The sequence below is a fragment of the Micromonospora cremea genome (assembly GCF_900143515.1).
GTDB classification, from domain to species: domain Bacteria; phylum Actinomycetota; class Actinomycetes; order Mycobacteriales; family Micromonosporaceae; genus Micromonospora; species Micromonospora cremea.
Genome location: NZ_FSQT01000002.1, coordinates 1262240 through 1319910 on the forward strand (window position 1 = coordinate 1262240; position 57671 = coordinate 1319910).

Annotated in this window: 50 protein-coding genes and 2 pseudogenes (1 of these 52 cut by a window edge); 25 read left to right on the plus strand and 27 right to left on the minus strand. The window is 71.7% G+C overall.

Annotated elements, in window-relative coordinates; all coding sequences use genetic code 11:
- The first annotated feature begins 20 nt into the window (after positions 1–20).
- Positions 21–287: a hypothetical protein gene (locus BUS84_RS19155; protein ID WP_074314414.1), complete on the plus strand. Its 267-nt coding sequence runs from the start codon at positions 21–23 to the stop codon at positions 285–287.
- A gap of 9 nt (positions 288–296) precedes the next feature.
- On the opposite strand, the gene BUS84_RS19160 is transcribed toward BUS84_RS19155, so the two are convergent.
- The 4 genes from BUS84_RS19160 to icmB all read right to left on the minus strand — a co-directional run bounded on the left by BUS84_RS19160 (position 297) and on the right by icmB (position 3779).
- Positions 297–782: a GNAT family N-acetyltransferase gene (locus BUS84_RS19160; protein ID WP_074314416.1), complete on the minus strand. Its 486-nt coding sequence runs from the start codon at positions 780–782 to the stop codon at positions 297–299.
- Between the two features lie 91 nt (positions 783–873).
- Complete coding sequence (gene sucD, locus BUS84_RS19165) at positions 874–1761, minus strand: succinate--CoA ligase subunit alpha (protein WP_074314418.1); 888 nt, start codon at positions 1759–1761, stop codon at positions 874–876.
- A 2-nt stretch (positions 1762–1763) separates the two neighbouring features.
- Positions 1764–2942 carry an ADP-forming succinate--CoA ligase subunit beta gene (sucC, locus tag BUS84_RS19170; RefSeq protein WP_074314420.1) on the minus strand — a complete coding sequence of 393 codons (1179 nt, stop codon included), beginning with the start codon at positions 2940–2942 and terminating at the stop codon, positions 1764–1766.
- Positions 2943–3374: 432 nt separating this feature from the next.
- Positions 3375–3779, minus strand: a complete 405-nt coding sequence (gene icmB, locus BUS84_RS19175; protein WP_074314422.1) for a coenzyme B12-dependent isobutyryl CoA mutase small subunit — start codon at positions 3777–3779, stop codon at positions 3375–3377.
- Between the two features lie 445 nt (positions 3780–4224).
- On the opposite strand from icmB, the gene BUS84_RS19180 reads away from it, so the two are divergent.
- Together BUS84_RS19180 and BUS84_RS19185 are read left to right on the plus strand one after the other, a co-directional pair.
- Positions 4225–4932 carry a M23 family metallopeptidase gene (locus BUS84_RS19180; RefSeq protein WP_074314424.1) on the plus strand — a complete coding sequence of 236 codons (708 nt, stop codon included), beginning with the start codon at positions 4225–4227 and terminating at the stop codon, positions 4930–4932.
- Between the two features lie 274 nt (positions 4933–5206).
- Positions 5207–5974: a M23 family metallopeptidase gene (locus BUS84_RS19185; protein WP_074314426.1), complete on the plus strand. Its 768-nt coding sequence runs from the start codon at positions 5207–5209 to the stop codon at positions 5972–5974.
- Positions 5975–6091: 117 nt separating this feature from the next.
- On the opposite strand, the gene pcrA is transcribed toward BUS84_RS19185, so the two are convergent.
- Positions 6092–8497 carry a DNA helicase PcrA gene (pcrA, locus tag BUS84_RS19190; protein WP_074314428.1) on the minus strand — a complete coding sequence of 802 codons (2406 nt, stop codon included), beginning with the start codon at positions 8495–8497 and terminating at the stop codon, positions 6092–6094.
- 368 nt (positions 8498–8865) lie between these two features.
- Between pcrA and BUS84_RS19195 the strand changes: the two genes are divergently transcribed.
- Complete coding sequence (locus tag BUS84_RS19195) at positions 8866–9261, plus strand: chorismate mutase (RefSeq protein WP_084757522.1); 396 nt, start codon at positions 8866–8868, stop codon at positions 9259–9261.
- Between the two features lie 168 nt (positions 9262–9429).
- Here BUS84_RS19195 and BUS84_RS19200 read toward each other — a convergent pair whose 3' ends face one another.
- The 5 genes from BUS84_RS19200 to BUS84_RS19220 all read right to left on the minus strand — a co-directional run bounded on the left by BUS84_RS19200 (position 9430) and on the right by BUS84_RS19220 (position 15167).
- A complete protein-coding gene (locus BUS84_RS19200; protein ID WP_074314430.1) occupies positions 9430–10446 on the minus strand; it encodes an ABC transporter ATP-binding protein in 1017 nt (338 codons plus the stop codon).
- A complete protein-coding gene (locus BUS84_RS19205) occupies positions 10439–11467 on the minus strand; it encodes an ABC transporter ATP-binding protein (protein ID WP_074314432.1) in 1029 nt (342 codons plus the stop codon). Before BUS84_RS19205 ends, BUS84_RS19200 begins: the two co-directional genes overlap by 8 nt.
- Before the next feature lie 26 nt (positions 11468–11493).
- Complete coding sequence (locus BUS84_RS19210) at positions 11494–12462, minus strand: ABC transporter permease (RefSeq protein WP_074314434.1); 969 nt, start codon at positions 12460–12462, stop codon at positions 11494–11496.
- Positions 12455–13381 carry an ABC transporter permease gene (locus BUS84_RS19215; protein WP_074314436.1) on the minus strand — a complete coding sequence of 309 codons (927 nt, stop codon included), beginning with the start codon at positions 13379–13381 and terminating at the stop codon, positions 12455–12457. Before BUS84_RS19215 ends, BUS84_RS19210 begins: the two co-directional genes overlap by 8 nt.
- 148 nt (positions 13382–13529) lie before the next feature.
- Positions 13530–15167: a peptide ABC transporter substrate-binding protein gene (locus tag BUS84_RS19220; RefSeq protein WP_074314438.1), complete on the minus strand. Its 1638-nt coding sequence runs from the start codon at positions 15165–15167 to the stop codon at positions 13530–13532.
- Between the two features lie 431 nt (positions 15168–15598).
- Here BUS84_RS19220 and BUS84_RS19225 point away from each other — a divergent pair, with 431 nt between their 5' ends.
- Complete coding sequence (locus BUS84_RS19225) at positions 15599–16333, plus strand: PIG-L deacetylase family protein (RefSeq protein WP_244298645.1); 735 nt, start codon at positions 15599–15601, stop codon at positions 16331–16333.
- Between the two features lie 66 nt (positions 16334–16399).
- Here BUS84_RS19225 and BUS84_RS19230 read toward each other — a convergent pair whose 3' ends face one another.
- Positions 16400–17086 (minus strand): response regulator, encoded by a 687-nt coding sequence (locus BUS84_RS19230; protein WP_074318932.1) that lies wholly within the window; start codon positions 17084–17086, stop codon positions 16400–16402.
- 2 nt (positions 17087–17088) lie between these two features.
- Positions 17089–18354 (minus strand): ATP-binding protein, encoded by a 1266-nt coding sequence (locus tag BUS84_RS19235; protein ID WP_074318933.1) that lies wholly within the window; start codon positions 18352–18354, stop codon positions 17089–17091.
- 158 nt (positions 18355–18512) lie between these two features.
- Between BUS84_RS19235 and BUS84_RS19240 the strand changes: the two genes are divergently transcribed.
- From BUS84_RS19240 to BUS84_RS19250, 3 genes and pseudogenes are all read left to right on the plus strand, one after another.
- Positions 18513–20387: a PspC domain-containing protein gene (locus BUS84_RS19240; RefSeq protein ID WP_074314442.1), complete on the plus strand. Its 1875-nt coding sequence runs from the start codon at positions 18513–18515 to the stop codon at positions 20385–20387.
- Positions 20384–20608, plus strand: a pseudogene (locus BUS84_RS19245) (hypothetical protein); the annotation flags it as partial. The gene BUS84_RS19240 and the pseudogene BUS84_RS19245, both read left to right, overlap by 4 nt.
- Positions 20609–21185: 577 nt before the next feature.
- Positions 21186–22439, plus strand: a complete 1254-nt coding sequence (locus tag BUS84_RS19250; RefSeq protein ID WP_074314444.1) for a phosphatidylserine decarboxylase — start codon at positions 21186–21188, stop codon at positions 22437–22439.
- 60 nt (positions 22440–22499) lie between these two features.
- Here BUS84_RS19250 and BUS84_RS19255 read toward each other — a convergent pair whose 3' ends face one another.
- The 3 genes from BUS84_RS19255 to BUS84_RS19265 all read right to left on the minus strand — a co-directional run bounded on the left by BUS84_RS19255 (position 22500) and on the right by BUS84_RS19265 (position 25778).
- Complete coding sequence (locus BUS84_RS19255) at positions 22500–23438, minus strand: CDP-alcohol phosphatidyltransferase family protein (protein WP_074314446.1); 939 nt, start codon at positions 23436–23438, stop codon at positions 22500–22502.
- 345 nt (positions 23439–23783) lie between these two features.
- On the minus strand, positions 23784–24689 hold the full coding sequence (locus BUS84_RS19260) for an NUDIX domain-containing protein (protein WP_074314448.1): 906 nt from the start codon (positions 24687–24689) through the stop codon (positions 23784–23786).
- Between the two features lie 138 nt (positions 24690–24827).
- Positions 24828–25778 (minus strand): NUDIX hydrolase, encoded by a 951-nt coding sequence (locus BUS84_RS19265; protein WP_074314450.1) that lies wholly within the window; start codon positions 25776–25778, stop codon positions 24828–24830.
- A 143-nt stretch (positions 25779–25921) separates the two neighbouring features.
- On the opposite strand from BUS84_RS19265, the gene BUS84_RS19270 reads away from it, so the two are divergent.
- Positions 25922–26263: a PspC domain-containing protein gene (locus BUS84_RS19270; protein ID WP_074314452.1), complete on the plus strand. Its 342-nt coding sequence runs from the start codon at positions 25922–25924 to the stop codon at positions 26261–26263.
- A gap of 7 nt (positions 26264–26270) precedes the next feature.
- On the opposite strand, the gene guaA is transcribed toward BUS84_RS19270, so the two are convergent.
- Both guaA and BUS84_RS19280 read right to left on the minus strand, forming a co-directional pair.
- Positions 26271–27827, minus strand: a complete 1557-nt coding sequence (guaA, locus tag BUS84_RS19275; protein WP_074314454.1) for a glutamine-hydrolyzing GMP synthase — start codon at positions 27825–27827, stop codon at positions 26271–26273.
- Between the two features lie 71 nt (positions 27828–27898).
- Positions 27899–29596: an FAD-dependent oxidoreductase gene (locus tag BUS84_RS19280; protein ID WP_074318934.1), complete on the minus strand. Its 1698-nt coding sequence runs from the start codon at positions 29594–29596 to the stop codon at positions 27899–27901.
- A 145-nt stretch (positions 29597–29741) separates the two neighbouring features.
- Here BUS84_RS19280 and BUS84_RS19285 point away from each other — a divergent pair, with 145 nt between their 5' ends.
- Positions 29742–30860 carry an LCP family protein gene (locus BUS84_RS19285; protein WP_074314456.1) on the plus strand — a complete coding sequence of 373 codons (1119 nt, stop codon included), beginning with the start codon at positions 29742–29744 and terminating at the stop codon, positions 30858–30860.
- Positions 30861–31017: 157 nt separating this feature from the next.
- On the opposite strand, the gene BUS84_RS19290 is transcribed toward BUS84_RS19285, so the two are convergent.
- Both BUS84_RS19290 and BUS84_RS19295 read right to left on the minus strand, forming a co-directional pair.
- Positions 31018–32475, minus strand: a complete 1458-nt coding sequence (locus BUS84_RS19290; RefSeq protein ID WP_074314458.1) for a M1 family metallopeptidase — start codon at positions 32473–32475, stop codon at positions 31018–31020.
- Between the two features lie 109 nt (positions 32476–32584).
- On the minus strand, positions 32585–34006 hold the full coding sequence (locus BUS84_RS19295) for a M1 family metallopeptidase (protein WP_084757523.1): 1422 nt from the start codon (positions 34004–34006) through the stop codon (positions 32585–32587).
- Positions 34007–34384: 378 nt separating this feature from the next.
- Here BUS84_RS19295 and BUS84_RS19300 point away from each other — a divergent pair, with 378 nt between their 5' ends.
- Positions 34385–35503: a sugar phosphate isomerase/epimerase family protein gene (locus tag BUS84_RS19300; protein ID WP_074314460.1), complete on the plus strand. Its 1119-nt coding sequence runs from the start codon at positions 34385–34387 to the stop codon at positions 35501–35503.
- A gap of 100 nt (positions 35504–35603) precedes the next feature.
- Here BUS84_RS19300 and BUS84_RS19305 read toward each other — a convergent pair whose 3' ends face one another.
- Positions 35604–36722, minus strand: a complete 1119-nt coding sequence (locus tag BUS84_RS19305) for a GuaB3 family IMP dehydrogenase-related protein (protein WP_074314462.1) — start codon at positions 36720–36722, stop codon at positions 35604–35606.
- 27 nt (positions 36723–36749) lie between these two features.
- Positions 36750–38312, minus strand: coding sequence for an IMP dehydrogenase (gene guaB, locus BUS84_RS19310; RefSeq protein ID WP_074314464.1), 1563 nt, complete (start codon positions 38310–38312; stop codon positions 36750–36752).
- A 185-nt stretch (positions 38313–38497) separates the two neighbouring features.
- On the opposite strand from guaB, the gene BUS84_RS19315 reads away from it, so the two are divergent.
- Positions 38498–38920 (plus strand): DUF5319 domain-containing protein, encoded by a 423-nt coding sequence (locus BUS84_RS19315; RefSeq protein ID WP_074314466.1) that lies wholly within the window; start codon positions 38498–38500, stop codon positions 38918–38920.
- 154 nt (positions 38921–39074) lie between these two features.
- Here BUS84_RS19315 and BUS84_RS19320 read toward each other — a convergent pair whose 3' ends face one another.
- Positions 39075–39887, minus strand: coding sequence for a helix-turn-helix transcriptional regulator (locus BUS84_RS19320; protein ID WP_074314468.1), 813 nt, complete (start codon positions 39885–39887; stop codon positions 39075–39077).
- Positions 39888–40139: 252 nt separating this feature from the next.
- Here BUS84_RS19320 and BUS84_RS19325 point away from each other — a divergent pair, with 252 nt between their 5' ends.
- From BUS84_RS19325 to BUS84_RS19335, 3 genes are all read left to right on the plus strand, one after another.
- Positions 40140–40523 carry a WhiB family transcriptional regulator gene (locus BUS84_RS19325; RefSeq protein ID WP_074318936.1) on the plus strand — a complete coding sequence of 128 codons (384 nt, stop codon included), beginning with the start codon at positions 40140–40142 and terminating at the stop codon, positions 40521–40523.
- Positions 40524–40651: 128 nt separating this feature from the next.
- Positions 40652–41551: a LysR family transcriptional regulator gene (locus BUS84_RS19330; protein ID WP_074314470.1), complete on the plus strand. Its 900-nt coding sequence runs from the start codon at positions 40652–40654 to the stop codon at positions 41549–41551.
- 157 nt (positions 41552–41708) lie between these two features.
- The gene (locus tag BUS84_RS19335) at positions 41709–42452 is read left to right on the plus strand and encodes an SDR family NAD(P)-dependent oxidoreductase (protein ID WP_074314472.1); all 744 of its coding nucleotides are present in this window, start codon (positions 41709–41711) and stop codon (positions 42450–42452) included.
- A gap of 121 nt (positions 42453–42573) precedes the next feature.
- On the opposite strand, the gene BUS84_RS19340 is transcribed toward BUS84_RS19335, so the two are convergent.
- The 4 genes from BUS84_RS19340 to groES all read right to left on the minus strand — a co-directional run bounded on the left by BUS84_RS19340 (position 42574) and on the right by groES (position 47630).
- On the minus strand, positions 42574–43743 hold the full coding sequence (locus BUS84_RS19340) for a low temperature requirement protein A (RefSeq protein ID WP_084757525.1): 1170 nt from the start codon (positions 43741–43743) through the stop codon (positions 42574–42576).
- Between the two features lie 61 nt (positions 43744–43804).
- Positions 43805–45481 carry a molybdopterin-dependent oxidoreductase gene (locus tag BUS84_RS19345; protein ID WP_074314475.1) on the minus strand — a complete coding sequence of 559 codons (1677 nt, stop codon included), beginning with the start codon at positions 45479–45481 and terminating at the stop codon, positions 43805–43807.
- A 123-nt stretch (positions 45482–45604) separates the two neighbouring features.
- Positions 45605–47245 (minus strand): chaperonin GroEL, encoded by a 1641-nt coding sequence (gene groL, locus BUS84_RS19350; RefSeq protein WP_074314477.1) that lies wholly within the window; start codon positions 47243–47245, stop codon positions 45605–45607.
- A gap of 70 nt (positions 47246–47315) precedes the next feature.
- A complete protein-coding gene (gene groES / locus BUS84_RS19355; protein ID WP_084757526.1) occupies positions 47316–47630 on the minus strand; it encodes a co-chaperone GroES in 315 nt (104 codons plus the stop codon).
- Between the two features lie 333 nt (positions 47631–47963).
- Between groES and BUS84_RS19360 the strand changes: the two genes are divergently transcribed.
- The 10 genes and pseudogenes from BUS84_RS19360 (at position 47964) to BUS84_RS19405 (ending at position 56539) form a co-directional block, all read left to right on the plus strand.
- Positions 47964–48764, plus strand: coding sequence for a helix-turn-helix domain-containing protein (locus tag BUS84_RS19360; RefSeq protein ID WP_159451049.1), 801 nt, complete (start codon positions 47964–47966; stop codon positions 48762–48764).
- The gene (locus tag BUS84_RS19365; protein ID WP_074314479.1) at positions 48755–48943 is read left to right on the plus strand and encodes a DUF397 domain-containing protein; all 189 of its coding nucleotides are present in this window, start codon (positions 48755–48757) and stop codon (positions 48941–48943) included. The genes BUS84_RS19360 and BUS84_RS19365 overlap by 10 nt, the downstream gene beginning before the upstream one ends.
- A 43-nt stretch (positions 48944–48986) precedes the next feature.
- Positions 48987–50188: pseudogene (locus BUS84_RS19370) on the plus strand (THUMP-like domain-containing protein).
- 10 nt (positions 50189–50198) lie between these two features.
- On the plus strand, positions 50199–50678 hold the full coding sequence (gene ybaK, locus BUS84_RS19375; RefSeq protein WP_074314481.1) for a Cys-tRNA(Pro) deacylase: 480 nt from the start codon (positions 50199–50201) through the stop codon (positions 50676–50678).
- A 179-nt stretch (positions 50679–50857) separates the two neighbouring features.
- On the plus strand, positions 50858–51952 hold the full coding sequence (locus BUS84_RS19380) for a sugar ABC transporter substrate-binding protein (RefSeq protein ID WP_074314483.1): 1095 nt from the start codon (positions 50858–50860) through the stop codon (positions 51950–51952).
- A 113-nt stretch (positions 51953–52065) separates the two neighbouring features.
- Positions 52066–52884 carry an ATP-binding cassette domain-containing protein gene (locus tag BUS84_RS19385; RefSeq protein ID WP_074314485.1) on the plus strand — a complete coding sequence of 273 codons (819 nt, stop codon included), beginning with the start codon at positions 52066–52068 and terminating at the stop codon, positions 52882–52884.
- The gene (locus tag BUS84_RS19390; protein WP_074314487.1) at positions 52881–54143 is read left to right on the plus strand and encodes a sugar ABC transporter permease; all 1263 of its coding nucleotides are present in this window, start codon (positions 52881–52883) and stop codon (positions 54141–54143) included. The genes BUS84_RS19385 and BUS84_RS19390 overlap by 4 nt, the downstream gene beginning before the upstream one ends.
- Positions 54144–54163: 20 nt before the next feature.
- Positions 54164–55345: an ROK family protein gene (locus BUS84_RS19395; protein ID WP_074314489.1), complete on the plus strand. Its 1182-nt coding sequence runs from the start codon at positions 54164–54166 to the stop codon at positions 55343–55345.
- Positions 55346–55364: 19 nt separating this feature from the next.
- Positions 55365–55673 (plus strand): DUF1707 SHOCT-like domain-containing protein, encoded by a 309-nt coding sequence (locus BUS84_RS19400; RefSeq protein ID WP_074314491.1) that lies wholly within the window; start codon positions 55365–55367, stop codon positions 55671–55673.
- A 125-nt stretch (positions 55674–55798) separates the two neighbouring features.
- Positions 55799–56539, plus strand: coding sequence for a DUF4142 domain-containing protein (locus BUS84_RS19405; RefSeq protein ID WP_074314493.1), 741 nt, complete (start codon positions 55799–55801; stop codon positions 56537–56539).
- A gap of 13 nt (positions 56540–56552) precedes the next feature.
- Here BUS84_RS19405 and BUS84_RS19410 read toward each other — a convergent pair whose 3' ends face one another.
- Positions 56553–57671: the 3' portion of an ABC transporter ATP-binding protein gene (locus tag BUS84_RS19410; protein ID WP_074314495.1), read on the minus strand. It continues 687 nt past the right edge of the window; 1119 of the gene's 1806 nt are visible here — the last part of the coding sequence; its start codon lies off the right edge, out of view; the stop codon is at positions 56553–56555.

The following is a 57671-nucleotide window of genomic DNA, read 5'->3' on the forward strand; positions in this document are numbered from 1 at the left end:
AGGACCGTCCGGAGGACGCCGTGACGAGCGCATACCCGCCGCCCCCGCCACCGCCGGCGAGGGGACGCGACCGGACCACGCTCTGGGGCGTGCTGGGCATCGTGCTGGGCCTGATCTGCTGCGGCATCCTCGGCATCCTCTTCGGCTACCTGTCCATCCGCGACGCCCGGCGGTACGGCCAGTCGCCGGTCCTGGGTTACCTCGCCATCGCGTTCGGCGTGCTCAACATCATCGGCGGAGCGATCCTGCGCCTCACCGGCAACTACCCGTTCTGGAACAACGACTGAGCGGGCTGGTCAGCTGACGAGTCGCCGCTCGTACCGCAGGCCGGGTCGTCGGTCGACCTGGATCTCCCCCGTCACGGCGAACCCGGTGCGCGCCAGCACCGCCTGGGACGCCGGATTGTCGAGGGTGGTCACCGCGGTGAGGCTGGCGAGCCGGTAGTCGTCGGCGGCCAGGCGGCACACGGCCTCGACGGCGGCGGTCGCCACGCCTCGGCCGGCGGCCCGCTCGCCGATCCGGTAGCCGAGTTCGGCCGTCCCGTCCGTGACGTCCACCAGGTTGACCCGGCCGACCAGGTCACCCGACTCGGCCAGGACGACATGGAAGTGGCACAGCCCGGCCTCCTGCTCGGCCAGCAACGCCCGGTGCCGGTCGGCGAACCCGGTGAAGTACGCGTCGCCCCGATCCGGCACGGACCGCGCGAAGTAGGTCCGGTTCTCCCGCTCGAAGGCCAGCAGAGCGGCCGCGTGTTGGGCCCGGAGCGGTTCCACCGTCAGCATGTCGGCAGCATACGGCGCACGGCCGCCGGTGGTACGACGCGAAGGGGGCCGACCAGAACCGGTCGACCCCCTTCGGTGTTGCCTGGTCCGCTCAGCTGCCGGACATGATCTCGCGCATCAGGCGGGCGGTCTCGGTCGGCGTCTTGCCAACCTTGACTCCGACCGCCTCCAGCGCCGCCTGCTTCGCCTCGGCGGTGCCGGCCGAGCCGGAGATGATCGCCCCGGCGTGGCCCATGGTCTTGCCGGGAGGCGCGGTGAAGCCGGCGATGTAGCCGACCACCGGCTTGGTGACGTGCGCCTTGATGAACTCGGCGGCCCGCTCCTCGGCGTCGCCGCCGATCTCACCGATCATGACGATGGCGTCGGTCTCCGGGTCGGCCTCGAACGCCTTCAGGGCGTCGATGTGGGTGGTCCCGATGATCGGGTCGCCACCGATGCCGACACAGGTGGAGAAGCCGATGTCGCGCAGCTCGTACATCATCTGGTAGGTCAGCGTGCCGCTCTTGCTGACCAGACCGATCCGGCCCGAGCCGGTGATGTCGGCCGGGATGATGCCGGCGTTGGACGCGCCCGGCGAGGCGATGCCCGGGCAGTTCGGCCCGATGATCCGGGTCCGCTCGCCCTGCGCCAGGTTGTACGCCCAGAACGCGGCGGTGTCGTGCACCGGCACACCCTCGGTGATCACCACGGCCAGGGGGATCGCGGCGTCGATCGCCTCGACCACGGCGGCCTTGGTGAACTGCGGCGGCACGAAGATGACCGTGACGTCGGCCCCGGTCTCGGCCATGGCGTCCGCCACGGACGCGAAGACCGGCAGCTCGGTACCGTCGAAGTCGACCTTCTGGCCCGCCTTGCGCGGGTTGACGCCACCGACGACGTTCGTGCCGGCGGCGAGCATCCGCCGGGTGTGCTTGGAGCCCTCGGAACCGGTCATCCCCTGGACGATGACCTTCGAGTCCTTGGTCAGCCAGATAGCCATGATCAGACCCCCGCAGCTGCCAGCTCGGCGGCCCGCTCGGCCGCTCCGTCCATCGTGTCCACCCGCTGCACGAGCGGGTTGTTCGCGCCGTCCAGGATCGCCCGGCCGGCCTCGGCGTTGTTGCCGTCGAGGCGGACGACGAGCGGCTTGGTGACCTGCTCGCCGCGCTGCTCCAGCAGGGCCAGCGCCTGGATGATGCCGTTGGCGACCTCGTCGCAGGCGGTGATGCCGCCGAAGACGTTGACGAAGACGCTCTTCACGGCCGGGTCGGAGAGCACGATCTCCAGCCCGTTGGCCATCACCGCGGCGCTCGCGCCGCCGCCGATGTCGAGGAAGTTGGCCGGCTTGACGTTGCCGTGCCGCTCACCGGCGTACGCGACCACGTCGAGGGTCGACATGACCAGACCCGCGCCGTTGCCGATGATGCCGACCTCGCCGTCGAGCTTGACGTAGTTGAGGTCCTTCTCCTTGGCGGCCTGCTCCAGCGGGTCCACCGAGGCCTGGTCGACCAGGGCCTCGTGGTCCGGGTGCCGGAACGCGGCGTTCTCGTCCAGGGTGATCTTCGCGTCGAGCAGAAGCATCCGCCCGTCGCCGTTCTTGGCCAGCGGGTTCACCTCGACCAGGGTGGCGTCCTCGGCGACGAACGCCTGCCACAGGCCGACGGCCACCTCGACCACCTGGTCGGCGACCTCGGCCGGGAAGCCGGCGGCGGAAACGATCTCCCGCGCCTTGGCCTCGTCGACGCCGACGTTCGCGTCGATCGGGGCCTTGACCACGCGATCCGGGGTCTCGGCGGCAACCTGCTCGATGTCCATACCGCCGGCGACGCTGGCGATGCAGAGGAAGGTGCGGTTCGCCCGATCGAGCAGGTACGAGAAGTAGTACTCCTCGGCCACGTCCGCGGTCACCGTGATCATGACCTTGTGGACGGTGTGGCCCTTGATGTCCATGCCGAGGATGTCGGTGGCCCTGGCCACCGCCTCATCCGGGCCCTCAGCCAGCTTGACGCCGCCGGCCTTGCCTCGGCCGCCGACCTTCACCTGCGCCTTGACGACCACCCGACCGCCGAGGCGTTCGGCGATCGCGCGGGCCTCCTCCGGGGTAGTGGCGACGCCGCCGGCAAGCACGGGCAAGCCGTGCCGCTCGAACAGGTCCCGCCCCTGGTACTCGTACAGGTCCACGATTGCGCGTCCCGTCCCGTCTCCGCGGCGCGCCGTCGCGCCGCCACCAGCGTTCAGAAAACAGTTTGACGCCTGTCATCACTTGACACAGGCCATTGGCCGCAGCCTAGCGAGGTGGGCACGACCGGCGACCGAGCGGGTGCACGGTGTGCGGTAATGCACAACCGGGCGTCGGACAGGGCCGGTTTCCGGCACGGCGCGGGCGGCGTCAGCCGTCCGGGCGATGTTGCCGGGGGTGCGTAACCCGCCCGTCGGGGCGTCGTTGAGTCAGGTGTCGGAGCGCTGAACAGCGCGATGACGGGAGACGGCCGATGCCCTGTCGGTCGAGGGGTGGCGGCGGGGCATCGTGCATAGAGGGGCCGGACGTGTGAGGGGTGCGTCCGGCCCCTCCCCCGTGCCCGGACCCCGTCCGACGACCCGTTCCAGCGCGCCTCAGGCGACCGGCTGCGCGACGTTCTGCCGGACCCACTCGACGATCGACTGGGTGGTGGCGCCCGGCGTGAAGATCTTGGCGACGCCCAGCTTCTCCAGCTCGGGGATGTCGCCGTTGGGGATGATGCCGCCACCGAAGACGACGATGTCCCGCGCGTCGCGCTCGCCGAGCAGTTCCAGCACCCGACGAAAGAGCGTCATGTGCGCGCCGGAGAGGACGGAGAGACCGACGGCGTCCGCGTCCTCCTGGATGGCGGTCTCCACGATCTGCTCGGGAGTCTGGTGCAGGCCGGTGTAGACGACCTCCATCCCAGCGTCCCGCAGGGCCCGCGCGACCACCTTGGCGCCCCGGTCGTGGCCGTCCAGACCTGGTTTGGCGACGACGACCCGAATACGAGAGCTCATCAGCGCACACCTTTCACCGGCTCCACGGCCTTCACCTGAACGAACGGTAACCCGGCCGACCGGGCCCGGAAAATCCGGGCCGGGAAACTCGAGCGGCGCCGCGCGCCACCGGGCACGGTCACCGCGGGTACGGGTGGTCAGGCGGCAGGACTCCGGCGGTCCTCGCCGTCAAGCCGGACGACTCCGCCGGATCGGTCACTGTCGGCGACGAACGGGCAGTAACGAGGGCACCGATTGATGTCACGAGGCGTGACAATCATGGGCGCAAACGGACAGATCGACACGCCAATTCGGCGGTCTGGCTTGTGACTCGCCTGGTGGTTGGCTAACGTGTCCACGGTTGTCATCAGGTCCAAGGACGGGTGACGACGCGGTCAGCAGACGTTCACCACAGCTTCGCGAACGTCCACCGGCCGCCTCGGAACCCCGACAACGGAGGGTGTGCGTGCGCCAGCGCCTGTCGTCTGAGCCCGATAGATATCGCGGTCGTCGCCGCGTACCCACCCCCCCGCGTAGCCGTTACGCCGCGGTCGTCACCACCGCCTTCGTCGGAGCCGGCCTCGTCGCGCTCGGCGCCAGCGCCCTGCCGGACGCCAAGGACGTCAGCCCGTCGGTGCTCGACGAGCTCAAGCAGGCGTCGGTAACCAGCCAGGACGCCGCGGCCCGTGGGGACAACGCCGACCGCGCCTCCCGGGCAGACCGGGGCAGGGACGCGGCCGAGCCCGAGGTCTGGATGCTCCCGCTCCAGGGTTACGACTTCAACTCTCCCTACGGGGTGCGCTGGGGCAAGCTGCACACCGGCGTGGACCTGGTCGTCCCCGAGGGCACGCCGTACGTGGCGATCCACGACGGGCTGGTCACCAAGGCCGGCTGGTCCGGTGGGTACGGCTACGCGGTGATCGTGCAGCACGCTGACGGCAGCGAGGCCATCTACGGCCACTCCTCCGCGCTGAGCGTCAAGGAGGGGCAGCAGATCAAGGCGGGCGATCAGCTCGGCCTGGTCGGCCAGACGGGCCACGCCTACGGCACCCACCTGCACCTTGAGATCCATGTCAAGGGCCAGCCGATCGACCCCGTGCCGTTCCTCCAGGAGCGCGGAGTGGACATCAAGCTGCAAGTCGAGGCAATCTACAGCGAGGTAGCCGCGTCCTGACGCTGCGTGCCGACCGTTGACCGCCCGAATCTGTTGATCCGGGCGGTTTTTCGTCGCTCCGGCGGGGTGAATGTCTGCTGGATCACAGCACGGACTGTGGCCGACGCCACTCACGAACAAGAGCAGTTTTCCGGATGGATCACAGCGGAGTGGGTCATATCCGGACAGGCGGCACCCGACGCATCGGCCGGCAGCCCGGTCCCCGTACCCGTCCCGGCTCGGCCCGACACCAGTATTTCGAGGTCAAGTGCCCCCTCGACTGTGAAGGTCCGCCGTGCAGGAAGACAGCCCCGTCCAGAACGAGAACACCCCCGACACCGCCGCCGAGCGACCGCAGCGTGCCGGCCGGCGGAACCGCCTCATCGTGCTCAGCGCGGCCGCCTTGGTAGCCCTCGGCCTGGGCGGTGTCGCCGTCGCCACCACCGGCGCGGACCGGCCGGCGCCCGCCGCCGTCTCCCTGGACGCGCAGTCCCGGGCCGAGGCCGCCAGCCGGGCGGACCGCTCCGCCCGCGAGTCCAGCGCGCCGGTCTCCCCCTCGGCCATCCCGACCGCGAGCCCGACGGCGACCGGCGCCAGCCCGACGCCGACGAAGACGGCCACCGCGAAGCCGAAGCCCAAGCCGAAGAAGACCACCAAGCCCACCCCGGCCTGGGTCGACCCGATGCCGGGCGCCGCGGTCACCTCCTGCTACGGCCAGCGCTGGGGCACCCTGCACGCCGGCATCGACCTGGCGCTGCCCTCCGGCACACCGATCCACGCCGCGGCCACTGGCACGGTCGTCCAGGCCGGCGACGCCGCCGACGGGTACGGCAACTCCGTCTTTGTCGACCACGGCAACGGTTACCTGACCCACTACGCCCACCAGAGCCGCATCGCGGTGACCGTCGGCCAGAAGGTGAAGGCAGGCCAGGTGATCGGCTACGAGGGCGCCACCGGCGACGCCACGGGCCCGCACCTGCACTTCGAGGTGCACCAGGGCATGTGGAACCAGATCGACCCGGCGCCGTTCATGCGGGCGCGCAGCGTCGACCTGGGCTGCTGAGGCTCGCTGCACGCAGCTTCAGAGAGAGAGTGGCCTCCGGCGGTGCCGAGGCCACTCTTTCCCGCAAGCAGTGCGGATTCTGGACGGACGCGCTAGCTCCCCCCGCGCGGCTCGGGGTCAGAGCTTGTCGATCGGGGCGTGCCGCAGCACCAGCCACATGGTCTGGTCGCCGAAGTCGATCTGCGCGCGGGCACCCGGGCCGTGCCCCTCGACGGCGACCACCCGCCCCAGCCCGTAGCGCTGGTGGTTGACCCGGTCGCCGGCCGACACCTTCGGCCCCTGCGGCAGCTCGCTGGCCGTGGTCAGGCGGCTGGCGTCCACGCCGAGCCGCTTCGCCAGCTGCGCCGCCTTCGGCGTGCCCCCGTTGAAGGTGCCCCGCCCGCCCGGCACGCGGTCCGCGCGGCCGCCCACGCCGCCGCCCCCACCGGCCCACGAGGTGTACGACCCCTCGGTGCGCTCCCAGTGCACCAGCTCCGGCGGCAACTCCTCCAGGAACCGCGACGGAGGGTTGTAGGACGGCTGTCCCCAGGCCGAGCGGGTCACCGCCCGGGAGAGGTAGAGCCGCTGTCGGGCCCGGGTGATGCCGACGTACGCAAGCCGGCGCTCCTCCTCCAGCTCGCGGGTGTCGCCCAGCGAACGCAGGTGCGGGAAGACACCGTCCTCCAGCCCGGTCAGGAAGACCACCGGGAACTCCAGCCCCTTGGCGGTGTGCAGCGTCATCAGGGTGACCACGCCCTGATGGTCGGGGTCGTCGGAGGGGATCTGGTCCGCGTCGGCGACCAGTGCGACCTGCTCCAGGAAGCCCGCCAGAGTTGCCCGCTCGCCCTCGGCGCCGGTCGCCTCGATCCGCTCGGTGTACTCCCGGGCGACGCTGACCAGCTCCTGGAGGTTGTCCACCCGGCCGGCGTCCTGCGGGTCCAGGCTCTCCTCCAGCTCGGTGAGGTAGCCCGAGCGGGTCAGCAGCGCCTCCAGCACCTCCTCCGGAGTGCCGGTCTCGGCCAGCTCCCGGGCGCCGTCGAGCAGAGCCACGAAGTCGGCGATGCCGTTGGCCGCGCGGCTGGAGATGCCCGGCGCCTCCCGGGCCCGGCGCAGCGCCGCGCCGAAGGAGATCCGGTCGCGGCTGGAGAGCGCCTCGACGCACGCCTCCGCTCGGTCGCCGATCCCCCGGCGCGGAGTGTTCAGCACCCGCCGCAGGCTCACCGTGTCGTCGTCGTTGACCACCGAACGCAGGTACGCGAGCGCGTCGCGGACCTCCTTGCGCTCGTAGAAGCGCACCCCGCCGACCACCTTGTAGGGCAGGCCGACCCGGATGAACACCTCCTCGAAGACCCGGGACTGGGCGTTGGTGCGGTAGAAGACGGCAACGTCGCCGGGGCGGGTCTCGTCGGCGTCGACCAGCCGGTCGATCTCCCGCGCCGCCCAGTCCGCCTCGGCGTGCTCGGTGTCGGCCACGTAGCCGACGATCCGCTCGCCGGCGCCGGCCTCGCTCCACAGCCGCTTCGGCTTTCGGGAGGTGTTCCGGTCGATCACCGCGTTGGCCGCGTTGAGGATAGTCTGGGTGGAGCGGTAGTTCTGCTCCAGCAGGATCGTCCGCGCGTCGGTGAAGTCCCGCTCGAACTCCAGGATGTTGCGGATCGTCGCGCCGCGGAACGCGTAGATCGACTGGTCGGCGTCACCGACCACGCACAGCTCGGCCGGCTCCAGCCCGTCGGTGCCGGAGACCAGCTCCTTGATCAGCGTGTACTGCGCGTGGTTGGTGTCCTGGTACTCGTCGACCAGGACGTGCCGGAACCGGCGGCGGTAGCTCTCGGCGACGTGCGGATGGGACTGGAGCAGGTGCACCGTGGTCATGATCAGGTCGTCGAAGTCCAGCGCGTGCGCCTCACGCAGCCGACGCTGGTAGAGCGTGTACGCCTCGGCCAGCGCCCGCTCGTTGGGCCCCGTGGCCCGCGCGGCGAACTGCTCCGGGTCGATCAGCTCGTTCTTCAGGTTGGAGACCTGGGCGGCCAGCCCGCGTGCCGGGTAGCGCTTCGGGTCGAGGTCCAGCTCGCGGGTGACCAGCTGCATCAGCCGGCGCGAGTCGTCCGCGTCGTAGATCGAGAACGTCGACTTGAGGCCCGCGTGCTCGTGCTCGGCGCGCAGGATGCGGACACAGGCGGAGTGGAACGTCGACACCCACATCAATCGGGCCCGCGGGCCGACCAGCGCGGCGACCCGCTCCTTCATCTCGCCGGCCGCCTTGTTGGTGAAGGTGATCGCGATGATCTCCCCGGGATGCACGTCCCGCGCGGCCAGCAGGTAGGCGATCCGGTGGGTGAGCACCCGGGTCTTGCCCGACCCGGCGCCGGCCACGATCAGCAGCGGCGAACCGGCGTGGCTGACCGCGTCGCGCTGCGGCCCGTTCAGCCCGGCGAGCAGCTGCTGCGGATCGAGGCGGACAGCGGCCGGCCGGGGCCGGTCCGGACGGGCCGGCGCGGACTCCGGCGCAGGCGGGGACGCGGGAATGTCGAAGAGAGGATGCATCGCGCGACAAGTCTATGCCGCCGGCCGGACACTTCCCGACCGCGCGGTGTCGTCGCCGGCGCGCCCGCCCCCGGACGCAGAACGATGACGGTGAAAGCAACCTGGTCGTCACGCAGGGGCCGGCTTCCGGAACGTGCCGGAGCGGAGGATGCGCCCTGTTGAACCGAATCCTTGCGCACAGGCGGCCGGCATGGGCATACTCGACGGCGTGTTCGCTCAGCGCTACTACTTTTACTACGGCACCGGGAGTCCGGCAGCCGTAGGTCGCGCCTGATCGATCAGACCTGCGAAAGCCCCGGGCTCCTGGAGCCCGGGGCCTTTTCGTCCCGGGATCCGGGCACCGGGCACGACAGTGCGAGAGGTACCCGATGATGACAGACGTGGCGGAGCAGAGCGGCGGGCCGGTCCGACCGGGGGCGGACCAGTCCCCGGTCGACAGAGGCGAGCCCGTGGCGGGGGTGGCGCCACCCGCCGAGGACGGCGGGCCGGCCGAGGCACGGACCGGCACCGCGGAGCCGGCCGCCGCCGCACGGATCGTGCAGATCAGGGAACGGATCGACGAGATCGACAACGCGTTGATCTCGCTCTGGCACGAGCGGGCCACGCTGTCCCAGGAGGTCGGGGCGACCCGGATGGCGTCCGGCGGGACGCGCCTGGTGCTCTCCCGGGAACGGGAGATCCTGGAGCGTTTCCGGGTCGCACTCGGCGCCGACGGCACCCAACTGGCGCTGCTGCTGCTCCGGGCGGGCCGCGGCCCGCTGTGAGCCACCCGGGCCGGCCATCCGGCCCGGCCGGCAGCCGCTCCCCGGCCCCACGCTGCGAGCGGCCGACGCCACGGCTGGCCGCTCGGCGCCGGAGGAGGCAGCCCGGTCCCCGGACAAACGAAACCGCCTGCCGTCGTCGTGGTGACGTCGGCAGGCGGTTCCGGTGACTCAGGCAGCCTCGTGGCTCGCGACGATCTCGCGCTTCTCCGCGAAGTGGCAGGCGCTCGGGTGGTCCGAGCCCTGCCGGATCTCCAGCAGCGGGACCTGCTCGGCGCAGACCTCCTGCGCCTTCCAGCAGCGGGTGCGGAACCGGCAGCCCGAGGGCGGGCTGATCGGCGACGGCACGTCACCGGTGAGCCGGATGATCGTCTTGTTGTGCCGCTGGGTCGGGTCCGGCACCGGCACCGCCGAGAGCAGCGCCTGGGTGTACGGGTGGGTCGGCCGCTCGTAGATCTCGTCCTCGGTGCCGATCTCCACGATCTTGCCGAGGTACATCACCGCGACGCGGTCCGAGAGGTGACGGACCACCGACAGGTCGTGCGCGATGAAGACGTACGAGAGACCGAACTCGCCCTGGAGCTGCTCCAGCAGGTTCATCACCTGGGCCTGGATGGAGACGTCCAGCGCCGACACCGGCTCGTCGCAGACGATCACCTCGGGCCGCAGCGCGAGCGCCCGGGCGATGCCGATGCGCTGACGCTGACCGCCGGAGAACTGGTGCGGGTACCGGTTGATGTGCTCCGGGTTGAGCCCGACCAGGTCGAGCAGTTCCCTGACCTTCGCCCGACGGCTGCCCTTCGGCGCCACCTCCGGGTGGATCTCGAACGGCTCACCGAGCAGGTCACCGACGGTCATCCGGGGGTTCAGCGAGGTGTACGGGTCCTGCATCACCAGCTGGATCTGGCGGCGGAGGCGCCGCAGCGCCCCGCCGGAGAGCTTGGAGATGTCCTGGCCCTTGTAGACCACGCTGCCGGCGGTCGGCCGCTCCAGGTTCATCAGCACCCGGGCGAGGGTCGACTTGCCGCAGCCGGACTCGCCGACCACGCCCAGCGTCTCACCGGCACCCAGACCGAATGAGACCCCGTCGACCGCCTTGACCTGACCGACGGTCTTCTTGAACACCACGCCCTGGGTGACGGGGTAGTGCTTGACCAGGTCACGGACCTCGATGATGTTCTCAGACACGGTTCACCAGCTCCTCGGCGAAGTGGCAGGCGCTGGCCCGTGCGGTGCCCACCTGCAGCAGCGGCGGGAGCTTCTCCCGGCACACCGGCTGAGCCATGGGGCAGCGCGGATTGAACGGGCAGCCCGGCGGGATGTTCATCAGGTTCGGCGGGAGGCCCTTGATCGTCCGGAGCTGCTGCCCCTTCTCGTCCAGGCGCGGGATCGAGTCGATCAGGCCCATCGTGTACGGGTGCGCCGGCTTGGCGTACAGGTCGTACACATCGGCTTCCTCCACGATCCGGCCCGCGTACATGACCGCGATCCGGTCCGCGACGTCGGCGACCACGCCGAGGTCATGGGTGATCAGGATCATGCCCATCTGCCGCTCACGCTGGAGCTCGGCGAGCAGGTCCATGATCTGGGCCTGCACGGTCACGTCGAGCGCGGTGGTCGGCTCGTCCGCGATCAGCACCTCCGGGTCGAGCGCCAGCGACATCGCGATCATCGCGCGCTGCCGCATACCACCGGAGAACTGGTGCGGATAGTTGTTGAACCGGCCCCTGGCGTTCGGGATCTTGACCTGGTCGAGCATCTCGATCGCGCGCTTCTTGGCCTCCGCGCGGCCCATGCCCCGCCGGACCCGGAACTGCTCGGCGATCTGGAACCCGACGGTGAAGACCGGGTTCAGCGCGGAGAGCGCGTCCTGGAAGATCATCGCGATGCCCTCACCGCGGATGCGGCGGCGCTCCTCGTTGGACATGCGGAGCATGTCCTTGCCGTGGAAGCGGACCTGCCCACCGGTGACGAAGCCGGGCGGGGTGTCGAGGATGCCCATGATGGTCTGCGCCGTGACGCTCTTACCGGAGCCGGACTCGCCGAGCACGGCGAGGGTCTCCCCCGCGTCGACGTGGTACGTGACCCCGTTGATGACCTTGGCGACGCCGTCCCGGGTACGGAACTCCACCCGCAGGTCGTCGACCTCGAGCAGCCGGCCGGAGGGACGTCCGGAGCCGCCGGTTCCCGGCGCGGACTGCTCGGACACGAGAATGTCGGACAACTGGATCTCCCCTAGCGGAGTTTCGGATCGAGGGCCTCGCGGACCGCCTCACCGAGCATCACGAAGCTCAGAACGGCGGTGACGAGGAACGCGGCGGGGAAGAACACCAGCCCCGGCGCGACCCGGATGAACTGCTGCCCGTCGCTGATCATGATGCCCCAGGACACCACCGGCGACTTCAGGCCGACGCCCAGGAACGACAGGGTGGCCTCGGCGCCGATGAACGAGCCGACCATGATCGTGCCGTAGACCAGCAGCGGGGCCAGGCAGTTCGGCAGCAGGTGCTTGAGGATGATCCGGCCGGTGCCGGCACCCAGCGCGCGGGCCGCCACGATGTAGTCGGCCTCCTTGGTGGCCAGCACCGAGGAACGCATCAGCCGCATCACGACCGGCCAGCTCAGCACCATCAGGGAGGCGATCACCAGGCCCATGATCTGGGCCTTGCTGTTGCTGGAGTTCGAGCCGTTGAACGTGGTCAGGATGACGATCGCGCCGAGCACGAAGGGCAGGCCGAAGAAGACATCGGCGATCCGGCTGAGCAGACCGTCCACCCAGCCACCGCGGTAGCCGGCGATGATGCCCATGGCACCGCCGACCAGCAGGGTGCCCAGCACGGAGAGCACGGCGACCACGATGGAGGCACGCGCGCCGTAGATGACCCGGGCGTAGACGTCCCGGCCCTGCACGTCGTAGCCGAACCAACCATCGGCGGACGGCTTGTCGAGGCTCCGGGACAGCGTGCCGTTGACCGCGTCACCCGGGGCGAACAGCGCCGGGAAGGCCGCCATCAGCAGGAAGATCACGATCAGCGTGGCCGAAATCCAGAACAGCGGCTTGCGCCGCAGGTCCCGCCAGGCGTCACCGAGCAGGCCGCGCGGCTTCTCGTTGCTCTGCGGCAGGCCGGCGGTGGCGGGGGCGCCGGCGTCGGTCGACTGCGCGGGAGGAGTGCTGACGATCGATGCGGTACTCGGGTCACTCATAGCGGATCCTCGGGTCCAGGGCGGCGTAGAGCAGGTCAACCAGCAGGTTCATCACGAGATAGACCAGCACGAGGACGACCACGATCCCTACCACGGTAGCGCTTTCCTTGGTGACGATCGCGCGGAAGACCTGGCGGCCGATTCCGTTGATGCCGAAGATGCCCTCGGTCACGATCGCGCCGCCCATCAGGGCACCGAGGTCGGTGCCGAGCAGGGTGACCACCGGGATGAGCGAGTTGCGCAGCAGGTGCACGCCCACCACCCGGCGCATCGGGAGGCCCTTGGCGATGGCGGTACGCACGTAGTCGGCGCGGCGGTTCTCCGCGATGCTCGTTCGTGCTACCCGGGCGATGTACGCCACTGACGCGCTACCGAGCACGAAGCCCGGCACGATCAGCTCGGAGAGCCGCATCTCGGAGGAGACGGTCGGCTTGATGATGCCCCACTGCACGCCCAGCAGCCACTGAAGCACGAAGCCGACGACGAAGACCGGCAGCGCGATCAGGAACAGCGTGGAGACCAGGACCAGGTTGTCCAGGAACCCGTTGCGCCGCAGACCGGTCAGCACGCCGGCGCCGAGGCCGATCACGGCCTCGATGGTGAGCGCCACCAGGGCCAGCTTCAGCGTGTTCGGGTACGACGTCAGGATGATGTCACTGATCTCGCGCTGCGAGAAAGTCTGACCGAAGTCGCCCTGGAGCAGGTTCTTCATGTAGTTCGCGTACTGCACGAAGACGTTCTGGTCCAGGTGGTACTTCTCGGTCATGAAGGCGATGTACTGGTCCGGGCAGCGGCGGTCACCGCACTTGCCGGCGAACGGATCGCCCGGAACAGCCCAGACGAGGGCGTAGATCATGAACGTCGTACCGATGAAGACCGGCACGAGTTGGAGCAGCCGTCTCAACAGATAACGGCCCATGGGGTGGTCCTCCAGACAGGGGGCGCGTCGGACGGCCGACACGGTGGTGACAACGTGGCGAGTGGATGTTGTAACACTCACTCGCGGAACGGCCCCGGGTCGGGCTCACCGGATGTGGCGAGCCCGACCCGGGGTCAGACCGTTCGGATCAGAGCTCGACCGAGGTGATGTCGAGTTCGCCGACGTTGTTCAGCTCGAGCTTCTTGATCTTCTCCGAGTGGCCGGACTGCTGGCCGTAGAAGTAGACCGGAATGCTCGGGACGTCCTGGTCGACCAGCTCGACGGCCTTGGAGAACGCCTCGTGCGAGGCCTCCAGGCTCGGCGCGGCACCGGCCTGCTTGGCCAGCGCGTCGACCTGCGGGTTGCTGTAGAGGCCGTCGTTCGAGGAGCCACCAGTCACGTAGAGCGGGTTGATCCAGTTCTCCACGTCCGGGTAGTCCTGCTGCCAGGCGGCACGGTACGGGCCGGTCATCTTGCGTGCGTTGACCTGCTGGCGGAAGACCGCGAAGGTCGGCAGGCCCTCGGCGCGGGCCTCGATGCCGAGGTTGGTCTTGACCTGCTGCGCAACGGCGTCCATCCAGTCCTTGTGGCTGGAGTCCGTGTTGTAGAAGAAGACCATCTCGCCCTGGAAGCCGCCGGCCTCGGCCAGGAGCCGCTTGGCCTCGGTGGCGTCGAACTTGCAGGCGGTGCAGTTACCCGGCTTGGCACCCGGGGTCAGCGGGTTCGCCCAGCTGTCGGCCGGCTTGCGGGTACCGAAGAAGATCTTGTCCGTGATCTCCTGCCGGTTGATCGACAGCGACACGGCACGACGCAGCTTCGGGTCCTGGAAGCGCTTGTCGTACATCGGGAACGCGATCAGCCCGGTCGTCGGCGTGGTGGTCGACAGGCCCCGCTCACCGAGGTCGGTCTTCCACTTGTCACCGGCGAGCGCCGAGGTGGGGATCGACTCCAGGAAGTCCAGGTTGTTGGCCAGCAGGTCGTTGTAGGCCGCCGTCTCGTCCTGGTACAGCTTGACGTCGACGTCCTTGACCTTCATGGTGTCGCGCAGGTTGTAGTCGTCGAAGCGCGTCAGCTTGATGAGGACGTTGTCGTCCCACGACACGAACTTCACCGGCCCGTTACCGACCGGCTTCTTGCCGAACTCTTCGGGCTTCTGGGTGAAGAACACGTCCGGCAGCGGCATGAAGGCGCTGTAGCCGAGCTTGGTCGGGAAGACCGCGGTCGGGGCCGCCAGGGTGACCTCGAAGGTCTGGTCGTCGACGACCTTCAGGCCGGACAGCTTCTCGGCCGTGGGCGGCGGAGCCTTCTTCGGGCCCTCGCCGTCCGGGTCCGACGTGTAGGTCTTGTCGAAGCCCTCGATGTCCGAGAAGAAGGAGCCGTTCTGCGCGCCGTTCGGCGAGTAGGCGGCCCAGTTCCAGGCGTCGACGAAGTTCTTCGCCTTCACCTCGGTACCGTCGTGGAACTTGGTACCCTTCTTGATCTTGATCGTGAAGACCTTGGAGTCCGTGGTGTTGATGGACTCCGCCAGCGCGTTGCGCGGGGCCCCACCGTCGTTCGGGTACTCGACCAGGCCGGTCCACATCCAGTCGATGATCTTGCCACCGCCGGTCTCCGTCGTGTTCGACGGGACCAGCGGGTTCTCCGGCTGGACGCCGTGGATAACGATCGAGCCGTCCTTGCTGGCGGCGGGATCGCCGTCATTGTCACCGCTCGAGCAACCGCTCGCGACAAGCGCGGCAGCCGCGCTGAGCGCGATCGCGCTCGTCGCCCGCTTCGAGACTCTCATTCCGAGGGGCCTCCTCTTTCTGAACCTGGTTCCGTCGTGGGTTTCACGCACGTCTGGGGGTGACACCGCCCGACCACCCCGGGGCGCGGGTCGCCGGGTTCACAGGGAAGTTGGGGACACCCCTGATGTTCCGATCCGCCGGGCTCCCCACCGACGAGGTACGGCCCGACGCAGGCGACACAGCCACGAACTTGCCGCGAAACAGCGGAGGTCGTGGTCGTGAGCCGTACGGAGTGCCGCACACCGAGGGTGGGGTGCTGCCACTGTGACACTCACTTGCCGCTTCCGTGAAGGTGCCGTTATCAAGCCGTTAGTTGCCCGCCACGTTGCCGATACTTGAAAATTGATCATAAAACCGTCCGCTCGGGCATCTCTGAGCAGGAAATACGCGGCCCAGCCGGACGCCGGCGCCCGGCGTAGGCTCGGGTCCTGTGAGCTTTCCGGCATCCGCTCCCGTGCTGTCCGACGTCCGTCGCGCGCTGGCCGTTTTTGCCCATCCGGACGATGTCGACTTCGGCTGCACAGGCACGATTGCCGGCTGGGTGGACGAGGGCGTCGAGGTCGCCTATCTGATCATCACCCGTGGCGAGGCCGGCGGCTTCGACGACACCGACCGGTCCGAGATGCCCCGGCTGCGCGAAGCGGAACAGCGGGCCGCGGCCGCCGTTGCGGGCGTGCGGCAGGTCGACTTCCTCGACGGGTACCCCGACGGCACGCTGACCTCGACCCCGGCGCTACGCCGGGACATCGCCGCGGCCATCCGCCGGTTCCGGCCCGACCGGGTGTTGACCAGCTCGCCGCTGCGCCGCTGGGAGCTGCTGGCCGGACCGAGTCACCCCGACCACCTGGCCGTCGGGGAGGCCACCACCTGCGCCATCTACCCGGACGCGCGCAACCCCTTCGCGTTCCCCGAGCTGCTGGCCGAGGGGCTGGAGCCGTGGGTCGTCCGGGAGGTCTGGTACGCCGGCGGCCCCGCCCCGGACCACGCCGTCGACATCACCGACCGGTACGACCGCAAGGTGGCCGCGATGCGCGCCCACCACTCGCAGACCGGTCACATGGACGTGCCGGCGTGGATCCACGAACGACTCGCCGCGGTCGCCGCCGACGCGGGCCTGCCACCGGGCCGGCTGGCCGAAGCGTTCACAGTCCTGCGGACCACCTGAGCCGCCGGCCCACCCGCCGAAGTGGCCCGTTGCGGTGGCAGGCGCCGGCCGGCCCGCGACGTCAGATCACACGAGCCGGCGGTCCGCCGCCCATCGGGACAGCTCGTAGCGGTTGGACATCTGAAGCTTGCGCAGCACGTTCGACACGTGCGTCTCCACCGTCTTGATGGAGATGAACAGCTCCTTCGCGATCTCCTTGTACGCGTACCCCCGAGCGAGCAGCCGCAGCACCTCCCGCTCCCGGTTGGTGAGCTGGTCCAGCTCCGGATCGGCCACCGGGGCGTCCGGCCGGGCCGCGAAGGCGTCCAGCACGAACCCGGCTAGCCGAGGGCTGAACACGGCGTCGCCGTCGGCGACCCGGCGGATCGCCGCGGCCAGCTCGTCCGGGGAGATGGTTTTGGTGACGTAACCCCGGGCGCCGGCACGGATCAGCCCGATCACGTCCTCCGCCGCGTCGGAGACGCTCAGCGCCAGGAACTTGACCTGCGGATGGCTGCGGCGCATCGCCTCCAGCACCGCGCGTCCGCCGCCGTCGGGCATGTGCACATCGAGCAGCACCACGTCCGGTCCGGTCGCGGCGATCCGGGTGACCGCCTCGGCCACCGTGCTCGCCTCGCCCACCACCTCGACGTGGGCGCCCAACTCCGCGCGCACCCCGGCCCGGAACATGGCGTGGTCGTCCACCAGGAACACCCGCAGCCGTTCGGGGCGACGGTCCGCCGGGTCGAGCTGCTCCATCGACTGCTCAGCCATGGTCATCTGTTCCTCTCCGCTGCGGACGAGTCCCGGGAGATCGGCAGGATCAACCGGACCTCGGTCCCCTCCCCCGGGCCGGACCGGATCTCGGCCCGTCCGCCGTGCCGCTTCATCCGCCCGATGATCGAGCCGCGTACGCCGTGCCGGTGGTCCTCCACGGTATCCGGGTCGAAGCCCGCTCCCCGGTCCCGGACGAAGACGCTGACCTGATCGGGCTCCACCTCGGCGTAGAGCGACACGGTCTGCACCCCCGCGTGCCGGGCCGCGTTCACCAGCGCCTCCCGCGCGGCGGCGACCAGCGCCCCGACCTTCTCGTCGGTCTCCCGGTCGCCGACCACCACCGCCTCCACCGTGATCGCGAACGTGTCCTCGACCTCGGCCGCGGCCTGCTCCAGCGCGGCCGCGAGGCGCTCGTTCGGCGACGCGGTGGGCTTGTAGAGCCAGTTGCGCAGCGAACGTTCCTGCCCCCGGGCCAGCCGCTGCACCGTCTTGACGTCACCGGCGTTGCGCTGGATCAGGGCCAACGTGTGCAGCACCTGGTCGTGCACCATCGCGGCCAGCTCGGCCCGCTCCTGCTCCCGTATGCGGCCCTCGCGCTCCGAGCGGAGCTGGCTGTACGTCCGCCAGAGCACCGGCGCGGCGACCACCCCGACCCCGGCCAGCCCGACCAGCGCGAAGATCACGCCGTTGATCACGGCGTCGAAGTTCTGTGCCGGCGAGTAGACCGCCGCGACGCCGATGATGCCGACCGCGACCAGCACCCCGCCGCCGATGAACCGGAGCACGAAGGCCCGCCGGTCGCTCTCCTCGACCACCGCGCCGAGCCAGGGCACCGGCATCGTGTCGCCCCACCGCCGCCGCCGCTCGGGCGCGGACTGGTGCCAGATGACCCCGGCGCCGACCGCGATGATGGCCACCAGCCAGCCGGCGGTGCCCGCCGCGCCGACCGAGTCGAAGACCATCACCTGGATCAGCAGGACTCCGAGCCCGATCCCCACGAACGGCAGGAGCTGGGCGACGTCCCGCCGGGGCGGCACCGCGGTGTCGCCGGGCCGCAGCGGCACCACCGCCCAGAAGGCCGCGTAGAGCAGCAGGCCGAGCCCGCTCAGCCCGAGCAGCACCATGAACGCGACTCGCACCCGCAGCACCGAGATGCCGAGGTGGTCGGCGATGCCGGCGGCGACGCCGGCGGCCATCCGGTGCTCGGGGGCGCGGTAGAGGCGCGGGGGCGGGGTCACGATGCTGATCGGAGGCTCCCTGGTCACGGTGGCGGGTCGGGCGAGGTTGGTGGATCCGATCGTCACACGCTGCGGCGTACCGCGACCACGGGGACGCCCCCGACATTCCGGCCGCCCGGATCTCAGGGTGGGGTCAGGGTCGGGTCCTGAGGTCGCTCGGGCGGGACTGGCAGCAGGATCGAGGCATGACCGAGGAAGCTGCCCCGCCGCCCCGACCCGGGTCGGCACAGCCGGGCGGTTCATCACCGCCCTCACCAGCCGCGATACCCGCCGGTTGGGCCGAGCCCACCCCGTTCGGCCCGCCCACCGGCGCCACCACCGGGTTCGACGCCGGCCCGGCCGCCGACCCCACACCGGGCGCTCCGGGCAGCGGCTACGGGCCCGGTAGCGCGGGCTACGGGCCCGGCGTCGGCTATGCGGCCGGCACCGGCTACGGGCCGGGGGGGGCCGGGGGCATGCCACCCGGGCCGGGTGGTCCCGGTCCGTCGGCACCGCCACCGCCGCTGGGCGGCGCCGGCTTCACCTCTCGGTACGGGCTGGTCCGGCCGCGCGACGGGCGCTACCTGGCCGGGGTCTGCGCGGCCATCGGCCGAGCCACCAACACCGATCCGGTGCTCTGGCGGGTGCTGCTCGCGGTGCTCGGGTTCTTCGGCGGCATCGGCATCCTGGTGTACGTCGCCGCCTGGCTGATCATCCCCAACGAGGGCGACACCGCGTCCCCGGTGGAGTCCATGCTCGGGCGCGGCCGGTCCAGCATGTCGCCGGTGACCGTGATCGTCCTGGGCATCCTGGTGGCGGCCAGCTTCGGCTACATCGTCACCGACGCCTTCCGCGCGGTGCTGCTCGGCGCCGCCATCCTGATCGGCGGTGCGCTCCTGCTCAACCGGGACAGCCGAGGGCCACAGCCCGGCACTCCGGGCCCGATGCCATCCGCACCGGTCGGTACGCCGTCCGGGCCGGTCCCGCCGGTCACCTGGCCCGCGCCGGCGCACGGCGCCGTGCCGCCCACCGGCCCGCCGGCGACGGCACCGCTGGCCGGCGGGGATCCGGCGTACGCCACCGCGGCACCGGACGTGTCGCCGACCCTGCACGCCCCGGCTCACGGTGCGCAGCCGTCCGCCGGTCCGCAGCCGTTCACCAGCGCGCAGCCGGTGTCCGGGGTGGGCCCGGTGTCCGGGCAACCGGCCGCCACGACGGCTCAGCAGGCCGCCTGGCCCGCGCCCGCGCCCGCCGCACCCGGCTGGCCGAGCACCGGCACGCCCAGCGGCGGTTGGCCGTCGGCGCCCGTGGCGGGTGCTCCCGCCGCCGGCGTCCCGGCCGGCTACCCGGTCACGCCGCCGCCACCGGCCGGATACCGCCCTCCGTTTGCGCCGCACGGGCCGTACGCGTCACCGGCCGCCTACCCGCCGCCCAAGCCGCCCAAGCCACCGAAGCCACCGAAGCGACCCCGCGAGCGCTCCCCGCTCGGCGCGGTGACCTTCTCGCTGATCTTCCTGGCCCTCGGCGTGGTCGCGCTGCTCGACCTGCTGGACGTCTTCGACGTCGGCGCGTCGGCGTACTTCGCCGCCGCGCTGGCCACGATCGCGCTGGGACTGCTGGTCGGCACCTGGTTCGGCCGGGCCCGCTGGCTGATCGCGCTCGGCCTGGTGACCGCCGCCGCGCTGGGAACGGCCACGGTGGCCGAGTCCTACGACCGGATCCGCGGGGTCGACGGCGCGGTCACCTGGGCGCCCACCGACTACCGCGACCTCGCGGACCGGTACGAGAACAGCTTCGGTGACGCCGTGCTCGACCTGCGCGGGATCGACTTCGCCAAGCGGGACAGTCAGGTGACCGTGGCGATCAACTTCGGCCAGGCGACCGTGGTCGTGCCCCCGAACGTGGACGTCACGACGGTGGCCGACGTCAACGCGGGCGACGCCACCATCTTCGGCAACCGATCCGGCGGGCTGGACGGGCGCCTGCGGGAGTCGACCGACCTCGGTGCGGACGGGCCCGGGGGCGGGACACTTCGCCTGTACATCCACGTCAATGCCGGCAACCTGGAGGTGACCCGGTGAAGGCTCACCGTACGGACCTGGTGTCGTTCGCCTTCGGGCTGGTGTTCCTGGGGCTGTCCGCCTGGTGGCTGCTCGCCCAGCTGCTCGGGCTCGCGCTGCCGCCGGTCGGCTGGTTCCTGGCCGGTGCACTGATCCTGATCGGGGTCTTCGGGCTGGTCGGCGCGCTGCGCTCCAGCCGGCCGGTCCAACCGGCACCGACCGCTCCGGACGCCGTCGCCACCGAACCTGCCGCGCCGGTTTCCGGTGCGTCCGCGCCGACCTCCGGCGCGGGCCTGCCGTCCTGGGACGCCGAACGCTCCACCTGGGACTCTCCTGCACCGGGTCCGGTGCCGGAGACGCCGACGGCGGAGCTGCGGGCACCGGAGACGCCGACGGCGGAGCTGCGGGCACCGGAGACGCCGACGGCGGAGCTGCGGCCAGCGGAGACGCCGATTGCGGAGGTGATCCACCCTGCCTGGCTGGCCCACCCGCCGTCGGAGCCGGAAACCACCCCGGTCGCCGATCAGCGCGCCGACGGGGGCGACGAGCCGACCACCGGCCTCCTCGCCCGTCCGGCCGGGGCCGAGGCCGACGAGCCGACCCGGGTCGACCACCCGGCGGACGAGCGGGACGATCAGCGGCGGGAGTCCTGACCCGGCGCCTGCCCGCGCCGGCCTTCTCGACCGCTACGGCGGTGCGGTCGGCGCGGGCAGGCGCATATGCTGACCGGTGGAGATCTCGCCTCCGCCGGCCGGCCCGTCCCGCCATGGCGGGCCCCGCCGCGATTCCCGTCTCTACCCCGTCAGGAGCCCGTCCGACATGACCCAGTCCCCCGCCGTGCGTACCACCGGTCGGTCCGGTCCGGTCCGCATCGGCGAGCGAGCCGCCCGTACGCTCGTCACCGAGCTGGCCCGGATCAACGATCCCAAGGTCGCCCTCCTGGTCGGCGCGAGCCCGGAGTCCGCGGTGCTGGCCGCGGCGATCGAGGCGCTGCTCCCCGGTGACCGGCTCACCGTGGTACCCGCCGAGTCGTCCGGCGTCACCGTGCTCCGCGAGCACGTCACCGCCCAGGGCCGGTGGGTCGCCGACCGGGTTCAGGTGATCGACTCGCTGGCCGAGGCCGAGGCCGCCGCGGTGGTCATCGCCGGCGAGGCGTTCACCGGCACCGCCGAAGAGACCCGCGGCGCCATCGAGGCCCTGGTCAAGCACCTGGCCGACGGAGCGGTGCTCAGCGTCGCCACCACCGCCACGCCCGGCCGGACCACCGGCGCCGCGGCCGAGCTGGCCCGGCAGGACGCCCTCTACGGCGTCGGCGCAGACCTGGTGCTGCGCAACTCGCCGCCGGTCCGGATCTACCGGCTACGGTTCACCCCGGCCAGCCCGGCCGCGGCCGACCGGTTGGCCCCGGCGCACCGGCCGTCGAGCGTGCCGCTGACCCGCGGCATGCACATCGACTCCAACGGGGTGGCCGCGGCGGGCATCACGCTGGGCCTGGCCGCGCTGGCCCGGGTGGCGCGTCCCTCGTCGAAGCTCTGGCTGCTGCCGGCGCTGGCGGCCGGGCCGGTCGCCGCGTTCTTCCGTGACCCGCAGCGCGACGTGCCGGAGGACCCGGCGGCCGTGGTCGCCAGCGCCGACGGGCAGGTCCTGTCGGTGCAGCGACTGCACGACGAACGTTTCGGCGACGGTGAGTGGCTGCGGATCGCCGTTTTCCTGTCCGTCCTGGACGTACACGTCAACCGAGCGCCCGTCGCCGGCAAGGTTGTCGACTACTTCGTGGCCGACGGCGGCTTCGTGAACGCGATGAAGCCGGACGCCGAGCACAACGTGGCCGCGTACACCGTGCTGGACACCAGCCGCGGCACGGTGGTGGTCGCGCAGCGGACCGGGCTGATCGCCCGCCGGATCGTGCAGCGCGCGCCGATCGGCGCGCTGCTGGCGAAGGGCGAGCGCTTCGGGCTGATCAGGTTCGGCTCCCGGACCGACGTGTACCTGCCGGCCGACGCCGCCGAGCCGCTGGTCGGGCCGGGCGACAAGGTGGTCGGGGGCTCCACGGTCATCGCCCGCTGGCGCTGACCCGTCGACGAAGGAACGGGGTGCCCGCGGTCCGCGGGCACCCCGTTCTCCTTGCGCGAATCAGGCGGTACGACGCTGCCGCAGCCAGAGCACCGGCCCGCTGACCAGGTAACCCACCACGATCAGGGCGAACGTGAGCCGGATGTCGACCAGTGCGCCGATCACCGGGGCCAGCCAGAGCCACGGCGGCAGCTTGACCAGCCGGGCGAGCTTGGCGTACGGGAAGCTGGAGACCATCGCGAAGGCGAGCAGCGCCACCCCGGCGACCAGCACGGGGCCGGGCACGGGCAGGCCGATCGCGACGGTCACGGCGAGCACCGCGGCCGCCATGGTGGTGGGCACCCCGCAGAAGAAGCGGCCGTCCTTCGGCGAGACGTTGAAACGGGCCAGCCGGATCGCGGCACAAGCCGCGACCAGGGCGCAGGCCACCGCCGCCGCGGCCGTCGACACCGAGCCGGCGAGCGAGGCGTAGACCACAACCGGTGCGGCGAGGCCGAACGAGCACATGTCGGCCAGCGAATCCATCTGCGCGCCGAACGGGCTGGCCACGTTGAGCCGGCGAGCCAGCGCGCCGTCCAGGCCGTCGAAGGCGACGCAGGCGATCAGGCAGAGCGCGGCGATGCGCACCTCACCCTGCATGGCCTGGAAGATGGCGAGCATGCCGAGCATCAGGCTGGCCAGCGTGCACGCGTTGACCAGGCCGAACTTCATCCGGCGGGCGACCGTGCGCTCGCCGGGGAGCAGTGGGATCGACCGGGACGAAGCCTCGTCGGCGTGCGCGACCGGCGGCAGCGCCGGGCTCACCGGCATGACGGCCTCGATGTCCGGTCGGCCCGCGCCGAGCGATGGGCGGCCGAGGCGGTCCAGGCCGTAGCGGCGGCGCTGCCGGTCGGCGTACCGGTGCTCGGGCAGCGCCACGTCGGTGGTCCGCAGGTCGCCGTCGCGGCGGCCCACACGGACCAGCAGCACCTGGCGCGCGAACGTGCTGCTGCGGCGCAACCGGCCCGCCCAGCGACGCCCGGCGGGGCGCGGACTGTCAGTAGTACGACGCCGGCGCCATAGGGCTCTCGGCACGTTTCCTCCATCACCGGATCGGCTGCCCGCCGTGGGGCGGGTGTCCGGCCGTCTCGTGCCGGACCTTGCGTGGCCCGGCAGCCGTTTTGCGGAGTACACCATCGCATAAGGGGACAGGACTTGGCGATAGCTGCCGGCGGTACTTATATCTGGCTCAAACCGCGCGAACCGCACTCTTATTCCCACGCCGGGCCTCATCGCCCGTTTCCTCCATCATTCCCGCCATCGACTGTACCGGAGGGCCACCATCTCGGCTCAGCGAGCGGAGAGCTATCGACCCGACTGCCCGATTGCGGAGGCAGCGATCCCGGTCAACGGCAGGTCGGCGGCCTCGGCCAGGGTGAACCAGCCGGCCCGCGCCGTCGAACCGCCGGCCGACTCGGTGACCACCGCGTCGGTTGGTACGTCCACCAGCACCCGATAGATCACCCGGACGCCGTGCCAGTCCAGCGGCCGCCCCTCCGGGCCGAACGCGGCAGGGTTGTGCAGATTGTCCACCCCGAGCAGCTCCACCACCCGGCCCAACTGACCGCCCTCCTCGACCAGCTCACGGAGCAGCCCGGTGGTTGGTTGCTCGCCGTGATCGGTGCCGCCACCCGGCAGGTGCCACCTGCCGGCCCCCGGATAGCCGTCCGCGATCTGGGTGAGGAGGATCCGCCCGGCCGGATCGGTGACCAGCCCGTACGCTCCGAAGCGCAGCCGACGGTCGGGGTGCGCCGGCGGGAACGGCTCGGCGGGCCGGTGGGCACCGGTCGCAAGCGGGGTGACCGGCAGGCCGAGCAGCTCGGCGCTGAACGGTGCCAGTGGCAGGCGGGCCGCCTCGGCCGTGGTGACCCAGCGAGCCTGGTCGGTCGGGCCGTCGACGGCGTCGCGCAGCGTGCCGCCGCGCGCGCTCAGGTCGAACGCCAACCGGTCGGTGTGCAGGGCGACGTCGTCCTCGGGGTAGGTGGTCACGTCGGCGACGGCCGCCCGCAGCCGGTCCACCGTCACGGTGAGCCCGGTCTGCCGGGCCACCTCCCGGATCACCGCGTGCTCCGGATGCTCGGCGTGTGCCACCGCACCCCCCGGCAGCCGCCACACCCCCGGAACGTCGCCCCCAACCCCTTCCCGAACCATCAGGACCCGCCCCGAGTCCCACAGAATCCCGTGGACCCCCACACCCCGCCGCAGTTCCATCCCGCTCCCCGCTCCCCCGCCATCACCCGTCGATCATGAAGTTATCGCCGTCCATCTCGGCGCGTCCTGACAATAACTTCATGATCAACGCGGGGAAGGGGGGCCGGGGGGGCCGGGGAGGGGGTCGGGGTGGGGGGGTTAGGTGAGTTGGGCGGCTTGGACGGCTTCGGCGGTCACCTCGGTGAGGTGGTGGGTGGGGAGGGCGCCCAGCTCCTCGCGGGCGAACCAGCGGGCCTCGCAGGTGGAGCCGCCGACGTCGGCCACCGTCAACGGGTTCGGCTGGTCGACCACCACCCGGTAGAAGGCGCGGACCCCGTGCCAGTCGATCGGGTAACCCTCCGGGCCGAGCGAGGCGGCGTCGCGGTGGCTAGCCACGCCGAGCAGCTCGACCAGGCGACCGGTCTGGCCGGTCTCCTCGACCAGCTCCCGGATCAGCGCCGCGCCCGGCTGCTCGCCGTAGTCGGTGCCGCCGCCAGGCAGGTGCCAGCAGCCGGCGCCCGGGTAGCCGTCGGAGACCCGGGTGAGCAGGACCCGCCCGGCCGGGTCGGTGCACACCGCGTACGCGGCGAAGCGCTGCGCCCGGTGCAGCCCGTCCGGGCCGGGCACCGCGTAGAAGGAGGGGAACTCGGGCGCCTCGTCGGGCACCACGTCGGCCGAGGAGGCCGGCAGCCCGAGGGCACGCGCGGTGAACGAGCGCAGCGGCAGGCGCCGGGCCTCGTCGAGGGTGTACCAGCGGGCCAGGTCCGTGGGCCGCTCGCCGACCCGGTCGGCCAGCGTGCCGCCGCGCACCGCCACCCGGTAGATCAGCCGGTCGGTGTGGATGGTGATACCGCGCTCCGGCAGGGCCCGCATGTCGGCGAGCACGTCGGCCAGGCCCGAGACGGCGACCGAGAGGCCGGTCTCGGCGGCGGTCTCCCGGACCACCGTGTGGTTCGGGTCCTCGCCGTGGTCGACCGCCCCGCCGGGCAACGACCACGTGCCGGGCGTGCCGGAGCGCTCCGATGCACGGACCAGCAACACTCGGCCGTCTGAGTCAGCACAAACTGCGTATGCCGCGATCCTGCGGAGCGGCTCCAGCAAGGTGGTCACGGAAGCAAATTCTCCCCGGGCGGGGTTACCGGAACGGAAAAGAGTCGGATTCCTGACTGTCTGACCCCGATCAGGGATCGGTCAGGGTAAGGATCCGGGCGGTCACCGAGGGCGGGCCGGGCACCGGCGCGGAGTGTGGAGGCATGACATCCACCACCGCTCCCCACGCCCCGTACAAGCAGCTACGGCGACCCACCACCGACCGCATGGTCGCCGGTGTCGCCAGCGGCCTCGGCCGCTACTTCGACATCGACCCCACCCTGGTCCGGGTGATCTTCGCGGTCAGCGGCCTGCTCACCGGTGGGCTGGCGCTGTTCGCGTACCCGATCATGTGGTTCCTGATGCCCGAGGAGCCCACCGGCGCGCCGGCCTGGCCGCACCCGGCGGGCGTCGCGCCGCAGGGCCCGCCGGCCACCGCCGGGCCCACGCCCGGCGAGCCGGACCGGGGGTACGCCCCGACGCCGCCCTACCCGCCGGTCGGCTGAGGTGCGCTCACTCCCACTCGATGGTGCCCGGCGGCTTGCTGGTCACGTCCAGCACCACCCGGTTCACCTCGGCCACCTCGTTGGTGATCCGGGTGGAGATGCGGGCCACCACCTCGTAGGGCAGTCGTGACCAGTCGGCGGTCATCGCGTCCTCGCTGGAGACCGGGCGCAGCACCACGGGATGCCCGTAGCTGCGCCCGTCGCCCTGCACGCCGACGCTGCGCACGTCGGCGAGCAGCACCACCGGGAACTGCCAGACGCCGCGGTCCAGGCCGGCCGCGGTCAGCTCCTCCCGGGCGATCAGGTCGGCCCGGCGCAGCAGGTCGAGCCGCTCCTGGTCGACCGCGCCGATGATCCGGATGGCCAGGCCCGGGCCCGGGAAGGGGTGCCGCCAGACCATCGCCTCGGGCAGGCCCAGCTCCAGGCCGAGCGCCCGGACCTCGTCCTTGAACAGCGTGCGCAACGGCTCGACCAGCGCGAACTTCAGGTCCTCCGGCAGGCCGCCGACGTTGTGGTGGCTCTTGATGTTGGCGGTGCCCGTGCCGCCGCCGGACTCGACCACGTCCGGGTAGAGGGTGCCCTGGACCAGGAACTCCACATCGCCGTGCGAGGCGATCTCGCGGGCGGCGGCCTCGAAGACCCGGATGAACTCCCGGCCGATGATCTTGCGCTTCTGCTCCGGGTCGGTCACCCCGGCCAGCGCGCCCAGGAACCGGTCCGCGGCGTCGACCACCTTCAGCTTGATGCCGGTGGCCGCCACGTAGTCCTTCTCGACCTGCTCCGCCTCGCCGGCGCGCAGCAGGCCATGGTCGACGAAGACACAGGTGAGCTGGTCACCGACCGCCTTGTGCACCAGCGCGGCGGCGACCGCCGAGTCCACCCCGCCGGACAGGCCGCAGATGACCTCCTTGTCACCGACCTGGGCGCGGATCCGGGCCACCTGCTCGTCGATGATGTTCTCGGCCGTCCACGTCGGCTCGATGCCGGCGATGTCGTACAGGAAGCGGGTGAGCATCTCCTGGCCGTGCGCGGTGTGCCCGACCTCCGGGTGGAACTGCACGCCCGCCCGGCGACCGGCGAGGTCCTCGAACGCGGCCACCGGCGCGCCCGCCGACTCGGCGGTCACCGTGAAGCCCTCGGGCGCCTCGGTGACGCAGTCGCCGTGGCTCATCCAGACCGGCAGGTCGGCCGGCAGGTCGCGGAGCAGCACGCCGGGCTCGAGAAGGCGGGGGCGCAGCGGCGTGCCGCCGTACTCGCGGTTGCCCGTCTTCGTGACCGTGCCGCCGAGCGCCTGGGCCATCGCCTGGAAGCCGTAGCAGATGCCGAAGACCGGCACGTCGGCGGTGAACATGCCGGCGTCGATCTGCGGGGCGTCCGGCGCGTAGACGCTGGACGGGCCGCCGGAAAGGATGATCGCGGCCGGGTTCTTCGCCAGCATCTCGGCGACCGGCATCGAGTGCGGCACGATCTCGGAGTAGACCTTCGCCTCGCGGACCCGGCGGGCGATGAGCTGGGCGTACTGGGCTCCGAAGTCCACCACGAGGACGGGGCGAGGCAGGCTCATGTGCACAAAGCCTACCGACAGTCACCGCCGCCCCCGGCACCGGCTCGCCCCCAGCGCCCCGCCAGGGTGGGTCAGGGGCGCAGGGCGGCGGGAGCGTCGGCGGGGACGGCGGGGGTGTGCGGCGCGACCGGGTCCACCCGGCGGTACGGGCTGCCGAGCGGGGGCCGGGGGTCGGGGTGGTCCTTGTTGGGCCAGAGGGACATGGCCCGCTCGGCCTGGGCGGTGATCGTCAGCGACGGGTTGACGCCGAGGTTGGCCGAGACCGCCGCGCCGTCCACCACGTGCAGCCCCGGGTGCCCGTACACCCGGTGGTAGGGATCAATCACCCCGTCGGCCGGGGTGGCCCCGATCACCGCGCCACCCAGGATGTGCGCGGTCATCGGGATGTCGAACGGCTCGGTGAGCGAGCCGCCGGGCGTACCGCCGATCTCCTCGGCGAGCAGCCGGGCCGCGGTGTTGCCGGCCGGGATCCAGGTCGGGTTGGGCGCACCGTGGCCTGGGCCGGTCACCAGCCGGCGGCCGAGCGAGCCGCGTCGCCACCGGGTGGTCAGTGAGTTGTCCACCGACTGCATCACCAGGGCGATCACCGTCCGCTCCGACCAGCCGCGCACCGAGAGCATCCGGGCGGCCAGCCCCGGCTGCCGCACGATGCTGCCCAGCCAGCGCCGGACCCGGTGCGGGCCCCCGTCGACCAGCAGCGACTGGAGCAACCCCATCGCGTTGGAACCGCGCCCGTAGCGGACCGGCTCGACGTGCGTCTGCGGGTCGGGGTGGAACGAGCTGGTGATCGCCACCCCCTCGGTGAAGTCCAGCCGCTCGGACCGGGCACGCTGGCGCGGCACCGAGGCCCCCAGGATCGCCTCCGAGTTGGTCCGGGTCAGCTCGCCCAGGCGCGGCGAGAGCCCCGGCAACGCCCCATCGGCCTTCATCGTGTGCAGCAGCCGCTGGGTGCCGAGCGCCCCGGCCGCGAAGACCACCTGGTTGGCCTGGATCACCCGGCGGCGGCGACGCAGCCAGGCCCCGGTGCGGACGGTGTGCACCTCGTACCCGCCGCCGGTGGCCGGCCGGACGGCGGTCACCGTGGTCAGCGGGTGCACCGTGGCGCCCAGCCGCTCGGCGAGCCAGAGGTAGTTCTTGACCAGCGTGTTCTTCGCCCCGTGCCGGCAGCCCGTCATGCACGAGCCGCAGTGCAGGCAGCCGGTGCGCTCCGGGCCGGCGCCGCCGAAGTACGGGTCGGCGACCCGCTGGCCGGGGCGGCCGATGTGGACGCCGACCGGGGTGGCGTGGAAGGTGTGCCCCACCCCCATCCGCTCGGCCACCGCCCGCATGGCCCGGTCCGCGCCGGTGTCCACCGGGTACGTGGTGACGCCGAGCATCCGCTTCGCCTGGTCGTAGTGGCGGGCCAGCTCGTCGCGCCAGTCGGTGATGTCCCGCCACTGCGGGTCCGTGTAGAAGGCCGGCAGCGGCTCGTAGAGGGTGTTCGCGTAGACCAGCGAACCGCCGCCCACCCCGGCTCCGGAGAGCACCAGCACACCACCGCCGGATCGCCGGTCGGCAGGACGGAGCAGGGTGATCCGCTGGATGCCGTAGCAGCCCAGCTTCGGCGCCCACAGGAACCGGCGGGCCCGCCACGACGTCTGCGGGAACTCGTCGTCGGCGAACCGCCGGCCCGCTTCCAGCACGCCGACCGAGTAGCCCTTCTCGGCCAGCCGGAGCGCGGTGACGCTGCCGCCGAAGCCGGACCCGATGACGAGAACGTCGTACCGCATGAACGCATCATTACCGGTGAGTAGCGCTCGCGCCAGCGGCAGTTTCGCGCGATCATGCTCCGGCCGACCGACCCGGCGCATCCCGGCCGCAACCCGGAGCACCCGTCGGAGCGTTGTTCCGGATACGGGTGAAAGGAAATCCACGATGGTCCTCGGATCGATGGCACCACGCCGACGGTGGCTGCTGCTGGGGCTGACGGCCCTCGCCGTCGTCGCGCTGGTCACGGCCGGGGCGGTGGTGGTCACCCGGCTGACCGGCGACAGCACGCCGGACCGTTCGGCACCGGCCGGCTCGCCGAGCGCCCCGCCGGCCGGCACGCCCAGCGCCAGCCCGACCGGGCCGCCACCGGGCGCCGGCATCACCGGGCCGCTGAACCTCCTGCTGGTCGGGGTGGACACCCGGGTGAGCGTGCCCGGGTGGGAGCCGCACGCCGACGCCGTGCTGGTGCTGCACGTGCCCAAGGGGCTGGGCCGCGCGTACCTCTTCTCGCTCCCCCGCGACCTGCTGGTGGACATCCCGGCGTTCCCGAAGGCCGACTACGCCGGTGGCAAGACCAAGCTCACCCACGCGATGAGCTTCGGCAGCCGGGTGCCGGGCAAGCCCAAGCAGCCGAGCACCGCCCAGGGGTACGAGCTGCTGCGCAGCACTGTCAGCGGGTACACCGGTCTGCGCATCGACGCCGGCGCGGTGCTCACCTTCACCGGGTTCGACCGGCTGGTGACCGCCCTGGGCGGGGTGGACGTCTACATCGACCAGCGGGTCGCCTCGCTGCACCGCCGGCCCGACGGCAAGTACCGGGAGAGCGTCCCCGGCGGGTACACCGGGCCGCAGATGGTCTACGAGAAGGGCGAGCGGCACCTCAACGGCTGGCAGGCGCTGGACTACTCGCGGCAGCGCTACATCACCGGCGGCGACTACGCCCGGCAGCGCCACCAGCAGCAGCTGATCCGGGCGCTGACCCGCAAGATCCTGGACGAGGGCCTGGCCCGGCAGCCAGAGCGGATCGACCAGGTGGTCGCCGCGCTGGGCGACACCCTGATCTACGTGGGTGGTCGCCGGATCGTCGACCTGGCGTACGCGCTGGGCGGGGTGCCGGAGGACCGGTTCGTGGCGGTCGGCCTGCCCGGCTCGGGCGTCGGCAAGGGCAGCGCCTACCGCGGCGAACAGCTCACCAGCGTCGGCAAGAAGTTCATCACCGAACTCCGCGCCGGCCGCGCCGACGCCTACCTGTCCGCCAACCCCACCCTACGCATCAAAACCTGACACCCCCTATCCCCTCCGCCCTCCGCCCCGATCTTGCACTTTCGGTCCCCGGTTTACGGAGTTTGCCCGTTTTGTCCGGGCAGCAAGTGCAAGATCGCGGGGGCGGAGGGGCGGGGACGAGGGCGGGGGCGGGGGCGGGGGCGGGCGCGGGGTGGGGTTAGAGGGGTTTGGGGGTGGGGGGTTTTTTCGTGCCGTAGAGCCAGGTGTCGAAGAGAGCGTCTAGCTGCTTGCCGGAGATGCGCTCGGCGAGGGCCACGAACTCGGCGGTGGTGGCGGTGCCGTTGCGCTGCTCCGCCGCCCAGGTCTTGACGATCTCGAAGAACCCCTTGTCGCCGACGGCCACCCGCAGGGCGTGCAGGGTCATCCCGCCGCGCTGGTAGACCGACTCGCTGAACAGCCCCTTCACCCCGGGCTTGCCCGGCGGCGTCCTCCACACCTGTGCCGGCACCTGGGCGTACCGGATGTCGAACGCCTGCTCGGCCGTGTACTCCTTGGTGTGCTCGGCCCAGAGCCACTCCGCGTACGTGGCGAAGCCCTCGTTGAGCCAGATGTCCTCCCACTTGGCCAGCGCCACGCTGTCGCCGAACCACTGGTGGGCCAGCTCGTGCGCGACCACCTCGGTGTTCTCGCCCTGCCGGAAGAAGCTGGCGGAGTAGACCGGGCGGCTCTGCGTCTCCAGGGCGTAGTTGATCCGGCTGTCGGAGACAACCACACCGCCGTACGCGTCGAACGGGTACGGCCCGAACACGCTCTCCAGGTAGTCGGCCACCTTGACGGTCTTCGCGATCGAGGCGTCCGCCGCGCCCTTGGCCACCTTCGTGGTGACCGCGCTGTACACCGGCCGTCCCTTGTGCTCACCGGTGGTGATCCGGAACTTGCCGATCACCAGCGTGCTCAGGTAGCTGGCCATCGGCGACTTCTCCGACCATTTCCAGGTGGTCCAGCCGTCCTTGCTGGTCTTGCCACCCGGTACGCCGTTGCTGACGGCGGTCACACCGTCCGGGACGGTGATCTCGAAGTCGTAGGCCGCCTTGTCGGAGGGGTGGTCGTTGACCGGGAACCAGGTGCTCGCCGACTCGGGCTGGCCCAGCGCGATGGCGCCGTCGGAGGTGTGCAGGAACCCGCCGTCGCCGAGCACCTCGTTCTTCAACGGCTTCGGCTGCCCTTCGTACCCGATCTCGGCGACGAAGCCGTTGCCCGTGATCAGGCCGGTGGCCGGCTTGATCACCAGCTCGTTCTTCTCCCGGGTGTGGGTGGCCGGGGCGCCGTCCACGGTGACCGTCTTGACGGTCAGGCCGGCCAGGTCGAGGTTGAACGCCGACAGATCGGCGGTCGCGGTGGCCTGCACCGTCGCCGTGCCGGTCAGCTGGTCCTTCGCCGGGTCGTACCGCACCTTGACGGTGTACCGGCCGACGTCGTAGCCACCGTTGCCGTAGGTGGGGAAGTAGGCGTCACCGGCCCCGGCCGCGCCGGGCTTGAACGTCCGCGACGGCGTCGGGGAAACGCTCGCTGACGGCGCCGCCTCCGGTGCGGTCGAGTCGCATCCGGACAGTGCGAGCGCCCCGGTCACCAGCAGACCCGCGCCCACCCGCAGCCTGTGCCGCGTCACCCACATCACGAGCCCTCCCCCTTACGGCGGCGGAGGCGGCCTGCGCCACCCCACGCGAACGGCGTCCGCCCGCCGATCGCAGGCGGCAGCCTATCGACCGATCATCGCGGCCCCGTCACGGCAGGGTGGGTGCGGCACCGCCCACCAACCAGGCGTCGAAGAGCGGGCGTAGCTGCCGATTCGCCACCCGCTCGGCCAGCGCCACGAAGTCGGAGGTGGTGGCGTTGCCCCCCGCCCGCTCGGCGGTCCAGGTGCGCAGGATGCGGAAGAAGGTGTCGTCGCCGACGGTTCGGCGCAGCGCGTGCACAGCGAGCGCGCCGCGCTTGTAGACGGCGGTGCCGAACATCCGCTCCCGGCCCGGCTCGACCGACGGCTGCGACCAGTCGGTCGCCGCGTACTGGAGCTCGAAGTTACGCTGCGCGGTGCGGCCGCCGTCGTGCTCCTCCCACAGCCACTCGGCGTAGCTGGCGAAGCCCTCGTTGAGCCAGATGTCGCCCCATCTGCTGAGCGACACGCTGTCGCCGAACCACTGGTGGGCCAGCTCGTGCGCGACAACGCCGAGGTTGGGCTGGTCGTCGGCGAAGAAGGCCGGCCCGTAGACCGGCCGGGACTGGGTCTCCAGCGCGTAGCCGATCCGGTCGTCGGCGACCACGATCCCGCCGTACGAGTCGAACGGGTACGGACCGAAGCGGCTGGCCAGGAAGTCGACGATCGCGCCGGTACGGGCCAGCGAGCGGGCCGCGCCGCCGGTCGCCGGCACGCTCGCCGCCACCGCGGTGACCATCGGCCGGCCGGCGTGACTGCCGCTCACCACCCGGTAGTCGCCGATCACCAGCGTGGTCAGGTAGCTGGCCATCGGGGTGCGCTCCGACCAGCGCCAGGTGGTCCAGCCGCCGGCGCTGCTCTTCGGCCCGGGCACCCCGTTGCTCAGGGCGGACAGGCCGTCCGGGACGGTCACCGCGAGGTCGTAGCTGGCCTTGTCGGACGGGTGGTCGTTGACCGGGAACCAGGTGGCGGCCGAGTCCGGCTGGCCCAGCGCGACCGCGCCGTCGGCGGTGTGCAGGAAGCCCCCGCTGCCCAGCTCCCCGCCGGTGACGGCGGTGGGTACGCCCGCGTACTGCACCGCCACCGTGAACGACCGGCCGCGCGGCAGCCCGTCGGAAGGGGTCACCACCAGTTCGCCGTCGGTGCGGTGGTGCTCGGCCGGGGCGTCTCCGACGGTGACGGCGCCGACGTCGAGCCCGGCCAGGTCCAGGTTGAACCGGGACAGGTCCTGGGTGGCGGTCGCCGTGATGGTGGCCCGGCCGGTCAGCCGGTCGGCCGCCGGGTCGTAGCGGACGTCCAGGCCGTAGTGCGTGACGTCGTATCCGCCGTTGCCGCGCCCCGGGACGTACGGGTCTCCGGCGTCGACGGCACCGGGCCGGAACCCGTCGTCGTCGCTGGTGCAGCCGGCCGCGCCCACCGCGATCGCACAGGTCAGCGCGGTGACGGCGGCGGCCAGCCGGTGGCGGGCCGGGGTCCGTCCGGTCAGGACCATGCCTACTCCTCCTGCGGCTCCCAAGTCACGATGAGCGTAGCCAGCGCCGCCGGGCGCGAGGCAGGTACCGATGTCCATCAGTTACTTTCGTCGAATCAAACAAAAGTTGGCATCAATCGATACTTTCTTTTGGCTTCGACCGACGTTATCTGTCTCCAAGATGTAACGCGTTCGGACCATTCAAGCCGACCGCTGCCGGAGACGGGGTTTCCCACTCCACACGCGCCGTGGCGCCAGCGTGGACCTGCCCCTTCGACCGCACACTCCCGGCCCCGCCGGCGACGCGGAACGGACGCTCGGCGGCGCCCGCGACCGGACCCTCGTCGCCCCTCTGCTGATCGTCATCGACGGCCAACCGCCGTCGCGAAAGGTGGAACGATGCCAGACCACACCGCACCCGACGCCTCCACTGCCGGCCGGCTCAGCCGCCGATCACTGCTCGCCGCGTCCGCCGGCGCGGCCGCCGCGCTCGGCGCCGGCCTGCCGGTCCTCGCGACCGGCACCCCCGCGCTCGCCAACCCCAAGGACAAGGGGAAGAGCAGGCTGCGGGTCGAGCCGCTGATCCCGTCGAGGAACCGCGGCATCATCCTCTACAGCGTCCGGGACCGGATCACCGCCGCACCCGACGACAGCGGAGTGCCGTACGGCTTCGAGCGCGTCCTCGCCCGGCTCGCCGAGATCGGCTACAAGGAGATCGAGTTCGCCGGCTACACCCAGAGCACCGAGATCCTCGGCCGGCAGATCACCCCGCGCGAGATCCGCAAGATCCTCGACGACAACGGTCTGGTGGCCAACGGCACCCACGCCTCGATCCAGGCGGCCACCTTCCAGCAGCAGCTGGACATCGCCGAGGAACTCGGCATGAAGAACATCGGCACCGGCAGCGACCCGACCAACAGCGCGTACAAGGCCGACTGGGACGCCGCCGCCGACACCTGGAACGAGCTGGGCCGGCAGGCCCGGGCCCGGGGCATGCGGCTCTACACGCACAACCACGACGTCGCGTACAGCTTCCTGCTCGACTCCGGGCCGCTGGACGACCAGGGCCGCCCCACCCGCTCGTCCGGCATCCGGCGGCTGGAGTACTTCTTCGGCAGGACCGACCCGCGCTACGTCTTCTTCGAGTTCGACATCTACTGGGGTTACGTGGCCCGCTACAAGCACCAGAAGTACGTCGACCCGGCCGGCCGTGAGGTGACCGACCTGTTCGACCCGATCCTCAACGTGGCCGACCGGACCACCCGGTTCCCGCTCTTCCACGCCAAGGACGGCGACCGCGACACGAGCGTGCCCAACGGCCACCAGATGACCCCGCTGGGCGAGGGCGACATCAACTTCCAGCAGTTCTTCCAGACCATCGGCGAACGGGACCTCCACCACGCCAACTGGGAGATGGACACCGCCCCCGGCGGCACCGCCAACCGGGGCCAGTCGCTCGACTTCGCGGCCCTCAGCTACCGCAACATGTCCGACCTGACCATCTACCTCAAGAAGTGACCCCGACCCGGTCCGACTTCACCGGGGGCTGACGTCCCCGGTACGACGGAGGCCGGCCCCGCATCGTCGCGGGGCCGGCCTCCGTCGTACGGGTAACGGGTCAGCGGTCGAGGACCAGGCCGACCTTCTGGAACTCCTTGAGGTCGCGGTAACCGCACTTGGCCATCGCCCGGCGCAGCCCGCCGAACAGGTTGAGCTGGCCGTCGGCCTCGTCGGCCGGACCGAAGAGCAGCTGCTCCATCGAGCCGATCGGCTCGCCGGAAACCTCGAACGCGCCCCGCGGCAACGACGGGTGGCTGGCCGCCGAGTGCCACCAGGCACCGCCGGCGGGCGCCTCGTCGCAGAGCGACAGCGGCTCGCCGAGCATCACCGCGTCGGCGCCGCAGCCGAGCGCCTTGGCGATGTCACCCGAGGTCTGGATGTCGCCGTCGGCGATCAGGTGCACGTACCGGCCGCCGGTCTCGTCGAGGTAGTCCCGGCGGGCCGCCGCGGCGTCGGCGATCGCGGTGGCCATCGGCACGCGGATGCCCAGCACCGACTCGGTGGTCGACCACTCGTCGCCGCCGATGCCCACGATCACGCCGGCCGCGCCGGTACGCATCAAGTGCAGCGCGGTCTTGTAGTCCGTGCAGCCGCCGACGATCACCGGCAGGTCGAGGTCGGCGATGAACTCCTTGAGGTTCAGCGGCTCGTCGGTGGTCGACACGTGCTCGGCCGAGACGATGGTGCCCTGGATGACCAGGATGTCCACGCCGGCGTCCAGGATCACCGGGGCCAGCGCCAGGGTGTGCTGCGGGGAGACCCGCACCGCCACCGTGCCGCCACCGGCGCGCAGCTCACGGACCCGCTCGGCGATCAGGTCGGGGCGGATCGGCTCGGCGTACACCTCCTGGAGCCGCTTGGTGGCGCGTGCGTCCTCGTCGAGGCCGGCCAGCTCCTCCAGGACCTTGGCCGGGTTCTCGTAGCGGGTCCACAGCCCCTCGACGTTGAGCACGCCGAGGCCGCCGAGCTGACCGAGCCGAACGGCCGACGCGGGGCTCATCGTGGCGTCGGAGGGGTGCCCGACGCACGGGATGCCGAACGGGTACGCGTCCAGCTGCCAGGCGGTCGAGACGTCGTCGACGTCCCGGGTCCGGCGGCTCGGCACGATGGCGATGTCGTCCAGGTGGTAGCCGCGCTGCGCGGTCTTGCCCAGCCCGATCTCGACCACGTCACGCATGGGGGACTCCAGGTTGTTGGGGGATGGTCAGCGGGAGTGGTAGTTGGGCGCCTCGACGGTCATCTGGATGTCGTGCGGGTGGCTCTCCTTGAGCCCGGCCGCCGTGATCCGGATCAGCTGGCCACGCCGGTGCAGCTCGGGGATGCTCTCCGCGCCGACGTACCCCATCGCGGCCCGCAGCCCGCCGGTGAGCTGGTGGGCGACCGCGGACAGGGGGCCCCGGTAGGGCACCTGGCCCTCGACACCCTCGGGGACCAACTTGTCCTCGGCGAGCACGTCCTGCTGGAAGTACCGGTCCTTCGAGTACGACTTGGCCTGCCCCCGGGACTGCATCGCGCCGAGCGAGCCCATCCCGCGGTACGCCTTGTACTGCTTGCCGTTGATGAAGATCAGCTCGCCGGGGCTCTCCTCGCAGCCGGCCAGCAGGCTGCCGAGCATCACCGTGTCGGCGCCGGCCACCAGGGCCTTGGCGATGTCGCCCGAGTATTGGATGCCGCCGTCGCCGATCACCGGCACGCCGGCCGGACGGGCGGCCCGGGCCGCCTCCATGATCGCGGTGATCTGCGGGACGCCGACCCCGGCGACGATCCGGGTGGTGCAGATCGCGCCCGGACCCACACCGACCTTGATCCCGTCGGCGCCGGCGTCGACCAGTGCCTTCGCCCCGGCGTACGTGGCCACGTTGCCGCCCACGATGTCGATGCCGACGTCCTTCTTGAGCTGACGGACCATGTCCAGCACGGCCCGCTGGTGGCCGTGGGCGGTGTCCACGATCAGCACGTCCACGCCCGCGTCGACCAGGGTGCGGGCCCGCTTGTACGCGTCCTCGCCGACCCCCACGGCGGCGGCCACCCGCAGCCGGCCCGCGTCGTCCTTGGTGGCGTTGGGGTACTGCTCGCTCTTGGTGAAGTCCTTGACGGTGATCAGCCCGCGCAGCCGGCCCGAGTCGTCGACGATCGGCAGCTTCTCGACCTTGTGCCGGCGCAGCAGGTCCAGCGCCTCGTCCTTGCTCACCCCGACCCGCGCGGTGACCAGCGGGGGGCGGGTCATGATCTCGTGCACCGGGGTGTCCGGCTCGGAGACGAAGCGCATGTCGCGGTTGGTGACGATGCCGACGAGCTGGCCCTCGCCGTCCACCACCGGCACGCCGGAGATCCGGTACCGCCCGCAGAGCTCGTCGACCTCGCGCAGGGTGTCGTTCGGGCTGGCGGTCACCGGATTGGTGATCATGCCGGACTCGGAGCGCTTGACCAGGTCGACCTGGAGGGCCTGGTCCTCCAGGGAGAGGTTGCGGTGCAGCACGCCGATGCCGCCCTGGCGGGCCATGGCGATCGCCATCCGCGCCTCGGTGACGGTGTCCATGGCACTGGAGAGCAGCGGGATGGTCAGTTCGATCCTGCGGGTGAGGCGGGTACGGGTGTTGACCCGGCTGGGAACAACGTCCGACTCGCCCGGCTGCAGCAGCACGTCGTCGAAGGTGAGCCCGAGTGGAACCACCCGGGCCGAGCCGGCGGGCAGCTCGGGCAGGTGGCCGCCCAGCTCGGCGTGCTCGGCGCCGGCCGGAAGGTCGGTGCTGGGCGAATTTTCCACGATTGCTCCCCTGAGCTGCTCGGACGGGCTTCAGCGAGGTGGCGCGGGCGGGCACCGGAACGCGCCATGATGCCGGCGCGTCGCCCCATCGTACCCAGTGAGCTGGGCGACTCCTGCGGTGGCGGGCCGGCCCGGCGCGGGGCCGGGGGCGGACGCTCCCGCCGTCTTGGGTCTACGGTGAGGGGGTGCACGACGAGCCCATCGACCCGTTCAACGGCGACCCGGCCGATCCGACCGCGGGGCTGGACGATCCGGGCGACGACGCGACGCCGGATCCGCTGACCGACGTCGAGCGGCAGGATGTGCTGGAAGATCTCGCCGACCTGGAGATCTACCAGGCGCTGCTGGCGCCCATCGGGGTCCGGGGGCTGGTGATCGAGTGCGAGGACTGCCGGGAGCCGCACTACTTCGACTGGGACCTGCTCCGGGGCAACCTGCGACACCTGCTCAACTCGGGCCGGCCCCGGGTGCACGAGCCGGCGTACGACCCGGACCCGGATCACTACGTGACGTGGGACTACGCCCGCGGGTACGCGGACGGGGTGCACGACACCCTGACCGAGGGCACCGAGGACGAACCGGGCGCCCCCACCGCCGCCGCCGACTGACCCGACCCGCCCGCTCGCCCGGTCCCGCCCCCGCGTTCCGGCCGGCACGATCGTGCTGCAACCACGAAGTAGTGGCCTCCCTGTTCCGGGAAGCCACTACATCCTGGATCGAGCACGATCAGCGAGCGGATGCGAACCGGGGGGTTTGCCGGGATCAGGCGACCAGGCCGGCGCGGAACCCGGCGGCGACCGCGTGTGCCCGGTCCCGGGCACCGAGCTTGCGGAACAGCCGACGGGCGTGGGTCTTGACGGTGTCCTCCGAGACGAACAGCTCCCGGCCGATCTCCGCGTTGCTCTTGCCCTCGGCCATCCCCAGCAGCACCTGGAGCTCCCGCTCGGTGAGCCCGATCGACGCCCGGGCGGGCCGGGTGCTCGGGGCGGGGCGGGGCGGGTCGGTCTGGTCGGCTTCCGGCTCACCGGCTGCCGATTCGACCTCGTCGTCGCCCCGCTGCACGGGCACCGACGGCACACCCGCCGGCCCCTCTCCGGGCGCGGCGCCCCAGCCGGGCTCGCCGGAGCCGCGAAGCGAGGGAGCGGAGCGCCCGCCGACCGCCGCCGTGTCCCGGGCCGGGTCGGTGATCCGTTGCCGGGAGGCCCGGCCGGGCGCGGTGAGCAGCAGCAGGGCTTTGGCCACTGCGCTGGTCAGGTCATGGTCGGCATTCTGGATGAGGCCCCGGGCACCGGCGCTGATGGTGGCCGCCGCCGCCTCGGACTCCTCGGCGCCGAGCAGCACCACCGCGGCCTGCGGCGCGCGGGCCAGGACGCGGCGGACGAAGCCCGCGCTGTCCGGCCGGGTGAGGGCCGTGTCGGCCAGCACCACGTCGGCCGGCCGCTCGGCCAGCCGCAGCATCACCTCGGGATCGGAGACGGCGGTACGAACGATCGCGGACAGCCCCAGCCGCGCGGCGGCCGAAGTCAGGTGCTGGGCCGCGAGTGGTGTCCGAACGCACACAAGAACGGTACGCACTGTGATCTCCTCTCCGCCAACGAGCAGACCATGACGGGGTCGGCTGGGGAGGGGGTTCCCGGCAATCCTCCGAACTTTTCCGACAGATAGGGCAAAAGCCGCAACTTCCGGGGCGTTCTCGATCACAGACGTGTGAGTCGGGGACAGTCCGGGTACCGAGAAATCCAGGCCGGGAACGGTGCGCCTGCGCGGCCCGCCGCCCGGAAGCCGGCCACAAGGATCTCGCGGTGCCGCGCGGGAGGAGGGGTGCTGATGTCGAACGTACGTAGACTGCCCGGACCCATCGTCGATCTCTGGGACTGGCAGCGGCTCGGTGCCTGCCGAGGGCGGGACAGCGCCCAGTTCTTCCACCCCGACGGTGAGCGGGGATCCTCCCGACTGCGTCGGGAGTCCGCCGCCAAGACCGTCTGCCGCGCCTGCCCGGTTCGCGCCGAGTGCGCCGCGCACGCGTTGTCGGTCCGCGAGCCGTACGGCGTGTGGGGCGGCTTCAGCGAGTCGGAGCGGCTGCGCCTGCTCGCCGTCGGCTGGGAGGACCTGGCGGACCGCCGCCAGGCTCGGGTCGACGTGGCCCGCCTGGAGGCCCGGCTGGGCCGTCCGCACAAGTCCACCGTCCCGGCCCAGCGCAACGTCGCCTGAGCCGTCCCACCTGCGCGACACCGACACTCGCCGCCGCGCCCCGTCACCGGGGCGCGGCGGCGACGCGTATCCAGACATCCGGGAGCTTGCCGCGAAAGGGGTATCGCCCCGCGTGGTGGAATGAGCGGGTGGAAATACGGGAAATGCGGGCGTTCGTCGCGGTCGCTGAGGAGGGGAGCCTGTCCGCGGCCGCGCGCAGACTGCACGTGAGCCAGCCCGCCCTGTCGCAGAGCATGAACGCGTTGGAGCGACAACTCGGCGTGCAGCTGCTGATTCGTGGCAGCACCGGAGTGCAGGCCACCGAGGCGGGCATGACGTTGCTCGACGAGGCTCGCGCGGTGCTCGCCCGGCACGACCAGGCGGTCGCCGCCGTCGCCCGGCACACGTCCGTCGGCGACCGCGTGCTCAGGCTCGGGATTCCGCTGGAACTCCCCACCGACCTGCTCTCCCAGCCGCTGGCGGACCTCGCCGCGGCGTACCCGGGCACCCGGGTGCAGGTCCGCCACATGTCCACCGCGGCACAGGTCGCCGCACTGCGGGCTGGCGACATCGACGTCGGACTGGTCCGGGAACGGCCGATCGGCCCGGACCTGGACGCTGTGCTGGTCGTCGAGGAACGACTGGGTGTGCTGCTGACCGCCGAACACGCCGCGAAGATCGCCGGGCCCGACGGGATCCGCCTGGACGCACTGGCCGGGCTGAGCTGGGTGGGCTTCCCCCGCTCCGGAAGCCCCGCCTGGTACGACGAACTCACCGCGATCCTGCGCAGCCACGGGCTCGATCTCGGACCGGCCGCGCCGGAAGGACAGGAACTCATCGCCGCGGTGAAGCTCGCCGCGGTGACCGCCGGCGCGGCCTTCGCGTTGGCGCCACCCAACTGGTCACCACCGATTCCCGATCCGGTCATCTGGTCACTGCTGGTCGGGAATCCCCTGGTCCGGCGTACCTGGGCGGCCTGGCCGGCCGACTCCCACCGGCGGGACCTCGGCTATTTCATCGCCGCGCTGGAGTTGCGGGGCCCGGAGTAGCTCCGGCAGCCGCACGACCGCGGTGCTTATGGCGGCCATAAGCAGCCCGCAGAGGGCGATGGGAAACGCTGAGCCCCTGGACGACTTGCACTCACTGGTCGGGACAGCCCCGACCGAAGCCGCCGATCGGCGGAACTGAATGTGGGTGGAGATAACGATGACAGACCTTCGAGGAAAGTCGGCGCTGGTGACCGGCGGCAACAGCGGCATCGGCCGGGCGACGGCGATGGCGCTGGCCACGCTCGGCGCCCACGTGGTGATCTCCGGGCGGGACGAGACCCGGGGCGGCGACGTGGTCCGGGAGATCCGTGCGGCGGGCGGTCAGGCGGACTTCCTGGTCGCCGACCTGCGGGACGAGGCGTCGGCCCGGTCCCTGGCCGCGCGGACCAGGGAGCTGGTCGGGCAGGTGGACGTACTGGTCAACAACGCCGGTATCTACCCGTTCGGTCCCACTGAGCAGACCACCGAGCAGGACTTCGACTCGGTGTTCGCGCTGAACGTGAAGGCCCCGTACTTCCTGGTCGCCGAACTCGCGCCGGAGATGGCGAAGCGCGGCCACGGCGCGATCATCAACCTGACGACCATGGTCGCCGAGTTCGGTCAGGCGGGGATGAGCCTCTACGGGTCGAGCAAGGCCGCGCTGGTCCTGCTCACCAAGTCCTGGGCCGCCGAGTACGGACCTCAGGGCGTCCGGGTGAACGCGGTCAGCCCCGGCCCGACGCGCACCGAGGGCACCGCCGGCATGGGCGACAACCTTGACCAGCTGGCCACCATGGCACCGGCCGGCCGGCCGGGCTCGGCCGAGGAGATCGCCGAGGCGGTCGCCTTCCTGGCCACCGAGCGGTCCAGCTTCGTGCACGGCGCGGTGCTGCCCGTCGACGGTGGACGCATCGCCGTCTGAGATGCCCGGCACCACCTCGCGGCCCGCTCCACGGTGCTCCAGCCGTGGGGCGGGCCGCGGCCAGCCGAGTTGGGCCGACCCGTGCGTGATCAGCGGTCCCGGCAGCACAGCGGTAAGGCCGTCAGCGAGACCGGCCCGACGCGGCACGTTGTTCGACGACTGCCAGCACCACCCAGGCCGCCGCAGTGAGCCACACCGCCACCAGCGGCGGCAGTCCCCCCAGCGCGACCACCAGCGCGACGAGTCCCACCCCGGCCTGAGCCAGCGCCACCGGGCGGCCGACCGACAGGCTGATTCCCCGGTAGATGATGACGCAGCCGACGATCATGGCCAGCTGACTGCCGCCCAGCAGCCGCCCCGCCACGTCATGTCCGGGCCCTCGGTGGGCCGCCTCCTCCGCCGCCAGTTCGACGGCGACACCGGCGGTCACGATCGCCGCGTAGACCAGCAGGTGACCGTACGCGTAGAAGTAGCTTCGGACCACCGCCTGCCGCCCGGCGCGCAGCACCCTGTTTCCCGCCTCGCTGTCGAAGGTGGCGATGAAATACACCCACCACACCCCGCTGGCGATGACGAAACCGCCGATCCCGATCGCCACCGAGACACCCCGCCACCCCGTGGCGTCGATCCCGTTGGCGACCGCCAGGACCGCCTCACCCAGCACGACGATGGTGAAGAGACCGAACCGCTCGGGCATGTGGGACTTCTGCGTCGGCGCCCGGCGCACCACGGCGTAGGCCAGTGGCCCGGCGATCGCGGCGTTGACGACGAGTGCGACGCCCCAGATGCCGTACTGCACGGGTGGGGACACCAGGAGCGAGCCGCACCAGAGCCCGGCGGCGGCCAGGAAGCCGGCGGCGTTCCACCAGCAGAATTCCCGTGCCTCGACATCGAGCCAGCCCACGACCGCGTACATCGCGGTGAGCAGCGCCAGCAGCAGCGCGTAGATCACCGCGAAGCGGCTGGCGTTCGCAGCGGCCTCACCGGGGAGGGAAGCTGCCAACGCGAGGACCCCGAGCATCGCGGTCAGCTGCGCCAGGCGGCTCGGCGGACGGTCGTCGTCGAAGAGATCGGCGAAATAGGAGAAGCTGAACCACAACCACCAGATCGCGCTGATCAGACCGGCGAAGACCAGCACTCCGTGGGCCGTCGGATCGTCCACCAGCCGCTGACCGAGCCGGAGCACCGCGACCACGAACACCAGGTCGAAGAAGAGCTCCAGCCAGCTGGCCCGGCGCGCCACGCCGTAGCCATGGATCAGGGAGCGCCTACCGCCACGCCCTGCCTCCACCGGCTGAGGTTAGCGAGGATCGGTGACCGGTTGACCCCGGTTCGCCAGCATGCGACCGCAATCAGCGGACGGTGACGGTGACGGTGTGCCAGCCGGTCGCGCCGTCCGGGACGACGCCCTGGGCGCGCTCGGTCTGGGTCTCGCCGGTCTCGTCGGTAGCCCGGACCTGGAGCCGGTGCTCGCCCGGCGTGGCGTCCCAGCGCCACGACCACTGGACCCAGGTGTCCACCGACACCGTCGGGGCCAGTTCCGCCTCCTGCCAGGGCCCGCCGTCGACGCGTACCTCGACCCGGCGGATGCCCCGATGCTGCGCCCACGCCACCCCGGCCACGGTGATCGGGCCGGTGGTCAGCCGGTTGCGCGCCCGGGGCGCGTCGATCCGCGACTGTGTCTTGATCGGCCCCTGGGCCGACCAGCCCCGCGGCACCCAGTACGCGTCGAAGTCGGCGAACCGGGTCAGCTCCAGCTCGGTGACCCACTTGCAGGCGGACACGTAGCCGTAGAGGCCGGGCACCACCACCCGGACCGGGAAGCCGTGCTCGACCGGCAGCGGCTCGCCGTTCATGCCGATCGCCAGTAGCGCGTTCCGCCCGTCGCGCAGCAGGGCGGTGGGGGTGCCACACGTCCAGCCGTCGACCGACCGGCCGACGACCTGGTCGGCGTCCTCCTCCGGCTCGACCTCGTCCAGCAGCTCGCGCAGGGGTACGCCGAGCCAGCGGGCGTTGCCGATCAGGTCCCCGCCCACCTCGTTGGAGACGCAGGCCAGCGTGATGTACCGCTCGACCAGCGGCCGGGCCAGCAGGTCGGCGTAGCTGTAGGTGCGCTCGGTACGGACCCGCCCGTGGATCCGCAGCCGCCAGGTCGCCGGGTCCACCTGCGGCACCACCAGCGCGGTGTCGATCCGGTAGAACCCGAAGTTCGGGGTGACGTACGGCGCGAGCTGGGCCATCGAGAGGTCCGCGCCGGCCGGCAGGGCCGGTGCGGGGGCGACCGGCGCGGGCAGGCGGATCGCCTCCCGGGCGGCGGACACTCCGCGCCACCCGGCCAGCCAGCGCCCGCCGAGACCGGCCACCGCGGCCGTGCCGAGCAGCACTCCGGCACCGGTTAGGAACCGCCGCCGTGACTCCGGCTCGACGCCCTCGCCGGGCGCCCGCCCGCTCGGCACGTCCGGCTCCGGCGGCGCGGCTGGGGTCACCGGCACCGGGAGGTGGTCCGACGTCATCGGGCCGGCCGGCGACACCGGCGCCTGCGGTGCCTCGTCGCGGGGTGCGATCGGCGTCGGCGGGGACCAGGGCCAGGGGTCCAGCTCCAGCGGACCGGCGATGAACATCCAGAGCACCAGGGCGCCGAGACCGCCGCCGGCCAGCGACGGCAGCGCGTCGGCGGCGTCCGCGCCGGAACGGGTCAGCGCGGCGGCCGCACCGACGGCGGCGAACGCCGCGATCCCGGTCAGGCCGAGGGCCAACCGGCGCGCCGCCAGCATCCCGAGCAGCGCGGCGAACGCGCCCAGCAGCAGCGCGGTGCCGACCAGGAGGGCGATCTTGTCGGCGGTGCCGAAGATGTCGATGGCGAGCTGCTTCAGCGACTCCGGGACGGCGTCGACGACCACCCCGCCGACCGCGACCAGCGGCGCCGACCGGGGCCCGGTCAGCACCGCCACCGGTTCCGCGATCCCGATCGCGATGGCGGCGGCGGTGACTCCGGCCAGCGCGGCGTACCGCCGCGACGTGGTGCTCATCGGCCCAGTGTGCGCGATCAACTCGCCGGGTCGCCAACCACGTCAGGGTTCGGTAATGAGCCGAAGACGGACCGGGGCACACCGCCGTACGACGGTGCGCCCCGGGACGTTACCGCTACCGGGTCAGAAGCCCGGGCCGTGCTGGTGGCCGTGACCGTGGCCGTGCCCACCGGCTGCGGCCGGCTCGGCCTGCTCCGGCTTCTCCACCACGAGGCTCTCCGTGGTGAGCAGCAGGCCGGCGATCGAGGCGGCGTTGGTGACCGCGTTGCGGGTCACCTTCACCGGGTCGATGATGCCGGCCTTGACCAGGTCGACGTACTCGCCGGCGGCGGCGTCGAGGCCGTTGCCCCACTGCATGTCGGCGACCTTCTGGGTCACGACGTAGCCGTCATGGCCGGCGTTCTGCGCGATCCAGCGCAGCGGCTCGACCAGCGACTTGCGCACGATCGAGACGCCGACCTTCTCGTCACCGGTGAAGCCCAGGTCGTCGTCGAGCACCGGAAGGATCTGCACCAGGGCGGCGCCGCCGCCGGGCACGGTGCCCTCCTCGACCGCAGCCTTGGTCGCCGCGATGGCGTCCTCGATGCGGTGCTTGCGCTCCTTCATCTCGACCTCGGTCGCCGCGCCCACCTTGATCACGGCGATGCCACCGGAGAGCTTCGCCAGCCGCTCGGCCAGCTTCTCCCGGTCCCAGTCGGAGTCGGAGGCCTCGATCTCCTTGCGGATCTGAGCCACCCGGTCGGCGACGTCGGCCTTCTGGCCGCCACCGTCGACGATCGTGGTGTTCTCCTTGTCGACCACGACGCGGCGGGCGGTGCCGAGCACCTCCAGGCCAACCTGGTCGAGCTTGTAGCCCAACTCCGGGGCGACCAGCTCGGCGCCCGTGGAGATCGCGATGTCCTGGAGCATCGCCTTGCGCCGGTCACCGAAGCCCGGGGCCTTGACCGCGCAGACCTTGAGGGTCTTGCGCAGCGAGTTGACCACCAGGGTGGAGAGCGCCTGGCCGTCCACGTCCTCGGCGATGATCAGCAGGGGCTTGCTGTTCTGCAAGACCTTCTCCAGCAGCGGCAGCAGCTCCTCGATCGCCGAGATCTTCTGGGTGGTGACCAGGACGTACGCGTCCTCGAGGACGGACTCCTGACCCTCCAGGTCGGTGACGAAGTTCGGCGAGATGAAGCCCTTGTCGAACTGGAGACCCTCGGTCACGTCCAGCTCGGTGGTGAGCGCGGAGCCTTCCTCGACGGTGATGACGCCGTCGCGGCCGACCCGCTCCATCGCCTCGGCGATCAGCTCGCCGATGGTGGAGTCCTGCGCGGAGATCGTCGCCACGTTCGCGATCGACTCCTTGCCGGTGACCTCCGCGGCCCGGCCGAGCAGCGCCTCAGAGATCTTGGTGGCCGCCGCGTCGATGCCGCGCTTGAGCCCGGCCGGGTTGGTCCCGGCGGTCACGTTGCGCAGGCCCTCGCGGACCATGGCCTGGGCCAGCACGGTCGCGGTGGTGGTCCCGTCGCCGGCGACGTCGTTGGTCTTGGTCGCCACCTCCTTGACCAGCTGCGCGCCGAGGTTCTCGTAGGGATTGGTGAGCTCGATCTCCTTGGCGATGGTCACACCATCGTTGGTGATCGTCGGCGCACCGAATTTCTTGTCCAGGACGACGTTGCGCCCGCGCGGGCCGAGGGTGACCTTGACCGCGTCAGCGAGGGCGTTGACACCGTGCTCCAGCAGGTGCCGGGCGTCGTCCGAGAAGCTCAGGATCTTCGCCATGAATGTCCCTTCGAAGCGCCACTGCCCCGGCCCGGCGAGCCGGACCGGGGCAATGACACTGATCGGTTGCTTACTTCTCGATGACCGCGAGGACGTCGCGGGCGGAGAGCACCAGGTACTCCTCGCCGGCGTACTTGACCTCGGTGCCGCCGTACTTCGAGTAGAGAACGGTGTCGCCGACCTTGACGTCGAGCGGCACACGGTTGCCGTTGTCGTCGATCCGGCCCGGGCCGACAGCGAGGACGGTGCCCTCCTGCGGCTTCTCCTTGGCGGTGTCGGGGATCACGATGCCCGACGCCGTGGTGGTCTCAGCCTCGTTCGCCTGGACCACGATCCGGTCCTCGAGCGGCTTGATCGCAACCTTGGTCGCGGTAGTCACGGGCATACCCTCCTGGGGTACTGGTTTCGTTGCTGACCGGCGGGGCCGGCCAGCGTCAATCTGCCACATGCCACCGGGCGGGGCCGTCGTCGCGGGTGCCGGTCCGCCTGGCGTTGCACCCGAGTCGTGAGACCCGGGAGCTGGCACCCTCGGGGTGAGAGTGCTAATCGCAGGTTATTCCGTGGCTAGCACTCCGTCAAGGAGAGTGCCAACGCACCGCCCGCCGTGTCGCCACAGTTCCGCCAGTCGTTACCGCAACACGCCGGGAGCACCTCGTCACGGAGTGGCCATCTCCCTACCGTCGGTTGCCACCACCAGAGCTGCGGAAAGGCGAGCCGAGTGTCCCGGATACCGACACTGACGTTCCTGCACGAACAGCTACGCCGCGCACGCCAGGCGCGCGGGCTCAGCCAGGAGGAGCTGGGCAAGCTGATCAACTACTCATCGTCGTACGTGAGTGCGGTCGAGACCGGGCAGAGCCCGGTCAAGCCGGACTACGTCGCCCGCATCGACTCGACCCTGGATACCGGCGGTCTCTTCACCGGCATGCTGGAGCTGATCCGCTTCCACGCCGCGCCCGACTGGTTCCGCCCGTGGGACGAGAACGAGCGGGAGGCGGCGGCGCTGCGCTGGTACGACCCGACGGTGATTCCCGGCCTGCTCCAGCCCGAGGGGCACGCGCGGGCGATGCTCGGTGTGCTCGGCGAGCTGACCGCCGACGAGGTGGAGACGCGGGTGGTGGCCCGGCTCGCCCGCCAGGCCCTGCTGACCGCCGAGCCGCGTCCGCACCTCGTGGCGGTGCTGGAGGAGCACACGCTGCGCCGGCAACTCGGCGATCGGGAGATCATGCGCGAGCAGCTACAGCATCTGCTGGCCGTGGGCACCGCACCGAACGTGCAGGTCCGGGTCGTGCCGGCCGACGCCCCCTGGTACATCGGGCTCCACGGCCCCTTCATCCTGGCCCGGCTCCAGAGTGGGGCCGAGCTGGTCCACCTGGACAACCAGCTCCGGGGGCCGACCGTGGACAGCCCGAACGACGTTGCCGCCCTGGAGCGGCGCTGGGAGCCTGTGACCGGCGAGGCGCTGCCATGCCGGCAGTCCGCCCGGCTGCTCGAGGAAGTGGTGCAGACATGGGCCTGACCCACGCCACCTGGCGCAAGTCCTCCCGCAGCACCAACAACGGTGGCGCCTGCGTCGAGGTCGCCGACAACCTGCCCGGCGTGGTCGCCGTGCGCGACAGCAAGGACCCGACCGGGCCGGTGCTCACCTTCACCCCGGCGAGCTGGCGGGCGTTCGTCGCCGCTACGCCCACCGACTGACACCACTGTCCGGGCAGCCCGGCCGGCCCGGGAGAATGACCGGGTGGATCTCGACCAGCTGACGGCCCTGCGTACCCCCGAGGGGTCGGCCGCGCTCGCGGCGGCGGCCGGGCTGGCCGGCGGTGACCCGCTGGCCGCGGCGTCGGCCCTGCGCGCGACCGGTGTGCCGCCGGCGCTGGCCTCGGCGGCACTGACCCAGGCCGAGCTGCGCCACCGGGCGGTCGGCAAGTTCGGCCCGGCCGCCGCCGGGATGTTCCTCACCCGCGCCGGGCTGGAGCAGGCCACCCGCCGGGTGGTCGCCGACCGCCGTGCCGCCCGGCTGCGCGATGCCGGCGTGCGCACCCTGGCCGACCTCGGCTGCGGCCTCGGCGCCGACGCGCTCGCCGCCGCCCGCGCCGGCATCCGGGTGTACGGGGTGGAGGCCGACCCGGTGACCGCCGCGATGGCCGCCGCCAACGCTGACGCGGCCGGGCTGGCCGAGCTGTTCACGGTCAAGTGCGGCGACGCCACCACGTTCGACGTCTCCCGGGTCGACGGGGTCTTCTGCGACCCGGCCCGACGCCGGGCCGGGACCGGGCGGCGGATCTTCGATCCGCGCGCCTACTCGCCGCCGTGGGACTTCGTCACCGGGCTCGCCGAGCGGGTGCCGCGCACCGTCGTCAAGGTGGCGCCGGGATTGGATCACGCGCTCATCCCGGCCGGCGCGGAGGCGGAGTGGGTGGGCGTGGATGGCGACCTGGTCGAGGCCGCGCTCTGGTGCGGCGAGCTGGCGGAGGTGCCCCGCCGCGCCACGCTCTACCGGCAGGGAGCGGGCGGCGACGAGACCCCCGCCACCAGCTCACCGGCTCGGGCGCCGCCGAGGCTCCGGTCGGCCCGGTGCGCCGCTACCTGTACGACCCGGATGCGGCGGTGGTCCGCGCGCACCTGGTCGCCGAGCTGGCCGGCGAGCTGGACGCCACCCTCGGCGACCCGAGCATCGCCTACCTCTACGCCGACCAGCCGACCCGCACCCCGTACGCGCGCTGCCTGGAGGTGACCGACGTGCTCCCGTTCTCGCTCAAGCGCCTGCGGACCCTGCTGCGGGACCGCCGGGTGGGCCGGGTGGAGATCCTCAAGCGGGGTTCCGCGCTCACCCCGGAGCAGCTCCGGCGGGACCTGCGACTGACCGGTGACGCGGCGGCGAGCCTGGTGCTCACCCGGGTCGCCGGGGCACCGACGGTTCTGATCTGCCAGCCGGTCGACTAGGTTCGCTCACGTGGCGGGACAGGGCACTCCGGCAACGGCACTGCTGGTCAAGCGCGGGATCGCGCATCGCACCCACCCGTACCGGGTGGCGCCGGACACGCCGAACTACGGCGCGCTGGTGGCGGCGGCGCTCGGCGTGCCCCCGGAGCGGGTGTTCAAGTCGCTGGTGACCGAGGTCGACGGCGCGCTCACCGTCGCGGTCGTCCCGGTGACCGGCGAGCTCGACCTCAAGGCGCTCGCGGCGGCGGTCGGTGGCAAGCGGGCGGCGCTGGCCGAGCGGGCGGTCGCCGAGCGGGCGACCGGCTACGTGCGGGGCGGGATCAGCCCGCTCGGGCAGCGCCGGCGACTGCCCACCGTGCTGGACGAATCCGCGCTGGACCTGCCGACGATCTATGTCTCCGCTGGCCGGCGGGGTCTGCAACTCGAAATGACCGCGGCCGATCTCGTGGCGCTCACCGAGGCGCGCACGGCAGCGCTGCAGACCCGCTGACAGCTGCCGCTCATGGTCATCTCCCCTGGATGACCGGGGAGTGACAGTCGCGTTGCTGAATTGTTATCGCTCCCAACAAACTTGACACTCCGCCGGTCTTGTGGACCGTGCGCGGTGCGCAATACGTTGCCGGGCACAACAAAAGAAACACCTTCCCCCACCCCGAAAGGACCCTGCACATGCGTAAGGGGCTCCTCACCATCGCCGCCGTGGGCCTGCTCACGACCGGCAGCATGACCGCCTGCGGCGGCGACTCCGGCGACGACCAGGCCAGCTCCGCCAAGACCCCCAAGATCGGCGTCATCCTGCCGGACAGCAAGTCCTCCGCCCGCTGGGAGAGCGCGGACCGTCGATACCTGGAAGAGGCGTTCAAGGCCGCCGGCGTCCAGTACGACATCCAGAACGCCCAGAACGACAAGACCGCCTTCCAGACCATCGCCGACCAGATGATCACCAGCGGCGTCACCGCCCTGATGATCGTCAACCTGGACTCCGGCACCGGTAAGGCCGTGCTCGACAAGGCCAAGTCGCAGGGCGTCGCCACCATCGACTACGACCGGCTCACCCTGGGCGGCTCGGCCCAGTACTACGTCAGCTTCGACAACGAGACCGTGGGCAAGCTCCAGGGCGAAGGTCTGGCGAAGTGCCTGACCGACCAGGGCGCCAAGAACCCGGTCGTGGCGTACCTCAACGGCTCCCCCACCGACAACAACGCCACTCTGTTCAAGAACGGCTACGACTCGGTGCTCAAGCCGAAGTTCGACGCCAAGGAATACACCAAGGGCCCCGAGGATGCCGTACCGGCGTGGGACAACACGCAGGCCGCGACGATCTTCGAGCAGCAGCTCACCAAGGCCAACGGCAAGATCGACGGCGTCCTGGCCGCCAACGACGGTCTCGGCAACGCGGCCATCTCGGTGCTGAAGAAGAACAAGCTCAACGGCAAGGTGCCGGTGACCGGGCAGGACGCCACCCCCGAGGGCCTGCAGAACATCCTCGCCGGCGACCAGTGCATGACCGTCTACAAGGCGGTCCGGGAAGAGGCCAAGGCCGCATCCGACCTGGCCATCGCGCTCGCCAAGGGCGAGAAGAAGGACACCGGCCAGACGGTGAAGGACCCGGAGGGCGGCCGCGACGTCCCCTCGGTGCTGCTCACCCCGAAGGCCATCTACAAGGAGAACGTCAAGGACGTCATCGCCGACGGCTACGTGACCAAGGAAGAGGTCTGCTCCGGGACGTACGCCAAGCTCTGCGCCGACGCCGGCATCAGCTGACCGACGCGGCAGTACCCGCCGGAACGACCATCGCCGCCCGGCACGGGAGCACCCATCCCGTGCCGGGCGGCGACCGCCGGACGGACCCCGACCCTCCCTTAAGGAGACCCCTCGTGTCCGCGACCCCCCTGCTGGAACTACGCGGGATCGACAAGAGCTTCGGTCCCGTCCAGGTGCTCCGCGATGTCGCCCTCACCGTCCACCCCGGCGAGGTGACCGCGCTGGTCGGTGACAACGGCGCCGGCAAGTCGACCCTGGTGAAGTGCATCAGCGGCATCCACCCCACCGACGCCGGCGAGGTCCTGTTCAACGGCGAACCGGTCCACATCGGCAACCCCCGCGACGCCGCCGCGCTCGGCATCGAGGTCGTCTACCAGGACCTCGCGCTCTGCGACAACCTGGACATCGTGCAGAACATGTTCCTCGGCCGGGAGAGGCGCAGCGGCATCGTCCTGGACGAACCGACCATGGAACAGCTCGCCGCCGAGACGCTGGCCGGGCTCTCCATCCGCACCGTCACCTCGCTGCGCCAGCACGTCTCCAGCCTCTCCGGCGGTCAGCGCCAGACCGTGGCCATCGCCAAGGCGGTGCTGTGGAACAGCAGGCTGGTCATCCTGGACGAGCCGACCGCGGCGCTCGGCGTGGCGCAGACCGCCCAGGTGCTCGAACTGGTCCGCCGGCTCGCCGACAACGGCCTGGCCGTGGTGCTCATCTCGCACAACATGAACGACGTCTTCGCCGTCTCCGACCGGATCGCCGCGCTGTACCTCGGTCAGATGGTCGCCCAGGTGAAGACCACCGACATCACCCATGCCCAGGTGGTCGAACTGATCACCGCCGGGCGCTCGGGCGGGCTCGGCCTCGCCACCGACCCGGGCGGCAACGGCAACGGCGCGCAGCCGGCCGACTCGACCCCAGGAGGCGACCGATGACCACCACCGCCGTGCGGAAGGGCGGCCCCGCCGCCGTCACACCACCGCCGACCGTCGGAAGCCATCTCCGCACCTACTGGAGCCGGGTACGCGGCGGTGACGTCGGCGGTCTGCCGGCGGTGCTGGGCCTGGTCGTGCTCTGCACCGTCTTCGCGGTCATGCGGCCGTCGTCGTTCCTGTCGGCCGGCAACTTCGCCAACCTCTTCACCCAGGGCGCCGCAGTCACGCTGATCGCGATGGGCCTGGTCTTCGTGCTGCTGCTCGGCGAGATCGACCTCTCCGCCGGCTTCGCCAGCGGCGTCTGCGCCGCGGTGCTGGCCAATGCGGTCACCGTGCTCGGCTACCCCTGGTGGGTCGCCGTGCTCGCCGCAGTCGCCACCGGTGTGGTCATCGGCACCAGTCTCGGCCTGCTGGTCGCGAAGATCGGCATTCCGTCCTTCGTGGTCACCCTCGCCGGCTTCCTCGCCTTCCAGGGCATCGTGCTGATGCTCGTGAAGGAGGGCACCAACATCTCCGTCCGCGACGAGGTCCTGGTCGCCATCGCCAACCGCAACCTCAGCCCCGTCCTGGGCTGGGTGCTGGCCGCCCTCGCGGTCGCCGGGTACGCGGCGGTGCAGCTGCTGCGGCACCGCAACCGCGTGGCCCGCGGGCTGATCACCGACCCGATCGCGGTGGTGGCCGTCCGGATCGGCGCGCTCGCCGTCATCCTCGGCACGGCGGTGTACATCCTCAACCTGGAGCGCAGCCGCAACGTCCTGGTCGTCTCGCTCAAGGGCGTGCCGATCGTGGTGCCGGTCATCGCGGTGCTGCTGATCGTCTGGACCTTCGTGCTCCAGCGCACCAGCTACGGCCGGCACGTCTACGCGGTGGGCGGTAACCGGGAGGCGGCCCGGCGGGCCGGTATCGAGGTGGACCGCATCCGCATCTCGGTCTTCGTGATCTGCTCCTCGATGGCCGCCATCGGTGGCATCGTGGCGGCCAGCCGAGCCAACTCGGTCGACCCGAACACCGGTGGCAGTAACGTACTGCTCTACGCCGTCGGCGCGGCGGTGATCGGCGGCACCAGCCTCTTCGGAGGCAAGGGACGGGTCCTCGACGCCGTGCTCGGCGGTGCGGTGGTCGCGGTCATCGAAAATGGAATGGGACTGATGGGATACAGCGCGGGAGTCAAGTACGTGGTCACCGGCGTCGTGCTGCTGCTCGCCGCCAGCGTCGACGCGCTCTCCCGCCGCCGCGCGGCAGCCACCGGCACCCGCTGACCGCGGGAGGAAACACCACGATGCGCCCGGCACCGAGTCAGGACGAGGTCCGACGGCAGAACCTCGGGGCACTGCTGCGGCACGTACACGTCCACGGGGCGACCACACGCGCCGAACTCACCACCACGCTGGGCCTGAACCGGAGCACCATCGGCGCGCTCACCGCGGACCTGGCCGGCGTGGGGCTGGTCAGCGAGGGAACGCCGAAGGAGACCGGCCGGGCCGGACGGCCGTCGTTGGTCGTCCGGCCCGAGTCGGCCCGGGTGTTCGCGTACGCGTACTCCGTGGAGGTGGACCGGCTGCGCGCCGCCCGGATCGGCCTGGGCGGCGCGGTGCTGGACCGCCGGGATCTGGACAGACCGCGCGGGCTGCTGGCCGCGGAGGCCGCGCCGCTGCTGGCCGGTGCGGTCAAGGAAATGCAGCAGGGCGTGCCGCGCGACGCGATCTGCGTCGGCGCCGGCGTCGCGGTCTGCGGCATGGTCCGCCGCGACGACGGCCTGGTCAGACTCGGCCCGACCACCGGCTGGGTGGACGAGCCGATCGGCGCGGCGCTCGGCGCCGAGCTGGGCATCGACGTGCCGATCACGGTGGGCAACGTGGCCGACGTGGCCGCGTTCGCCGAGCACGCGCGAGGCGTCGCCGCCGGCTGCGACAACGTCATCTACCTGTACGGGGACGTCGGCGTGGGCGCCGGCATCATCGCCGGCGGGCGTCGGCTGACCGGGCACGGCGGGTACGGCGGCGAGGTCGGCCACATGAAGGTGGTCCGCGACGGCATGCCCTGCGAGTGCGGCTCCCGGGGCTGCTGGGAGACCGAGATCGGCGAGCACGGCCTGCTCCGTGCGGCCGGACGCTCCGACGCCCGGGGCCGGGACGCGCTGCTGGCGGTCTTCGACGCCGCCGACCGGGGCGACGCCCGGGCCCAGACGGCGGTCCGCCAGGCCGGTGACTGGCTCGGCTTCGGGGTGGCCAACCTGGTGAACGTCTTCAACCCCGAGATGGTCATCTTCGGCGGCACCATGCGTGACCTCTACCTCGCCGCGGCAGCCCAGATCCGCAGCCGGCTCAACTCGAACGCGCTCAGCGCCTGCCTGGAACACGTCCGGTTGCGCACCCCGAAGCTGGGTGCGAACGCGCCCCTGATCGGCGCCGCCGAACTGGCCTTCGAGCGGCTCCTCGCCGACCCCCTCGACGTGGGCTGACCCGCGTACCCTGTCCGGCGTGGATGTCGAGCTGCGCGCCTCCGACGACGACCGCAACCGGGTGGTCGCCGAGCTGCACCGGCACACCACCGCGGGCCGGCTCACCCTGGACGAGTTCTCCGACCGGGTGGGCGCGGTGTGGACCTCCCGCACCCTCGGTGACCTGGCCGCACTGACCCGCGACCTGCCGGCCCTGCCCAGCCCGGCCGCCGACGCGCCGGCCGGCGGCGATCCCGCCGGGCACGGCCGTCGCGAGCTGCTGGTGCTCTTCGCCGTCGCCGCGCTCACCCTGCTGCTGCTCGGCGGCTTCCTCGCCGTCACCCGCTGATCCGCGCCGCCAACCGGTGAACTGATCGGGCGGTCAGTCCGTACCAGTGGACGGACGGGCAGCCGGCGGCACGTGGCTGCCCGGTCCAGACGCGTTCTGGTCCGGACCGAGGAGGCACCGCAGACATGGCACCGCTCAGATCCGCCCGTCGCCGGCTGGGCAACCGGACCCACCGGGCGGCGATGCTGCTCATCGCTGTCATCGCGGGGGTCGGTGTCCTGCCCGGCGTGGCCGTCGCCGCGCCCGCCGGCGGGCAGCAGCTCAACGCCGCAGACATGACCTTGCTCAACGGTGTGCGGCTGGCCGGGTTGTGGGAGATGCCGGCCGGTCAGATGGCCGCCGATAAGGGGCAGTCGGCCAAGGTCCGGGAGATCGGCGCGGGCATCGCCAACGAGCACCAGCAGCTCGACCAGCTCGTCGTGAACGCCGCCAACAAGCTGGGCGCGAGCATCCCGTCCGAGCCGACGGCCGAGCAGAAGGGCTGGCTGTCGGAGATGCAGAAGGCCTCCGGCGCCCGGTTCGACCAGATCTTCGTCACCCGGCTCCGGGTGGCCCACGGCAAGATCTTTCCGGTGATCGGCGCGGTGCGGGCGAGCACCCGGGACGCCACCGTCCGCAAGCTCTGCGACGACGCCAACAGCTTCGTGCTGCACCACATGCAGATGTTGGAGAGCACCAATCTGGTTCGCTGGCCGGAGCTGCCGCCGGCGGCGTTGCCCGCCCCCGGCAACGACGGGCTGCTGGCCGCCGCCGCCGCGAACGCCGGCCCGCAGGTCGGGGTCAGCAGCACCGTCGTCTGGCTGGTCTTCCTCGCCGCGCTGGGCACCGGCGGAATCGCCACCTACCGGATGCTGCGCCGCACCTGACCGTCGGCGGCGCCTAGCTGGTGGCGGCCGGGTCGCCGGGCTCGTCGCTGTGGTGCCAGGAGCGCCACAGCGCCGCGTACGAGCCACCGGCCGCCACCAGCTCGTCGTGCGGGCCCAGCTCGGTGATCCGGCCGTCCTCCACCACCGCCACCCGGTCGGCGTCGTGCGCGGAGAAGAGCCGGTGCGCGATGGCGACCACGGTACGGCCGGCCAGCACGGCCGCCAGGGAGCGTTCCAGCTCCCGGGCGGCACGCGGGTCGATCAGCGAGGTCGCCTCGTCCAGCACCAGGGTGTGCGGGTCCGCCAGCACCAACCGGGCCAGCGCCACCTGCTGCGACTGCGCCGGCGAGAGCGGGTGCCCACCGGCGCCGACCACGGTGTCCAGCCCGTCGGGCAGCGCCTCGGCCCAGTCCAGGGCGGCGACCGCGGCGAGCGCCGCCCGCACCCGCGCCGGGTCGGCGCCCGGCCGGACCATGGCCACGTTCTCCCGCAGCGAGCCGATGAAGACGTGGTGCTCCTGGGTGACCAGGGCCACGTGCGAGCGCAGCTCGTCCAGCGGCAGCTCGTCCAGCCGCCGGCCGTCCACGGTCACCGAGCCGCTGCGCGGGGCGTGCACCCCGGCCAGCAGCCGACCCAGGGTGGACTTGCCGGCACCGGACGGCCCCACCATGGCGAGCTTCTCCCCCGGCCGCGGAACCAGGGTCACCCCGTGCAGCACGTCCCGCCCCGTCCGGTAGGCGTACCGGACGTCGCGGGCGGCGAGCTGCTCCGCGCCGCCCGCGTCGGATGCGGCCGAGGCCGGCGCGCTGCTTGCGGGCCGCGCGTCGGCCACGGGGCTGTCGCCGGTACGGGCCACACCCAGCAGGCGGGCCATCGAGGCGCCGCCCACCTGGAGCTCGTCCAGCCAGGACAGCAGGCGGTCGACCGGGTCCACCAGCTGCTGCACGTAGAGGGTGGCCGCGGTGACCTGACCGAGGCTGACCAAGCCCCGCAGGTAGAACCAGCCGCCGATCAGCAGCGTGGCGACCACCGGCACCACATACCCGATCTCGGCCACCGGGAAGAAGACGGTCCGCAGGTTGAGGGTGTACCGCTCCGCCGCGTACGAACGGCGGACGTCCACGTCAATGCG

Excerpts from the sequence above, each read along its gene's own strand:
- sucD (WP_074314418.1), bottom strand. The coding sequence starts at position 1,761 with ATGGCTATCTGGCTGACCAAGGACTCGAAGGTCATCGTCCAGGGGATG.
- icmB (WP_074314422.1), bottom strand. The coding sequence starts at position 3,779 with ATGAGCTCTCGTATTCGGGTCGTCGTCGCCAAACCAGGTCTGGACGGC.
- pcrA (WP_074314428.1), bottom strand. The coding sequence starts at position 8,497 with ATGCATCCTCTCTTCGACATTCCCGCGTCCCCGCCTGCGCCGGAGTCC.
- BUS84_RS19405 (WP_074314493.1), top strand. The coding sequence starts at position 55,799 with ATGGCACCGCTCAGATCCGCCCGTCGCCGGCTGGGCAACCGGACCCAC.
- BUS84_RS19250 (WP_074314444.1), top strand. The coding sequence starts at position 21,186 with ATGACCCAGTCCCCCGCCGTGCGTACCACCGGTCGGTCCGGTCCGGTC.
- BUS84_RS19365 (WP_074314479.1), top strand. The coding sequence starts at position 48,755 with ATGGGCCTGACCCACGCCACCTGGCGCAAGTCCTCCCGCAGCACCAAC.
- BUS84_RS19215 (WP_074314436.1), bottom strand. The coding sequence starts at position 13,381 with ATGGGCCGTTATCTGTTGAGACGGCTGCTCCAACTCGTGCCGGTCTTC.
- BUS84_RS19240 (WP_074314442.1), top strand. The coding sequence starts at position 18,513 with ATGACCGAGGAAGCTGCCCCGCCGCCCCGACCCGGGTCGGCACAGCCG.
- BUS84_RS19220 (WP_074314438.1), bottom strand. The coding sequence starts at position 15,167 with ATGAGAGTCTCGAAGCGGGCGACGAGCGCGATCGCGCTCAGCGCGGCT.
- BUS84_RS19305 (WP_074314462.1), bottom strand. The coding sequence starts at position 36,722 with ATGCGTGACGTGGTCGAGATCGGGCTGGGCAAGACCGCGCAGCGCGGC.
- BUS84_RS19395 (WP_074314489.1), top strand. The coding sequence starts at position 54,164 with ATGCGCCCGGCACCGAGTCAGGACGAGGTCCGACGGCAGAACCTCGGG.
- BUS84_RS19280 (WP_074318934.1), bottom strand. The coding sequence starts at position 29,596 with ATGCGGTACGACGTTCTCGTCATCGGGTCCGGCTTCGGCGGCAGCGTC.
- groES (WP_084757526.1), bottom strand. The coding sequence starts at position 47,630 with ATGCCCGTGACTACCGCGACCAAGGTTGCGATCAAGCCGCTCGAGGAC.
- BUS84_RS19195 (WP_084757522.1), top strand. The coding sequence starts at position 8,866 with ATGATGACAGACGTGGCGGAGCAGAGCGGCGGGCCGGTCCGACCGGGG.
- BUS84_RS19290 (WP_074314458.1), bottom strand. The coding sequence starts at position 32,475 with ATGTGGGTGACGCGGCACAGGCTGCGGGTGGGCGCGGGTCTGCTGGTG.
- BUS84_RS19390 (WP_074314487.1), top strand. The coding sequence starts at position 52,881 with ATGACCACCACCGCCGTGCGGAAGGGCGGCCCCGCCGCCGTCACACCA.
- BUS84_RS19295 (WP_084757523.1), bottom strand. The coding sequence starts at position 34,006 with ATGGTCCTGACCGGACGGACCCCGGCCCGCCACCGGCTGGCCGCCGCC.
- BUS84_RS19380 (WP_074314483.1), top strand. The coding sequence starts at position 50,858 with ATGCGTAAGGGGCTCCTCACCATCGCCGCCGTGGGCCTGCTCACGACC.
- BUS84_RS19270 (WP_074314452.1), top strand. The coding sequence starts at position 25,922 with ATGACATCCACCACCGCTCCCCACGCCCCGTACAAGCAGCTACGGCGA.
- BUS84_RS19260 (WP_074314448.1), bottom strand. The coding sequence starts at position 24,689 with ATGGAACTGCGGCGGGGTGTGGGGGTCCACGGGATTCTGTGGGACTCG.
- BUS84_RS19230 (WP_074318932.1), bottom strand. The coding sequence starts at position 17,086 with ATGGCTGAGCAGTCGATGGAGCAGCTCGACCCGGCGGACCGTCGCCCC.
- BUS84_RS19345 (WP_074314475.1), bottom strand. The coding sequence starts at position 45,481 with ATGAGCACCACGTCGCGGCGGTACGCCGCGCTGGCCGGAGTCACCGCC.
- BUS84_RS19335 (WP_074314472.1), top strand. The coding sequence starts at position 41,709 with ATGACAGACCTTCGAGGAAAGTCGGCGCTGGTGACCGGCGGCAACAGC.
- BUS84_RS19210 (WP_074314434.1), bottom strand. The coding sequence starts at position 12,462 with ATGAGTGACCCGAGTACCGCATCGATCGTCAGCACTCCTCCCGCGCAG.
- BUS84_RS19300 (WP_074314460.1), top strand. The coding sequence starts at position 34,385 with ATGCCAGACCACACCGCACCCGACGCCTCCACTGCCGGCCGGCTCAGC.
- BUS84_RS19325 (WP_074318936.1), top strand. The coding sequence starts at position 40,140 with ATGTCGAACGTACGTAGACTGCCCGGACCCATCGTCGATCTCTGGGAC.
- groL (WP_074314477.1), bottom strand. The coding sequence starts at position 47,245 with ATGGCGAAGATCCTGAGCTTCTCGGACGACGCCCGGCACCTGCTGGAG.
- BUS84_RS19160 (WP_074314416.1), bottom strand. The coding sequence starts at position 782 with ATGCTGACGGTGGAACCGCTCCGGGCCCAACACGCGGCCGCTCTGCTG.
- guaA (WP_074314454.1), bottom strand. The coding sequence starts at position 27,827 with ATGAGCCTGCCTCGCCCCGTCCTCGTGGTGGACTTCGGAGCCCAGTAC.
- BUS84_RS19285 (WP_074314456.1), top strand. The coding sequence starts at position 29,742 with ATGGTCCTCGGATCGATGGCACCACGCCGACGGTGGCTGCTGCTGGGG.